Annotated in this window: 45 protein-coding genes and 2 tRNA genes; 27 read left to right on the top strand and 20 right to left on the bottom strand. The window is 60.8% G+C overall.

Annotated elements, in window-relative coordinates; translation table 11 throughout:
- A partial coding sequence (purM, locus tag HSS18214_RS17820) for a phosphoribosylformylglycinamidine cyclo-ligase (protein WP_016914021.1) occupies window positions 1-948 on the bottom strand: 948 nt, incomplete at its 3' end.
- A gap of 192 nt (window positions 949-1140) precedes the next feature.
- Between purM and HSS18214_RS0104040 the strand changes: the two genes are divergently transcribed.
- Complete coding sequence (locus HSS18214_RS0104040; protein ID WP_016914020.1) at window positions 1141-2244, top strand: AI-2E family transporter; 1104 nt, start codon at window positions 1141-1143, stop codon at window positions 2242-2244.
- A complete protein-coding gene (gene hda / locus HSS18214_RS0104035; RefSeq protein WP_016914019.1) occupies window positions 2241-2945 on the top strand; it encodes a DnaA regulatory inactivator Hda in 705 nt (234 codons plus the stop codon). The genes HSS18214_RS0104040 and hda overlap by 4 nt, the downstream gene beginning before the upstream one ends.
- Before the next feature lie 100 nt (window positions 2946-3045).
- Here hda and HSS18214_RS0104030 read toward each other — a convergent pair whose 3' ends face one another.
- The gene (locus HSS18214_RS0104030) at window positions 3046-3420 is read right to left on the bottom strand and encodes a phasin family protein (protein WP_016914018.1); all 375 of its coding nucleotides are present in this window, start codon (window positions 3418-3420) and stop codon (window positions 3046-3048) included.
- Between the two features lie 359 nt (window positions 3421-3779).
- On the opposite strand from HSS18214_RS0104030, the gene HSS18214_RS0104020 reads away from it, so the two are divergent.
- Window positions 3780-5156: a class II fumarate hydratase gene (locus tag HSS18214_RS0104020; RefSeq protein WP_016914016.1), complete on the top strand. Its 1377-nt coding sequence runs from the start codon at window positions 3780-3782 to the stop codon at window positions 5154-5156.
- A 37-nt stretch (window positions 5157-5193) separates the two neighbouring features.
- Here HSS18214_RS0104020 and HSS18214_RS0104015 read toward each other — a convergent pair whose 3' ends face one another.
- Window positions 5194-6264, bottom strand: coding sequence for an endonuclease/exonuclease/phosphatase family protein (locus HSS18214_RS0104015; RefSeq protein WP_016914015.1), 1071 nt, complete (start codon window positions 6262-6264; stop codon window positions 5194-5196).
- Window positions 6265-6445: 181 nt separating this feature from the next.
- Between HSS18214_RS0104015 and HSS18214_RS0104010 the strand changes: the two genes are divergently transcribed.
- Both HSS18214_RS0104010 and HSS18214_RS0104005 read left to right on the top strand, forming a co-directional pair.
- A tRNA-Val gene (locus tag HSS18214_RS0104010) sits at window positions 6446-6522 on the top strand.
- A 20-nt stretch (window positions 6523-6542) separates the two neighbouring features.
- Window positions 6543-6619 (top strand) — tRNA-Val (locus HSS18214_RS0104005).
- 42 nt (window positions 6620-6661) lie between these two features.
- On the opposite strand, the gene msrC is transcribed toward HSS18214_RS0104005, so the two are convergent.
- The 4 genes from msrC to HSS18214_RS0103985 form a co-directional block, all read right to left on the bottom strand.
- Window positions 6662-7129 carry a free L-methionine (R)-S-oxide reductase MsrC gene (gene msrC, locus HSS18214_RS0104000; protein ID WP_016914014.1) on the bottom strand — a complete coding sequence of 156 codons (468 nt, stop codon included), beginning with the start codon at window positions 7127-7129 and terminating at the stop codon, window positions 6662-6664.
- 90 nt (window positions 7130-7219) lie between these two features.
- Window positions 7220-8014: a MetQ/NlpA family ABC transporter substrate-binding protein gene (locus tag HSS18214_RS0103995; RefSeq protein WP_016914013.1), complete on the bottom strand. Its 795-nt coding sequence runs from the start codon at window positions 8012-8014 to the stop codon at window positions 7220-7222.
- A gap of 136 nt (window positions 8015-8150) precedes the next feature.
- On the bottom strand, window positions 8151-8804 hold the full coding sequence (locus HSS18214_RS0103990; RefSeq protein WP_026001709.1) for a methionine ABC transporter permease: 654 nt from the start codon (window positions 8802-8804) through the stop codon (window positions 8151-8153).
- Window positions 8785-9828, bottom strand: coding sequence for a methionine ABC transporter ATP-binding protein (locus HSS18214_RS0103985; protein ID WP_016914011.1), 1044 nt, complete (start codon window positions 9826-9828; stop codon window positions 8785-8787). The genes HSS18214_RS0103990 and HSS18214_RS0103985 overlap by 20 nt, the downstream gene beginning before the upstream one ends.
- Window positions 9829-10289: 461 nt before the next feature.
- Here HSS18214_RS0103985 and HSS18214_RS0103980 point away from each other — a divergent pair, with 461 nt between their 5' ends.
- From HSS18214_RS0103980 to moaE, 10 genes are all read left to right on the top strand, one after another.
- Complete coding sequence (locus HSS18214_RS0103980; RefSeq protein ID WP_016914010.1) at window positions 10290-10916, top strand: riboflavin synthase; 627 nt, start codon at window positions 10290-10292, stop codon at window positions 10914-10916.
- A gap of 192 nt (window positions 10917-11108) precedes the next feature.
- Complete coding sequence (locus tag HSS18214_RS0103975; RefSeq protein WP_016914009.1) at window positions 11109-12407, top strand: NCS2 family permease; 1299 nt, start codon at window positions 11109-11111, stop codon at window positions 12405-12407.
- Between the two features lie 34 nt (window positions 12408-12441).
- Complete coding sequence (locus tag HSS18214_RS0103970; protein ID WP_016914008.1) at window positions 12442-12987, top strand: adenine phosphoribosyltransferase; 546 nt, start codon at window positions 12442-12444, stop codon at window positions 12985-12987.
- Window positions 12988-12993: 6 nt separating this feature from the next.
- Entirely contained in the window at window positions 12994-13473 is a 480-nt protein-coding gene (gpt, locus tag HSS18214_RS0103965) for a xanthine phosphoribosyltransferase (protein ID WP_016914007.1), read from the top strand.
- 1 nt (window position 13474) lies between these two features.
- Window positions 13475-14158, top strand: a complete 684-nt coding sequence (gene ung, locus HSS18214_RS0103960) for a uracil-DNA glycosylase (protein ID WP_016914006.1) — start codon at window positions 13475-13477, stop codon at window positions 14156-14158.
- 98 nt (window positions 14159-14256) lie between these two features.
- Window positions 14257-14886: a uracil phosphoribosyltransferase gene (gene upp, locus HSS18214_RS0103955; RefSeq protein ID WP_016914005.1), complete on the top strand. Its 630-nt coding sequence runs from the start codon at window positions 14257-14259 to the stop codon at window positions 14884-14886.
- An 89-nt stretch (window positions 14887-14975) separates the two neighbouring features.
- Entirely contained in the window at window positions 14976-16205 is a 1230-nt protein-coding gene (locus tag HSS18214_RS0103950) for a uracil-xanthine permease family protein (RefSeq protein ID WP_026001708.1), read from the top strand.
- Between the two features lie 23 nt (window positions 16206-16228).
- Window positions 16229-16789, top strand: a complete 561-nt coding sequence (mobB, locus tag HSS18214_RS0103945; RefSeq protein ID WP_016914003.1) for a molybdopterin-guanine dinucleotide biosynthesis protein B — start codon at window positions 16229-16231, stop codon at window positions 16787-16789.
- A gap of 4 nt (window positions 16790-16793) precedes the next feature.
- Window positions 16794-17588, top strand: a complete 795-nt coding sequence (gene moaC / locus HSS18214_RS0103940) for a cyclic pyranopterin monophosphate synthase MoaC (RefSeq protein WP_016914002.1) — start codon at window positions 16794-16796, stop codon at window positions 17586-17588.
- A gap of 3 nt (window positions 17589-17591) precedes the next feature.
- Complete coding sequence (gene moaE / locus HSS18214_RS0103935; protein ID WP_016914001.1) at window positions 17592-18071, top strand: molybdopterin synthase catalytic subunit MoaE; 480 nt, start codon at window positions 17592-17594, stop codon at window positions 18069-18071.
- Between the two features lie 32 nt (window positions 18072-18103).
- On the opposite strand, the gene HSS18214_RS0103930 is transcribed toward moaE, so the two are convergent.
- The gene (locus HSS18214_RS0103930; protein ID WP_026001707.1) at window positions 18104-19702 is read right to left on the bottom strand and encodes a ribonuclease J; all 1599 of its coding nucleotides are present in this window, start codon (window positions 19700-19702) and stop codon (window positions 18104-18106) included.
- A gap of 275 nt (window positions 19703-19977) precedes the next feature.
- Between HSS18214_RS0103930 and purU the strand changes: the two genes are divergently transcribed.
- On the top strand, window positions 19978-20832 hold the full coding sequence (purU, locus tag HSS18214_RS0103925; RefSeq protein WP_016913999.1) for a formyltetrahydrofolate deformylase: 855 nt from the start codon (window positions 19978-19980) through the stop codon (window positions 20830-20832).
- A gap of 23 nt (window positions 20833-20855) precedes the next feature.
- Complete coding sequence (locus HSS18214_RS0103920; RefSeq protein WP_016913998.1) at window positions 20856-21527, top strand: energy-coupling factor ABC transporter permease; 672 nt, start codon at window positions 20856-20858, stop codon at window positions 21525-21527.
- A gap of 12 nt (window positions 21528-21539) precedes the next feature.
- On the opposite strand, the gene lexA is transcribed toward HSS18214_RS0103920, so the two are convergent.
- Complete coding sequence (lexA, locus tag HSS18214_RS0103915; protein WP_016913997.1) at window positions 21540-22217, bottom strand: transcriptional repressor LexA; 678 nt, start codon at window positions 22215-22217, stop codon at window positions 21540-21542.
- Window positions 22218-22441: 224 nt separating this feature from the next.
- On the opposite strand from lexA, the gene HSS18214_RS0103910 reads away from it, so the two are divergent.
- From HSS18214_RS0103910 to HSS18214_RS0103895, 4 genes are all read left to right on the top strand, one after another.
- On the top strand, window positions 22442-23128 hold the full coding sequence (locus HSS18214_RS0103910) for a TetR/AcrR family transcriptional regulator (RefSeq protein ID WP_016913996.1): 687 nt from the start codon (window positions 22442-22444) through the stop codon (window positions 23126-23128).
- Entirely contained in the window at window positions 23106-23621 is a 516-nt protein-coding gene (locus tag HSS18214_RS0103905) for a L,D-transpeptidase (RefSeq protein WP_026001706.1), read from the top strand. Before HSS18214_RS0103910 ends, HSS18214_RS0103905 begins: the two co-directional genes overlap by 23 nt.
- A gap of 76 nt (window positions 23622-23697) precedes the next feature.
- On the top strand, window positions 23698-24717 hold the full coding sequence (gene nagZ / locus HSS18214_RS0103900; protein ID WP_016913994.1) for a beta-N-acetylhexosaminidase: 1020 nt from the start codon (window positions 23698-23700) through the stop codon (window positions 24715-24717).
- A 30-nt stretch (window positions 24718-24747) separates the two neighbouring features.
- Window positions 24748-25326, top strand: a complete 579-nt coding sequence (locus HSS18214_RS0103895) for a hypoxanthine-guanine phosphoribosyltransferase (RefSeq protein WP_016913993.1) — start codon at window positions 24748-24750, stop codon at window positions 25324-25326.
- 9 nt (window positions 25327-25335) lie between these two features.
- Here the strand turns inward: HSS18214_RS0103895 and ppsR are convergent, their stop codons facing one another.
- Window positions 25336-26169 (bottom strand): posphoenolpyruvate synthetase regulatory kinase/phosphorylase PpsR, encoded by an 834-nt coding sequence (gene ppsR / locus HSS18214_RS0103890; RefSeq protein WP_016913992.1) that lies wholly within the window; start codon window positions 26167-26169, stop codon window positions 25336-25338.
- A gap of 341 nt (window positions 26170-26510) precedes the next feature.
- Between ppsR and ppsA the strand changes: the two genes are divergently transcribed.
- Together ppsA and ggt are read left to right on the top strand one after the other, a co-directional pair.
- Window positions 26511-28895, top strand: coding sequence for a phosphoenolpyruvate synthase (gene ppsA, locus HSS18214_RS0103885; RefSeq protein WP_016913991.1), 2385 nt, complete (start codon window positions 26511-26513; stop codon window positions 28893-28895).
- A gap of 165 nt (window positions 28896-29060) precedes the next feature.
- Window positions 29061-30848, top strand: coding sequence for a gamma-glutamyltransferase (gene ggt / locus HSS18214_RS0103880; protein WP_016913990.1), 1788 nt, complete (start codon window positions 29061-29063; stop codon window positions 30846-30848).
- A 21-nt stretch (window positions 30849-30869) separates the two neighbouring features.
- Here the strand turns inward: ggt and HSS18214_RS0103875 are convergent, their stop codons facing one another.
- The 3 genes from HSS18214_RS0103875 to acnB form a co-directional block, all read right to left on the bottom strand.
- Entirely contained in the window at window positions 30870-32753 is a 1884-nt protein-coding gene (locus HSS18214_RS0103875) for a glycerophosphodiester phosphodiesterase family protein (RefSeq protein ID WP_050980284.1), read from the bottom strand.
- Between the two features lie 87 nt (window positions 32754-32840).
- Window positions 32841-33335, bottom strand: a complete 495-nt coding sequence (gene rraA / locus HSS18214_RS0103870) for a ribonuclease E activity regulator RraA (RefSeq protein ID WP_016913988.1) — start codon at window positions 33333-33335, stop codon at window positions 32841-32843.
- Window positions 33336-33478: 143 nt separating this feature from the next.
- The gene (gene acnB, locus HSS18214_RS0103865; protein WP_016913987.1) at window positions 33479-36082 is read right to left on the bottom strand and encodes a bifunctional aconitate hydratase 2/2-methylisocitrate dehydratase; all 2604 of its coding nucleotides are present in this window, start codon (window positions 36080-36082) and stop codon (window positions 33479-33481) included.
- Between the two features lie 530 nt (window positions 36083-36612).
- On the opposite strand from acnB, the gene HSS18214_RS0103860 reads away from it, so the two are divergent.
- The gene (locus tag HSS18214_RS0103860) at window positions 36613-37269 is read left to right on the top strand and encodes a MiaE family protein (protein ID WP_026001703.1); all 657 of its coding nucleotides are present in this window, start codon (window positions 36613-36615) and stop codon (window positions 37267-37269) included.
- Between the two features lie 30 nt (window positions 37270-37299).
- Window positions 37300-41205, top strand: a complete 3906-nt coding sequence (locus HSS18214_RS0103855; RefSeq protein ID WP_016913985.1) for an ATP-binding protein — start codon at window positions 37300-37302, stop codon at window positions 41203-41205.
- Here the strand turns inward: HSS18214_RS0103855 and HSS18214_RS0103850 are convergent.
- The 4 genes from HSS18214_RS0103850 to queC are packed head-to-tail and all read right to left on the bottom strand — an operon-like array spanning window position 41202 to window position 43697.
- Window positions 41202-41486 carry a YkgJ family cysteine cluster protein gene (locus HSS18214_RS0103850; protein ID WP_016913984.1) on the bottom strand — a complete coding sequence of 95 codons (285 nt, stop codon included), beginning with the start codon at window positions 41484-41486 and terminating at the stop codon, window positions 41202-41204. The genes HSS18214_RS0103855 and HSS18214_RS0103850 overlap by 4 nt on opposite strands.
- On the bottom strand, window positions 41483-42316 hold the full coding sequence (locus tag HSS18214_RS0103845) for a 6-carboxytetrahydropterin synthase (RefSeq protein ID WP_016913983.1): 834 nt from the start codon (window positions 42314-42316) through the stop codon (window positions 41483-41485). The genes HSS18214_RS0103850 and HSS18214_RS0103845 overlap by 4 nt, the downstream gene beginning before the upstream one ends.
- Entirely contained in the window at window positions 42316-42990 is a 675-nt protein-coding gene (gene queE, locus HSS18214_RS0103840; RefSeq protein ID WP_016913982.1) for a 7-carboxy-7-deazaguanine synthase, read from the bottom strand. Before queE ends, HSS18214_RS0103845 begins: the two co-directional genes overlap by 1 nt.
- Window positions 42990-43697 carry a 7-cyano-7-deazaguanine synthase QueC gene (queC, locus tag HSS18214_RS0103835; RefSeq protein ID WP_016913981.1) on the bottom strand — a complete coding sequence of 236 codons (708 nt, stop codon included), beginning with the start codon at window positions 43695-43697 and terminating at the stop codon, window positions 42990-42992. The genes queE and queC overlap by 1 nt, the downstream gene beginning before the upstream one ends.
- Before the next feature lie 193 nt (window positions 43698-43890).
- Here queC and HSS18214_RS0103830 point away from each other — a divergent pair, with 193 nt between their 5' ends.
- Window positions 43891-44307 carry an SRPBCC family protein gene (locus HSS18214_RS0103830; protein WP_016913980.1) on the top strand — a complete coding sequence of 139 codons (417 nt, stop codon included), beginning with the start codon at window positions 43891-43893 and terminating at the stop codon, window positions 44305-44307.
- A complete protein-coding gene (locus tag HSS18214_RS0103825) occupies window positions 44300-44968 on the top strand; it encodes a TVP38/TMEM64 family protein (RefSeq protein ID WP_016913979.1) in 669 nt (222 codons plus the stop codon). The genes HSS18214_RS0103830 and HSS18214_RS0103825 overlap by 8 nt, the downstream gene beginning before the upstream one ends.
- A 10-nt stretch (window positions 44969-44978) precedes the next feature.
- On the opposite strand, the gene HSS18214_RS0103820 is transcribed toward HSS18214_RS0103825, so the two are convergent.
- The 3 genes from HSS18214_RS0103820 to HSS18214_RS0103810 form a co-directional block, all read right to left on the bottom strand.
- On the bottom strand, window positions 44979-45218 hold the full coding sequence (locus HSS18214_RS0103820) for a DUF2789 domain-containing protein (protein ID WP_016913978.1): 240 nt from the start codon (window positions 45216-45218) through the stop codon (window positions 44979-44981).
- Between the two features lie 86 nt (window positions 45219-45304).
- Window positions 45305-46375 (bottom strand): asparaginase, encoded by a 1071-nt coding sequence (locus tag HSS18214_RS0103815; RefSeq protein ID WP_016913977.1) that lies wholly within the window; start codon window positions 46373-46375, stop codon window positions 45305-45307.
- A 29-nt stretch (window positions 46376-46404) separates the two neighbouring features.
- A partial coding sequence (locus tag HSS18214_RS0103810; RefSeq protein ID WP_026001700.1) for an MFS transporter occupies window positions 46405-47339 on the bottom strand: 935 nt, incomplete at its 5' end.

Genomic DNA, 47339 nt, shown 5'->3' with positions numbered 1-47339 from the left:
GACGACTACCACCACCATGCCGATGCCGCAGTTCAGCACGCGGTGCATTTCGGTTTCGTTGACGTTGCCCTTGGCTTGCAGCCAGTTGAATACTTCCGGGCGCTGCCAGGTGGCCAGGTCGATGTGTGCCGCCAGGTGGTCGGGCAGCACCCGGGGAATGTTTTCCAACAGGCCGCCACCGGTAATGTGCGACAGCGCATGCACCGCCAGCTCCGTTTCACGCATCATCGAGAGCAGTGACTTGACGTAAATGCGCGTGGGAGCCATCAGCGCTTCGCTCAGCGGCTTGCCGTCCACCTGCTCTTCCAGCGACGCCTGGCTGACTTCGAGGATCTTGCGAATCAGGGAGTAGCCGTTGGAGTGGGGGCCGGAGGAGGCGAGGCCCAGCAGTACGTCACCTTCGGCGACCTTGCTGCCGTCCAGAATCTCTTCTTTCTCTACCACGCCGACGCAGAAGCCTGCCAGGTCGTAATCGTTGCCTTCGTACATGCCGGGCATCTCGGCGGTTTCGCCACCCACCAGGGCACAGCCGGCCAGCTCGCAGCCCGCCCCGATGCCGGTGACCACGTCGGCGGCGATATCCACGTCCAGCTTGCCCGTGGCATAGTAGTCGAGAAACAGCAGCGGCTCGGCACCGGCCACGATCAAGTCGTTGACGCACATGGCTACCAGGTCGATCCCAATAGTGTCATGCTTGCCCAGGTCCATGGCCAGACGCAGCTTGGTGCCTACGCCGTCGGTACCAGAGACCAGTACGGGTTGACGGTAACCCGCAGGCAGCTCGCACAGGGCGCCGAAACCGCCGAGGCCGCCCATGACCTCCGGGCGTGACGTGCGCTTGGCCACATGCTTGATGCGGTCCACCAGGGCATTGCCTGCATCAATATCGACGCCTGCGTCCTTGTAGCTGAGAGTGGGAGTCGACTGGGAAGAGGAGGTCTCGGTCATGACGGGTCCTGTGAAGCCTATGCAAAGCGATTGTGCTGGCAAATTGCCAGTGCCGGAGCGATAACGGCCTGCGATTGTATCACTGCGCGACGTAAGTCGCACCGATGGACACGTTATCAGGTGCGTGCAGGCCAGGTTTTGTTACTATTCAGTGCCTGACGCTGACCGTTTATCCAGGGAGGAGAGAATAAAATGCGACATTCATGGTGGGGCATCCTGTTTTTGGTGGCCCTGGTTGGCGTTGTGTATTTACTGGATGCGGTGCTCATGCCCTTCATTGCCGGACTGATTCTGGCGTACCTGGCAGACCCGCTGACCAACTATTTTCAGCGGCTGGGGCTGAAACGGGTGTGGGCGGTCAGCAGCGTATTTCTCATTCTGTTGCTGGTGCTGGCCATCAGTTTGCTGATCCTGATTCCGCTGGTCATCCAGCAGATCAAGCAGCTGGGTGAGATGGTGCCTGGCGTGTTCGACTGGGTGGAAAACTATCTGGCCCCGCAGGTGCAGGAGTGGACGGGGTATGATCTGCGTTCCGAGCTGGACAATGTTCAGGAGACGCTGGCCGACAATTGGCGCGACGCCGGTAGCTACCTGGCGCAGGCGCTTGGCCAGATTGGCCGTTCGGGCATGGCCTTCGCCACATGGGTGACCTACGTCGCATTGATTCCGGTGGTGACGTTCTACCTGCTGCTTGACTGGAACCGTTTGCTGAACAATCTGATCGACTTGATTCCGCGCCACTGGGTCGATGACGCCACGCGGCTGGCCAAACGCTGCGATGAGGTATTGGCGGCGTTCCTGCGAGGCCAGCTACTGGTCATGCTGTGTCTGGGCGTCATCTATGCCGTGGGGCTGACCCTGATGGGGCTGAATTTTGGCCTGTTGATCGGCGTCATTTCCGGGCTGGTCAGCATCGTCCCCTTCCTGGGGTTTATCGTTGGGCTCAGCAGTGCCTTGGTGGTGGCGCTGTTCCAGTTCGATAGCTGGTGGGCGCTGCTGGGGGTGCTGGGGGTATTCAGCCTGGGGCAGGTCATCGAAAGCGTCGTGCTGCAGCCCAAGCTGCTGGGTGACAAGATTGGCTTGCACCCGGTGGCGGTCATTTTTGCGGTCTTGGCGGGGGGCAACCTGTTTGGCTTGACCGGGGTTCTGTTGGCCTTGCCTGCGGCTTCGGTCATCATGGTGCTGCTCAAGGAGGTCAAGGAGCGCTACCAGAACAGTGCCTTGTATGATGAGACGCTGGAACCGACGTTACCGCCGCACGAACTGGGTCTCCAGGACAAAAGGGAGTCTTCATGAGCCGATTGCCGGCACAGTTACCGCTCGGGGTGGGGTTGCGTGATGACGCAACGCTGAACAACTACTACCCCTCGAGCGGTAATGCAGCTCTGGTACAGCACCTGACGCAGCAGCTGTCGCCAGATGCCGAGCCGTTTATCTATCTTTGGGGTGCGCCAGGCAGCGGCCGTAGCCACCTGTTGCAGGCGGCCTGCCACGCGGCCTCGGATCAGGACAAGCGTGCCCTTTACCTGCCGCTGGCCGACCTGGGCCATTTCCCGCCGCTGATGCTGGAGGATATCGAGCGTCTTGACCTGGTGGCCATCGACGACCTCGAATACGTCATCGGGCGCAAGCGCTGGGAAGAGGCGCTGTTCCACGCGTTCAATCGCTTGCGAGATGCCGGGAAGGCGCTCTTGATCGCCGCCAATGCGCCGCCCAGACGGCTGGAGGTCGTGCTGCCGGATCTGGCCTCACGGTTGACCTGGGGGGTGACGTTTCATCTTCATCCGCTGGATGATCAGGAGCGCCTGGCCGCCTTGAAGCTGCGGGCCCGGGTCAGGGGGATGGAATTACCTGACGATGTGGGCCGGTATATCCTGCATCGCGGCCCCCGAGAGCTTGGTGAGCTGTGCCGGGCGCTGGAGACTCTGGATCAGGCGTCGCTGTCGGCCAAGCGCAAGCTGACCATTCCTTTCGTGAAAGGCGCGCTCAACTGGTAGACACCATCGGTAGGCGCCATGAAAAAGCCCCGAGCACAGCGTGCTCGGGGCTTTTTACGTTGGGCTGGCCCCACTCACGTGTAGCCAGCCTGGCGTTTGATCAGGCGCTTTTGCTCATTTTGCTGGCAGTTGCCTGAGCCTGCTTGACGTTGTCTTCGGTCAGCTTCTGGCTTTTTTGCAGGAAGTCCTGCTGCAGCGATACCACCTTGTCGGCGTCTCCCTTGACGCGCTCGGCGAGTTCCTTGGCCACTTTTTGCTGGCTTTCCATGTAGCTGCGCAGGCCATCGGCATCCTTGACGCTCATCAGCTGACGCACCTGGGCGATGCCGGTGTCCACGTACGCTTTGTTCGCGTCCAGCTGGGCATTCAGCAGTTTTTCAGAGTAGTCGATGCTCAGGGTCATGTAAGCACGGGCAGGTGCCATGAACAGGTTGTCGAACTGCTGAGTCATTTCGTTGGTGTTGAAGGTACGCATGGTGATATCTCCTGGCCTTGTCTTGGGCAAAGTCTTAGACAAACGGGTTGCTGATCGAGTAGGGCAATCCAACATTCAAGGCTCAGCAACCGCGTTCCTGAAGCCACTTTCGCAACTGCCGACCTTATCTTGCTTTGCAGCATAACAGCTGTTTTTGTGCAGTGCAACATGGCGCAATGGCCTCTTGCCCTCCATGCTGTGGGGACGCTGTTTACCGATCCATGGAACATCGCTACACTTAAAGTTATGGATAATCATTATCATTTGTTTGTCGATGATGGCGACGCCAGCCATTAACAAGCGAACTGAACTCGATGAACGAACTGGGCTCGATGAGCCCATTGGAAAAGGAGAGCACCATGAGCACGCGGATTGAACGAGACAGCATGGGTGAGCTGGAAGTGCCCGCAGAAGCCCTTTACGGTGCCCAGACACAGCGGGCGGTGAACAACTTCCCGGTGTCGGGCACTCCGTTGCCCGCGGCGTTCATTCACGCCGTGGCGCGCATCAAACTGGCCGCCGCGCGCAGCAATCAGGCGCTGGGGCTGCTGGATGAACAGCGCGCCGCAGCCATCGAAAAGGCGGCCATGGCGGTGATCGACGGGCAGTACGATGAGCACTTCCCGGTGGATGTTTTCCAGACGGGGTCGGGCACATCGACCAACATGAATGTCAATGAGGTGCTGGCGACCCTGGCCAGTCGTGAAGGGGTCGAGGTCACGCCCAATGATCACGTCAACATGGGGCAGTCCAGTAACGATGTCATCCCGACCGCCATTCACCTGTCTGCGGCGATTGCGGTACATACCCAGCTCCGGCCTGCTCTGGTGCAGCTGAAAGAGACCATCGACCGTCGTGCCGAAGCGCTTTCCCACGTGGTGAAGACCGGGCGCACGCATTTGATGGACGCCATGCCGCTGCGCATGGACCAGGAGCTGGGCGGCTGGTCCAGCCAAGTGGGGCAGGCCATCGAACGTTTTGACAGCGCCCAGCAGCGGCTGTGCCGATTGGCCCAGGGCGGTACGGCGGTGGGCACGGGCATCAATGCGCCTGAAGGGTTTGCCGAGCGGGTAGCCGAGGACCTGAGTCGACAAACAGGGCTTTCTCTGGTGCCCAACGACAGCTTCTTCGCCAGCCTGGGCTCTCAGGATGCTGCCGTGGAGCTGTCCGGGCAGCTGCGCGGCTTTGCCTGTGTGGTGATGAAAATTGCCAATGACCTGCGCTGGATGAACTCTGGGCCACTGGCAGGGCTGGGTGAGATCGAGCTGGAGGCGCTGCAGCCGGGGAGCTCCATCATGCCCGGCAAGGTCAATCCGGTGATTCCCGAGTCCGCGGCCCAGGCGGCGGCTCAGGTGATCGGTCTGGACACGGCGGTGACCGTGGCCGGGCAGAGCGGTAACTTCCAGCTGAACGTGATGCTACCGCTGGTGGCGGCCAATCTGCTGACCTCCATTACGCTGATGAGCAATACCGCCACGCTGCTGGCCGAGCGGGCCATCGCCACCTTCAAGGTGCGCGAGGACAATTTGCAGGGGCCGCTGGCGCGCAACCCGATTCTGGTCACGGCGCTGAACAGCGTCATTGGTTACAACGCCGCTGCGGCCATTGCCAAGAAGGCGTATCAGGCGGGTCGGCCCATCATCGACGTGGCCGAGGAAGAAACCGACCTGGATCGCGCGACCCTGGAGCGCTTGCTGGACCCGGCGGTGCTCACTTGCGGGGGGATCCCTCAGTAAACACCATCGCTCTGGCCTGGTTCAGGCCAGCTTGGCGTCAGGTCTGCTGCTCTTCGCTCTTGCCTTGCGCAATGGTAGCGCTGGCTTCCTGGCGCTCTTCTTGACTGGCGGAAGGAGTGTCGTGCTCCTCCTGGCGCGCAGGCTGATAGCTGAGCGTCGCCAGGATGGGGAAGTGGTCCGACCCGAAGGCTTCCAGGCGCTCCATGTGGGTGAGCGTAAACTCCTCACTGACGAACACATGATCCAGCGGCCAGCGCAGCAGAGGGTAGTGGGCGTGAAAGGTGCTGAAGAGCCCGCGGCCGCGCCGGGGGTCGAGCATGCCACTGACCCTGCAGAACAGCCGCGTGGTGCGCGACCAGGCCACATCGTTGAGATCGCCCGCCACGATGGTGGGGAACGGCTCTTCGTGGACTTCCTTGCCTACCCATAGCAGCTCTGCGTCCCGCCACAGCGACTTTTCGCTCTCGCTGGGGGCGGGCGGTCTTGGGTGCAGGGCGTAAAAGCGAATCTGTTCGCCGTTGGCCAGAGTCATGCGCGTGTGGATGGACGGGATATCGTCCTGAATGAGCCACTTCACCTGTGGATTGCTCAGCGGCAGGCGTGAATAGAGATGCATGCCATAGAGGTTGTCCAGCGGCACCTTGACGCTGTGGGGCCACCGTTCATGCAGAGCGCTATCGAGCTGCTCTTGCCACCACTGGTCGGATTCGAGGGTGAGGACCACGTCTGGCTGATGGCGCTCGATCATGGCCAGCAGTTTCGCTGACTGTCGGTTGGGCGTGAGCACGTTGGCGATCAGCAGGGTCAGCGTCGGCGCCTGGCTGTCGGCGTGGGTGGCCTTGACCTGGACTGGCCAGCAGCGGGTCCATGGGATGATGTAGCGCAACTGAAGCAGCAGGCTCACCAGGGAAGCCGCCAGGGCAATGTTCTGCCAATTGCCAGCAGGCAGTATCAGGCCGCTCAGCAGCGCGCAGAGCGCCGCTGCGGTCGCCAGCTGCAAACGTGGAAACTCGACGCTGCGAATCCACCACCAGCGTAGGCGGACTCTGGCCAGCAGCGTGGCGAACAGGAGTGTCAGAGCGGTACAACCCAGTAGTGGCCCGAGCAAGCGATACCTCCCGGCATCATGATATGGCAATTTAATGTAGATGAAGCTTAGTGGTTACGTTTATCAAGTGTCGATATAATTCTTCCAGCTCAGGCGGTTGCCAGAGCCTTGCAGAGAAGAAGTCGTAAAAATGACTTGCAATTCAGCTATAAAGCCGTAGAATACGCATCCGTTGCACAGCAGGACCATAGCTCAGTTGGTTAGAGCGCCACGTTGACATCGTGGAGGTCGGCGGTTCAAATCCGCCTGGTCCTACCAATCATGTGCAGCCACGTTTCAGGACCATAGCTCAGTTGGTTAGAGCGCCACGTTGACATCGTGGAGGTCGGCGGTTCAAATCCGCCTGGTCCTACCAGATTCCTCAAAAAGCCCCGAGCATTGCTCGGGGCTTTTTGCGTTATAGGCGGGGCAGATCGGTCTGGCGAATGAAGGTATCGACCAGCGCCTCGATACCGGCCTGGTCCTGGGCGCTGAAGCGGGCCAGCTGAGGGCTGTCGATATCCAGAACGCCCCATAGCCAGCCATCCTGAACGATGGGGACGACCAGTTCGGACTGGGAGGCCGCATCGCAGGCAATGTGGTCGGCTACGGCGTGTACATCGTCGACCCGCTGAGTGGCGCGGCTACGCGCTGCTGCGCCGCATACTCCCTTGCTGAACGGAATGGGGTTGCAGGCGGGCTTGCCCTGGAAGGGACCCAGGGTCAGTATTTCCGGCTGGCGCTGCAGGTAAAAGCCTACCCAGTTGAGCTGTTCCAGCGATTGCTGGATGAAAGCGCTGGTCTGGGCGCTGTTGGTCAGCCAGTCGCGTGTGTCCAGCAGAGCAGCGAGCTGTCGATTGAGCAGGTCATAATCGATCGTGGTCATGTTGTTTCTCGGGTGTCGGCACATGATATTAAAACGCATCAGGCCAGCCTCGCGGCTGGCCTGATGGTAAAGCGTGTACTGCCAGTAGCGTTATTCTTCGATCCAGCCAGGTACGGCGGCACCCTTGAACAGCTCGGTGGCTTTCTCGATGACTTCGTCGCGCTGGTAAGCGTCTACCAGCTGGCGAATATCTTCGCGCTCTTCGTCACCGCCACGTACGGCAATCAGGTTGACGTAGGGGGACTCGGGACCTTCCTTGATCAGTGCGTCATCCAGGCTGAGGCCAGCGGGCTGAGCAAAAGTGTTGTTGATGAAGGCCATGTCCACGTCGGGCAGCACGCGGGGCAGCTGTGCGGCTTCGATTTCGCGGAAGCGGAAACCACGCGGGTTCTCGGTGATATCGATGGGGGTGGCTTCCAGGAAGGTCGGATCGTTCAGCGTGATCAGGCCTTCGTTGTGCATCAGGATCAGGGCGCGACCTTCATTGGAAGGGTCGTTCGGCAGGGCGATCTGAGCGCCATCCGGCAGCTCGTCGATGCTGCTGTACTTTTCCGAGTAAGCACCGATGGGGTACACGAAGGTGTAGCCAGCGATGGCGAAGTCGTAGCCACGGTCATTGATCATGGCTTGCATGTAGGGCTCGTGCTGGTAAGCGTTGGCATCCAGGCTGCCATCGGCCAGTGCCGCGTTGGGCGTCACGTAGTCGGTAAACTCGATGATTTCGACGTTCAGGTCGAACTCTTCCTTGGCAATGCGCGCCGCGACTTCCATGACTTCGGTTTCCGGGCCTGCGACCGTGCCTATCTTGATGGTGCGCGTGTCGGCGTTGGCGACGTTGATGGCCAGTGCCAGGGCGGTCAAGCTGCCAATAACGAGTTTTTGCATGGCGTTGCTCCAGTGTTGTGATGAGTCGTGTTGCAATGATGCGGTAATAAGAAACGCAAGTCTAATTCGTTTTCGCTATATGTGGCTATGCTGATCAAAGCTAAAAGCTATGTCATTTCGCTGAGCCGTCGGTGGCCTACTTGCGATCGCTTTTGCGAACCAGATAGTCGCCCAGGCTTTGGAAACCTTGCACCATGACCACCAGAATCACCACGGTGATCAGCATGATGGTCGGGTTGAAGCGGTTGTAGCCATAGCGAATGCCCAGATCGCCAAGGCCGCCGCCGCCAACGGCGCCTGCCATGGCCGAGTAGCTCACCAGAGTCACCACGGTGATGGTGAGGCCGGTGATGATGCCGCCGCGTGCTTCAGGGATCAGTACCTTGGTGATGATTTGCCAGGGCGTGGCGCCCATCGACTGGGCGGACTCGATCAGGCCGGGCGAAATTTCGTTGAGCGCGCCTTCGATCAAGCGGGCGACGAAGGGGATGGCCGCGATGGTCAAAGGGACCGATGCCGCGTTGATGCCGATGGAGGTGCCGACCAGCATTCGCGTGAAAGGAATGATGGCGACCATCAGAATGATGAACGGAATCGAACGGCCTACGTTGGTGATGATGCCCAGTGCCTGGTTGAGTACCGGCATGGCCAGAATCTGCCGAGGCCGCGTGACGTACAGCAGCACCCCCAGCGGCAGGCCCAGCAGCGTGGCGATGACGCCGGACACGGCCACCATGTAAAGGGTGTCCAGCGTCGCCTGTAACACGAGATCAAACATTGCGCTGGACATGACCCAGTACCTCCACCTGTAGTTGATGCGATTCCAGATAAGACATGGCTTGCTCGGTCTGTGCCGGAGTGCCCAGCAGCTCGGCGATCATCAAGCCCAGCGTGCGCTCCTGAATCGACTCGACCTTGGCCTGCAGAATGCTGACATCCACGCTGCACTCCCGCGCCAGGCGTGAAATCAGCGGCGTGGAGACCGCATCGCCCGAGAAGGTCAGCCGCACCACCGGGTGGGTCTGCTCGCCGGGCTGCGCTTGCAAGCGCGCCAGCAGCTCCTTGGGCGGGCTCAGCTGCAGGAAGTCGTTGAGGAACTCGCGACCTAGCTGGGTGGCTGGTGCGGTAAAGAAATCGCCGACTTCGGCGTTTTCTACCAGTCGCCCGCCGGAAATCAGACTGACGCGATGGCAGATCGATTTGACCACTTCCATCTCATGAGTGATCAGCAGAATGGTGATGCCCAACTGCTGATTGATGTCGCGCAGCAGTTCCAGAATGGAGCTGGTGGTTTGCGGGTCCAGAGCCGACGTGGCCTCGTCGCAGAGCAGTACGTTGGGCTTGCTGGCCAGCGCCCGGGCAATGGCCACGCGCTGCTTCTGACCACCTGAGAGTTGCGCGGGGTACTGCCTGGCCTTGTCGGCCAGGCCGACCATGTCGAGCAGTGGCAAGACGCGGTTCTTGATGGCGCTGCGCTTCTCGCCCATCAGTTCCAGCGGCAGCGCCACGTTATCGAAGACAGTGCGCGTGGTGAGCAGGTTGAAGTGCTGAAAGATCATGCCGATACGATGGCGTGCCTGATTCAGGTCCCGGCGGCTCAGCTGGGTCATTTCCTGGCCGTCGACCTGTACCTTGCCGCTGGTGGGGCGCTCCAGCAGGTTGACGCAGCGGATCAGGGTCGATTTACCTGCGCCGGATAGGCCGATGACGCCGTGAATGCTGCCCTTGGGTATCGTTAAATTGACATCCTGAAGGGCGTGAACGGCGCTGGGGCCGCTGCCGTAGGTTTTACTTACGTTGCTAAGTTCAATCATAGCGTCTGCCTTAATGTTAGGCCGAAGACGGAGTGCGGGGGAGGCGAGCGTAGGGAGGGTAACAAAAAAAGGCCACCCTTGCGGGTGGCCATCAACGCTGGACACACCCTTTTAGCTGCACTTCACGTGGTTACAGGAACCGCGTGGACGCCCGCAATCTGGGTACAAATCGGCGTCATTACATTTGCGGCGAAAGTCTAAAGAGTGGTAGGTGAATTGTCAATTAAATACGGTCTATTTCATGTTTAAGCGTGCTTATACAGAGTTTTACGCTTTTTTAGGGCTTGTTTTTAGTTTTTAATTCTGAATTTGGCCTTTTCAGGCTGCGTTGGACAGCAAAAAACACGCTGTTCAAGCACTTGCCGGGCCTGCACTGCACAAGGTTGGGGCATAGGGTGTAAGCTTGCGGTAATTTTTACAGCTTGAGCCAGTTCGCTGGCGAATCAACAGAGGGAAAGTCCATGTTCACCGGTATTGTGCAAGGTATCGCCGAAGTCGTCGAAGTGCTGGAGCTGGAGGCGTTTCGTACCCATGTGGTGGCGCTGCCCGAAGAGCTGCGTGAGGGGCTGGAAATTGGTGCGTCGGTGTCACATAACGGGGTCTGTTTGACCGTTACTCGCATCGAAGGTGAGAAGGTCAGCTTCGATTTGATGCGTGAAACGCTGCGATTGACTAATCTTGGTGCAATCGAGGTGGGGCAATGCGTCAATATAGAGCGTGCAGCCCGTTTTGGTGATGAAATTGGCGGGCACTCCATGTCCGGGCACGTCATCTGTATGGCCAGGGTCGTGGCCATCGAGGAAGCCCCCAATAATCGACGGTTGTGGTTCTTGCTGCCCCCCTCGATGGCCCGTTTCGTGTTCGAGAAGGGCTACATTGGCGTAGATGGTATCAGCCTGACCGTCGGTGATGTGCGACCGGCCAGCACGGGGGAGGGGGTGGAGTTCAGCGTCAATCTGATCCCCGAAACCCTGTCGCGCACCATGCTCAAGGAGCGACTGGTTGGGGACTGGGTCAATATCGAGATCGACCCGCAAACCCAGGTCATCGTGGAGACCGTGGAGCGGGTGTTGGCGAGTCGTCTGTAGAAAATTATCGGCCTATGTTGACCAATCGGTTAGCTTATGGCCTGAAGTTTGCTAATCATAAGACAGGGGCGCTATCGCCCTTTCATTCGCTGCACAGGGGGTACTCGCATCGCGTAGTGCCTTTCGGTAGTATGTGCGGCTTTTCTCGCACCAAGGGACGCATCCAGCGTAAGCGCGAAGGATAAAAACGATATGAAATTTCTGGACAACTACTTCAAGCTCGCCGAGCAGAAGACCAACGTAAAAACCGAGGTGATTGCAGGGGTCACCACGTTCCTTACGATGGCCTACATCATCTTCGTCAACCCGAGCATCCTTTCGGAAGCCGGCATGGATTACGGTGCCGTGTTCGTGGCGACGTGTCTGGCGGCGGCCATTGGCTGTTTCGTGATGGGCTTCTGGGCCAACTACCCCATTGCCCAGGCACCCGGAATGGGCCTGAACGCCTTCTTTACCTACGGCGTGGTGCTGGGAATGGGCTACACCTGGGAAGCCGCGCTGGGGGCGGTGTTCTTCTCGGGCTTGACCTTCTTTTTGCTGAGCATTTTCAAGGTGCGCGAGTGGATCATCAACTCGATCCCGCTGTCGCTGCGATTGGGGATTGCGGCGGGTATCGGCCTGTTCCTGGCGATGATTGCCCTGAAAAATGCCGGCATCGTGGTGTCCAATCCGGCGACTTACGTGGCGCTGGGCGACCTGTCTCAGCCGCCGGCCATTTACGCCTTGTTGGGCTTTTTCGTGATTACCGCGCTGGCCTACCTGCGCGTGACCGGTGCGGTGATGATCGGTATTCTGGGTGTGACCGTCACCGCCATGGTGCTGGGCCACAATCAGTACGGTGGCATCATGTCCATGCCGCCTTCCATCGCCCCGACCTTCATGGCCATGGATCTGATGGGCGCGCTGGACGTGGCCATGCTGAGCGTGATTTTTGCGTTCCTGTTCGTCGACCTGTTCGATACCTCGGGTACGCTGGTGGGCGTGGCGCACCGTGGCAAGCTGCTGGACAAGGACGGCAAGCTGCCGCGCATTGGCCGTGCCATGATGGCCGATAGCACGGCGTCCATGGCCGGTGCTGCGCTGGGTACTTCCACCACCACCAGTTACATCGAGTCGACAGCGGGTATTGCTTCGGGTGGCCGTACCGGCCTGACGGCGGTAGTCGTGGGCGTGCTGTTCTTGATCAGCCTGTTCTTTGCACCACTGGCGGGCTCCATTCCGGCCTACGCCACGGCGGGCGCGCTGCTGTACGTAGCGGTGCTGATGGCGGGTAGCCTGGCGCATGCCAATTGGGAAGATCCCACGGATGCCGCGCCGGTACTGATCGCTGCATTGGCCATGCCGCTGACCTTCTCGATTGCCGAGGGTATTGCCCTGGGCTTCATCAGCTACGTTGCCATCAAGACTCTGTCCGGCCGGTTTAGCGATCTGAACCCGGCAGTGGTGGTGCTGGCGCTGCTGTTTGCAGCAAAATTCCTGTTCCTGGGCTAACTGCCCGCATTTTGACTAATCAATGAGAGACGCGATGAGCATCTACGGCGATTACATTAAGTCCGTTATTCGCACGGTTCCTGACTGGCCTGAGCAGGGGGTGAACTTCCGTGACATCACGCCACTGCTGCAAAACAGCGCTGCCTTTCGCAAGCTGATCGATAGCTTCGTGCACCGCTACCAGGAGATGAACCTGGATGCCATCGCGGCGATTGACGCTCGTGGCTTCATCATCGGCGCCCCGCTGGCCTATGAGTTGGGCTGCAGCTTCGTACCGGTGCGCAAGAAGGGCAAGCTGCCTTTCAAGACGATCAGCGAAACCTATACGCTGGAGTATGGTCATTCGGAAGTCGAGCTGCACGCCGACGCTTTCCAGCAGAATGACCGTATTCTCTTGATGGACGATCTGATCGCGACCGGTGGCACCATGCTGGCAGCGGCCAATCTCATTCAGCGTAGCGGCGGCCAGGTCGTCGAGACGGCAACGATCATCGACCTGCCAGAGCTGGGTGGTTCTACCAAAATTCGCGATGCGGGCTACAGCGTATTCGCGGTCTGTTCCTTTAATGAAGACGAGTAACGCCCCATGAGCAGCGAACGCTACCACCAACACTTCACCGTCTCCTGGGATCAGATTCATCGTGACGTTCGTCAGCTGTGTCATCTGCTGATCGAGCGTGACTTCAAGGGGATCGTGGCGATTACCCGAGGCGGATTGATTCCTGCGGCGCTGATTGCCCGTGAGCTCAATATCCGCTTGATCGACACGATCTGCATCAAGAGCTACGACCACATGAACCAGGGCGGCCTGGATATCATGAAGGGCGTCGACCACGACGGCGAAGGCTGGCTGCTGGTAGATGACCTGGTCGACACTGGCAAGACGGCGCGTGCGGTGCGTGAAATGCTGCCCAAGGCACATTTCGTGACCATCTACGCCAAGCCCGAAGGTCGCCCACTGGTGGATCAGTACCTGACCGAAGTGGCACAGCAGTGCTGGATTCAGTTCCCCTGGGACATGGGCATTGCCTATGTCGAGCCTCTCGCCGACCAGATGAAGAAGTAACATGCCGACTCCGCTACCCAATGACTGGCAACAGTGGCTGGGGCAAGAGTTCGAGGCCGACTACATGTCGGCCTTGAAAGCTTTTCTGGCTCAGGAAAAAGCGGCCAGAAAGGTCATATATCCTCATTCGTCCCACTGGTTTCGTGCGTTTGAGCTGACCCCGCTGGCGTCGGTCAAGGTGGTCATTCTCGGCCAGGACCCGTACCACGGCCCCAACCAGGCGCATGGCCTGTGTTTCTCGGTGCAGCCGGGCGTGCCGGTGCCGCCGTCGCTGGTCAACATCTATAAAGAGTTGGCAGCGGACGTAGGCTTTACGCCGGTGCGCCATGGCTTCCTGGAGCCCTGGGCCAAACAGGGCGTGTTGTTACTGAACACTGCGCTGACCGTGGAGCAGGGCAATGCGGCGTCACACCGGGGCAAGGGCTGGGAGGTGTTCACCGACCGGGCCATCGAAACCGTCAGCCAGCACGGCGAGCCCTGTGTATTTCTGCTCTGGGGCAGCCATGCCCGCCAGAAGAAAGCGCTGATCGATACCCATCGCCATTTGGTACTGGAGTCGCCGCACCCTTCGCCGCTCTCGGCGCATCGGGGGTTCTTTGGGAATCACCACTTTTCCAAGGCAAATCAGTTCCTCCAGCAGCAGGGGCGCACGCCGATTACGTGGCAATTGCCGGAAAAGCCTTAACCTGATGGTCAGTTGCGGGTAGAATGGCGCGCAATTTTGAGCGCGTGTTCAATGCGATCAAGGCCGCCATCCCGAATCCCCTGCAGTGAGGTAGTCCCATGAGTGTTTACGCCATTAATCATCCGCTTGTTCAGCATAAACTGGGACTCATGCGTGAAGTCGACCTGAGCACGAAAAGTTTTCGTGAGCTGGCAGGTGAAGTGGCCAAGCTGTTGACCTACGAAGCGACCAAGGGCCTGGAGCTCGAAGATCACGAGATCCAGGGGTGGAACGGTGAACCCATCGCGACACAGCGTCTCAAGGGTAAAAAAGTCACCATCGTGCCCATTCTGCGAGCGGGTCTGGGCATGCTGGAAGGCGTGACCGATCTCATTCCCAGTGCCAGGGTGAGCGTTGTAGGCCTTTACCGTGATGAGGAAACGCTGCAGCCGGTGCCGTACTTCGCCAAGTTTGCCAACGATATCGAAGAGCGCATGGCGATCGTCATCGACCCCATGCTGGCAACCGGTGGGTCCATGGTGGCGACACTGGACATGCTGCGTGAGCGCGGTTGTGAACACATGAAAGTGATCGTGCTGGTGGCTGCCCCTGAAGGGATCAAACGGGTGCAGGATGCGTATCCTGATGTAGAAATCTACACCGCGTCGGTAGATGATCGACTCGATGAGAATGGCTACATCGTCCCCGGCCTGGGAGATGCCGGCGACAAGATTTTCGGAACGCGTTAAGCGCTCCGTAACATACAGCCCCTTACGCGCCGCGTTGGGGGCATTTTTTTGCCTCCGTTATTATCGATAGACCTTCCTGGAGTAGTGCAATGACAACCAATACTGCACAAGAGTCGTGGCCTAAACTACTGCTGACCGGCGGACAAATGCTGTTCGTCGCGTTTGGTGCCTTGGTGCTGGTGCCGCTGCTGACGGGTCTGGACCCCAGCGTAGCCTTGTTTACCGCTGGGGTGGGCACCCTCGTCTTTCATGGTGTCACGCGTCAGACGGTGCCGGTCTTTTTGGCTTCTTCCTTTGCCTTCATTGCGCCTATTCAGGGGTCGATTGCCAGCTTTGGAGTCTCTGCCACCATGGGCGGGCTGATGGCCGCCGGGTTGGTATACGTGGCCATTTCACAGGCCGTGCGGCTGAAAGGCACGGCCTGGCTGCACCGCCTGTTGCCACCGGTGGTGGTGGGGCCGGTCATCATGGTGATTGGTCTTGCCCTGGCGCCGGTGGCGGTTAGCATGGCCACCGGTGAGACCAGTGACAACATTGGCTACGGTGCGGCGATCTTTCTCTCCATGGCCAGCCTGATGGTGACCCTGGTGCTGGCCGTGTTCGGGCGCGGCCTGCTGCGGCTGGTGCCCATCATGGGCGGCATTGCAGTGGGCTACCTACTGGCCCTGCTGATGGGAGTGGTCGACTTTACCCCGGTCAGGGAAGCGGCCTGGCTGTCGGTGCCCAACTTTACGGCTCCCAGCTTTCACTGGGCCGCAATTCTGTTCATGATTCCGGTGGCCATCGCGCCTGCCGTCGAGCATATCGGCGACATGGTGGCGATTGGTTCGGTGACCCGCAAGAACTACCTGGAAAAACCCGGCCTGCATCGCACGCTGCTGGGTGACGGCCTGGCCACCACCACGGCGGCGCTGTTCGGTGGTCCGCCCAATACCACTTATTCCGAAGTGACCGGCGCGGTGACACTGACCAAGGCGTTCAATCCGAAATACATGGTGATTGCCGCCGTGCTGGCCATCGTGCTGGCATTCGTCGGCAAGCTGGGTGCCTTGCTGCAAACCATTCCCGGTCCGGTGATGGGCGGCATCATGACTCTGCTGTTTGGCTCGATTGCCGTGGTGGGCATGAATACCCTGGTGCGCGCAGGGCAGTCGCTGACGGCGGCGCGTAATCTGGTGGTGGTGTCGCTGATTCTGGTCTTTGGTATTGGCGGTATGCAGTTCGGGGGTGGTCAGTTCACCCTGCAGGGGGTAAGTTTGGCGGCCCTGGTGGGCATTGCGTTAAACTGGCTGTTGCCTGCGGAGAAAGAGGGCGAATAGTCGCTCAGTTGACGAGGTATGACATGAGTGAACCACTGCGCTGTGCATTTCCGGTACTCGGTGTTGCCGCCTGGAGCGGGACGGGAAAGACCACGCTACTCGAACAGCTGCTGCCCCGGCTGCGGGCGCTTGGCCTCTCGGTGGCGGTGATCAAGCATGCCCATCATCAGTTCGAGGTGGACCAGCCCGGCAAGGATAGCTACCAGCTACGCAAGGCCGGAGCGGCCCCGATGCTGGTGGCATCGAGTCGCCGTCTGGCGCTGATGATGGATATGCCGACTGGGGAAGAGCCGGATCTGGCGTATCTGCTTTCGCTCATGGCACCGCATGCGCCAGACCTGGTCATCGTCGAAGGTTTCAAGGCCTGGCCCATCGCCAAGCTGGTGCTCTACCGAGAGGGCATTGGCGATGCGCACATCCTCGATGACCCGCATGGAGTGGGCGTGGCGCTGAGCGGCGGGGCGCCTGTGCCGTTGCGTGAGGGTGTGATGCAGCTGAACCTCGACGACATCGATGGTATTGCCCGCTGGGTATTCGACTGGGCTGCCGAGCAGCGCCACTCTCTGATTGATAGCAAAAGGTGACACGATGCAGTTAACCCACCTCAATGCCCAAGGCGAAGCCAACATGGTCGATGTTGGCGACAAGGCTGAGACACGCCGAGAGGCCGTCGCCTCTGGACGAATCGTGATGAGCGCTCAGACGCTTCAGCTGCTGACGGACGGTGCCTTGCCCAAGGGTGATGTGCTGGCCACGGCGCGCATCGCCGGTATTCAAGCGGCCAAGCGTACCCATGAGCTGATACCGCTGTGCCACGCCTTGGCGCTTTCCAAGGTGTCGGTGGACTTCGAGGTCGACCACGACAACGGTTGGGTCAACGTTACGGCGCTGTGCCGCCTGAATGGCCGGACGGGGGTAGAGATGGAGGCCCTGACGGCCGTGTCCGTGGCCTGCCTGACGCTGTATGACATGTGCAAGGCCGTCGATAAAGAGATGCGTATCGAAGCCGTGCAGTTGGAGAGCAAGCAGGGGGGTAGCCGGGGAGATTACCAGCGCCTGATGCCCGCGCCCATCGTGACCGGCGAAGGGGCATCGGGGGAAGTAAGCCTTGGGGAGCGTTGCTCATCTCCCTGCGTGCGGGTCAAGTTTCTGGCCGAGCTGCGCGAGCGGGTCGGGGAAAGCGATGTGTCGGTGGATCTGGATCGTTTGCCGAGCCGCAACGTCGCGGGCCTGAAGGCGGCGCTCAGCGCTCAGGATGCGCGCTATGCGCTGTTGTCCGATCAGCGTACGTTATGTGCCATCAACCAGGTCATGGCCAGCGACAGTTCGCGCATTACCGACGATGACGAAGTGGCGTTCTTCCCACCGGTCACGGGAGGCTAAGCCATGGCGCTGCTTGAGCATCCGCATAAAGCGCTCGTGGTCGAGGTCACCGAGGACAGCTTCTCCATGGCGCATGGCTACGAGCAGGCGCTGCGGGGTCGCACGGATATCGGCGCGGTGGTCAGCTTTACCGGGCTGGTGCGCGACTTCAACGAGTCGCCCGATGTACTGGGCTTGACGCTGGAGCATTACCCCGGAATGACCGAGCGCAGCCTGATGGAGATCGCCGAGCAGGCCTGGCAACGCTGGTCGCTCCAGGCGGTGCGCATCATTCATCGGGTGGGAGATTTGGCGCTAGGTGACCCTATCGTTCGCGTGCTGGTCGCCAGTGCGCATCGCCGGGATGCCTTCCTGGCCTGTGACTTCATCATGGACTATCTCAAGACCCAGGCGCCGTTCTGGAAAAAGGAGCGCGCGCGCCAAGGGACTTATTGGGTCAAGGAGCGCAAGACCGATCACCAGGATGCCGAGCGCTGGTCGTGAGCTGCTCTTCAGCCTGCTGACCTGGAAAGGGACTACTGTCGGTCCAGTTCCTCTTCGGTGGGCATGTCGGCGGCCATGATCTGGAGATGCACCTCCGGCATGTGTTGCAAGTGGTTGGCCAGCCAGTGCATCAGGCGCGGCTGCAGGGCGTGGCGCAAGTCTGCCAGCGTTTCCGCTTCGATCTCTTCCAGCTGCTCGTCCAGCCAGTCGCTGAAGCTCTCTTCGTCCAGTGGGCTGGCCCCCGTGGTATCCAGCATCATCCGCCCGATGCGCCACCAGCCGGTCTCGGTGGCGGTGACCGGTAGCGCCAGAAACAGGCTGCCGCGCCGTGGACCAGACGACTGATGTTCGAGGCCAGGGTGGGGCCTTACGCTGTTTTGATCGACGATGCAGGGCGGCTGTGGATGGCGCGTTTCCAGGCGCAGGCCCTGATTGTCCAGCAGGATCAGGTCCCCATTGACGGGCGTAAGGGGGGCACTGATACCTAGCTGCTCGGCGAGTGCCTGATGAGCCTGCTGATGACGCGCTTCACCATGCACGGGTAGCAGGGCCTTGGGGCGCACCCATTGATAGAGCTTTTTCAGCTCCTCCCGGGCTGGGTGTCCCGTGGCATGGAGCTCGGGGTGATTGTTTTCATCGAATAGCGCGACACCCAGCTGTAACAAACGTTTTTTAAGCTGTTCGATGGGGCGCTCATTGCCCGGGATGGCCTTGGCAGAAAAAATCACGCTATCGCCTGGCTCCAGGTCGACAAAGGGGTGACGACGCTGCGCCAGCCGTTGAAGGGCAGCGCGTGGCTCGCCCTGGCTGCCGGTGGCGATGATCACCACTTCTTCGGGAGGCAGGTATCCAAGGTCGTGGGACGGGACCAGCGGCGGGAAGTCGTCCAGATAGCCCAGCCCTCTGGCCACGCTCACCATGCGCTCCATGGAGCGGCCCATCAAGCTGACCCGCCGCCCACAAGCATGAGCGGCGCGCCCGATGGCCAGTACCCGCGCCAGGTTGCTGGCAAAGCACGATACCACCACGCGGCCCTTGCACTGCTCGAGGGTCGTGGCCAGTGCTTTGGCGACGTCGCCTTCGCTGGCTGACTGGCCAGGCATGGGGGCGTTGGTGGAGTCGCCCACCACCAGGTCCAAAGGGGCCAGCGCACGAAAATGAGCGGCATTCACCGGGGCGCCGATGAGCGGCTCCGGGTCCAGTTTCCAGTCTCCCGTATGCAGTACTCGATAGTCGCCCGCCTGCATCATGATGGCGCAGCTTTCAGGAATGGAGTGAGTGACACTCAGGTAGCGCAGGGTGAAGGGACCGCGCTCCACCGCATCGCCGGGTTCGATGATTTCGATGGCAGCGCTGCTCAGCTGGTGTTCGGCAAATTTATGTCGCAGCAGGCCTGCGGCCAACGGGGTGGCAAAAATAGGGCAGCCCCAACGCGGCCATAGCCAGGCCACGGCGCCGATGTGGTCTTCATGACCATGGGTGATGAACAGTGCGGCAGGCGTGATACCGAGGGTTTGTAGGGTGTCGGTGTTGGGTACCTGCAGCGGCGAGTTGGGCAGATCCTGACGGATCATCATGCCGCAATCGACGGCGATCCACTTATCGTCGTATCCATACAGCGTAAGATTCATTCCAATTTCACCGCATCCACCTAGCGGAAGCAGGTGCAGGGGCGGGCGGCGACGGGGACGAAGTTGAACGCGTGGTGGATGCATCAGTCATGAAAAGCCTGGAAATATAGTCCCTTAACTATACGGGAAGGGAGGGGCACGTAACAATCATCGTGGCACTGCACCACGGTGCTTAGCCGTGGCGCTTGCGTTACACTAATGCGCCTGGTGAGGCTTGCCCGCGAGCAGGCGCCTACCCAGCGAACGTGCCGTTACATACGCAAGAGTGTTCATTGATGTCTCATTATTACCGTTTAGTTGTGTCGTGCCCGGATCAGGTGGGTATTGTGGCGCGTGTTTCCAGCTTCATTGCCCAACAGGGCGGCTCGATCACCGAGGCCAGCCAGCACTCCGATCTGGAAACAGGGCGCTTTTTCATGCGTTATGAAATTCTCGCCGATTCACTGGGCATGTCGGCCGAGGCGCTGCGCACCGCATTCGAGCCCGTCGCCGACGAATTCGACATGCAGTGGTCGCTGGTAGACACCCAGAAGCGCCGCCGCGTGGTGTTGATGGTTTCCCGGGAATCCCACTGCCTGGTGGACCTGCTGTATCGCTGGCAGGCTGGCGAGCTGGATTGCGATATCGTGGGCGTCATCTCCAATCATGACGACATGCGCTCGCTCACCGAGTGGTATGGCATTCCCTATCATCATGTACCGGTGGACCCGGCCAACAAGCAGGCGGCTTTCGAGCAGGTGCAGGCACAGATCGATGCTGCCCGGGCTGACTGTGTCGTGCTGGCGCGGTACATGCAGATTCTGCCGCCTTCACTGTGCGAGCGTTATGCCGGACGCGTCATCAATATTCATCACAGTTTCCTGCCTTCCTTTGCGGGGGCAAAGCCCTATCACCAGGCCTATGAGCGGGGTGTCAAGCTGATCGGTGCCACTTGCCACTACGTGACCGAAGAGCTGGATGCTGGCCCCATCATCGAGCAGGATATTCACCGGGTCAGCCACTGCCATACACCCACCGATTTGGTGCGCTTTGGCCGTGACGTGGAAAAAGCCGTGCTGGCCCGCGGCCTGCGCTGGCATCTGGAAGACCGCGTATTGATTCACGGTAACAAGACCGTCGTGTTCAGCTAACTCGCCCACCGGGGAGGGGCGCCATGTCCTTTGCACAAAGCGTGCTGGCCACTTGGGCACTGCTGGCTACCTGGCTGGTGTCGGCATGTGCTCTGGGGTGGGTGCTGTGGCAGCGCCCCTGGCAGCCGCTGCTGGAAGATACCGGTTTGCAGCATCGCTGGATGGCCGCGACGCTGGCCGTGATGCTGATGTGGCAGCTGCGGGCTCAGGCGGTCGATTGGTTGACTCTGCATCTGGTGTTTACGGTGTTGATGACGCTGGTGTTCAAGGTGCCCCTGGCCTTGATCAGCAACCTGCTGCTCAACGTGGCGATGGTGCTGATCGGGCGCAATGCCTGGGAACTGTTGGGGGCCAACGTGCTGGTGACGGGGCTGGTGCCTGCCGTGATCACGGGGGTGGTATGGCGTATCGTGGATCGCCGCTTGCCGGACAACCTGATGGTGTTTCTGTTTGCCTGCGGTTTTTTCGGTGCTGCGCTGGCGACGCTAGGGGGTGGGCTGGCGGCCGTCGGGCTGATTCTGGTGGCGGGCACCGACCCTGAAGCGATCTATCTGGCTCAGGAGTATGCCCGCTTTCTACCCTTGCTGATGCCCTCGGAAGCCTTCATCACCGGCATGCTGCTGAGTATCTTGCTGGTCTACCACCCGCACTGGGTCGCCACGTTCAACGACCATCGCTATATCGATATGCAGTAGGTGGGTGGCGGTCTAGCCCAGTGCCTGGCCGTTGCCGCCTCGGATGACGCCTACCCCGACGCCTTCGATATCCAGCTGTTGAGTTCTCAGGTCGATTTCGATGGGGGCGAAGTCTTCGTTCTCGGCGAGCAGCGTGACGTGATGCCCCTGGCGTTTAAAACGCTTGACCGTGACCTCGTCTTCCAGGCGCGCGACGACGATCTGACCGTCACGCACGCGGTCGGTACGATGCACGGCCAGCAAGTCGCCTTCCAGGATACCCACGTCTTTCATCGACAGGCCGCGTACCCGCAGCAGGTAGTCGGCCTTGGGGGTGAAGTACTCTGCCGGCAGCGGGCAGTAACGGTCGATATGCTCCGCTGCCAGAATGGGGCTGCCTGCCGCGACTTCACCAATCACCGGCAGCCCGTTGGGCGTGGCATCGTTGGCGGCGCTGGTGGGCTCGGCTGCCGGGGGCGTGTTGTCGAGCGGCTCCTGGTTGGGCAGGCGTATGCCCCGGGACGTATTGCGGATGATGCGGATGGCGCCTTTGCGCTCCAGGGCGCGCAGATGCTCTTCGGCGGCGTTGGGTGAGCGAAAGCCCAACGCCTTGGCGATTTCGGCGCGGGTAGGGGGGTAGCCAAGCTCGCCCATGGTCTTCACGATAAAATCATATACATGCTGCTGGCGTGCAGTGAGTGGGCGTGACATATCAGACTCCTAACAGTGAAAAGACAGTCGCTACATGTCCGTAAAATCAATATGTGTTTAAGTATACAGTATGTTGCTCTGTCCAGTACATGATGAGTTGCAATACGTCTCAGGTAGCGCAACCTGCGGTACACAGGGGATTATCGTTTGAGCCATCAGGGAGAATGGCATACTATTCGCCAACGCAACCGCCATGTTTTAAACACCTGTTTTGGGAGGGCGCTATGGCCCAGTCGGATACGGTCACACGTATTTTGGATACGGCAGAAGTGCTCTTTGCAGAGCGGGGTTTTGCCGAGACGTCACTGCGCAATATCACCAGCAAGGCGCGGGTCAACCTTGCCGCCGTTAATTATCACTTCGGGTCGAAGAAAGCGCTGATACAGGCGGTGTTTGCCCGCTACCTGGACCCGTTCTCCGAGCGCTTCCACACCGCCCTGGATGAGCTGGAAGCGCGCTATGAAGGCCAGCCCATTCCGCTGGAAGTGCTGCTGGAAACCATGGCCACCACGGTACTGACCGTGCCTGCCGAGCGCCACAGCCTGAAAGTGTTCATGCGGCTGCTGGGGCTGGCCTACAGCCAGGCGCAAGGGCACTTGCGGCGCTACATCCAGCAGCAGTATGGCGATGTTTTTACGCGCTTCACCGAGCTGGTGCGCCGGGCGACCCCCGAGCTGCCGGATGCAGAGCGCTTCTGGCGGCTACACTTCATGCTGGGCACGGTGATCTTTACGCTGTCGGGGCTGGATGCGCTGCGTGATATTGCTGCCAAGGATTATCAGGAGCAGGTAACGGTGCGCGACTTGATCCGGCGTCTGCGTCCCGTCGTGGTGGCCGCCATGAGCGCGCCAATGCCGTTGCCTGCAGCAACCGTGGATGAGAAGCTTCATGCAAACGCCCAGATTGGCTGACCTGCCGCCCGTTGAAGGTGGCTGGATGGAAATCGACACCCAGGCCCAACGCCTGCGCTGGTGGCAGGGGAGTGAGCTAAAGCACGAATGCGCCGTTTCCACGGGCAAGGCCGGTGTGGGGCAAGAAGAAGGCAGTGGCCGTACGCCACTGGGCTGGCACTACGTGCGGGCAGCCATTGGCGATGGGCTGCCTGAGGATGCGGTCTTTCGTGGTCGTCGCTGGACCGGAGAAATCTACTCTGCCGGTTTGGCAGCCGACTTCCCCGAGCGCGACTGGATCTTGACCCGCATACTGTGGCTGTGTGGCCTGGAGCGCGGTATCAATCGCGGTGGCCGTGTCGATTCCCAGCGTCGCTACATCTACCTGCATGGTACTCCCCCTGACCAGCCCATGGGCGTTGCCGTTTCCCATGGCTGCGTGCGACTGCGCAATGCCGACCTGCTCTGGCTGTTTCAGCAGGCGCCGCCTGGCACGCCGGTATGGCTGCATTGAAGTGACATGGTGTTGCTCATTTTGAAAGCTCACACGGGTGGTCTAGAATGACGCCCTTTTTCCTGGATCCAGTACGATGACTCAACCCTTAGGCCCGGTCATGCTCGACCTGGAAGGCCAGACTCTGAGCAAGGAAGACAAGCGCCTGCTGAAGAATCCTGCGGTCGGCGGTGTCATTCTGTTTGCCCGTAATGTGGAAAGCGCCACCCAAGTGCGCGAACTGTGCGACAGCATCCGCGGGGTGCGGGGTGACCTGCTGTTGGCCATCGATCAGGAAGGTGGGCGGGTTCAGCGTATCCGGCAAGGCGTGACGCGCATGCCGCCGATGGCACGCATTGGCGATGTCTTCGCCGATGACCAGGCAGTGGGGCTGACGCTGGCCAAGGATGCCGGTTGGCTGCTGGGCATGGAGATGGCCGCCTGCGGCCTGGACATCAGCTTTGCCCCCGTGCTGGATGTGGACAGCGGAATTTCCAGCGTGATTGGTGACCGCAGCTTCAGCCGAGACCCACAGCACGTTGCCTTGCTGGGGCAGGCCTTCGTGCACGGGTTGCACGAAGCGGGAATGGCGGCCGTGGGTAAGCACTTTCCCGGTCATGGCGGCGTGGGGGCTGATTCGCACACCGCACTGCCGGTGGATGAACGTCCGCTCTCGGCCATCAAGGAGCGCGACCTGGTGCCCTTCAGTCAGCTTGCCACGCTGCTCAACGGCGTCATGCCCGCCCATATCGTCTACTCTGCCTTCGATTCTCGCCCGGCTGGTTTTTCCCCCAGCTGGCTAGGCATGCTGCGTGAGTCGCTGGGCTTCAAAGGGTGCATCTTCTCGGATGACCTGAGCATGGCCGGCGCCCATGAAGCGGGTGGCCCCGCCGAGCGCGCCAGGGCTGCCCTGACGGCGGGCTGCGACATGCTGCTGATCTGCAACGACCGTGAGGCGGCGCTGGAAGTGGTGCAGGCCTGTCATGACGTATTCAACAAGCGACCCGCCAAGCTGCGTTATGGCCGGGCGCGGCCGCAGCTGGAAGCACTGGCTGCGCTGGGCCGTTGGCGCAAGACCCACGCCAGGCTGGAAGCGCTGGTGGCTGACGCCAGCTAATTGACCCATAGACTGTTTTGGAGAGGCTCGATGTCCAAATTGGATAAAGAGGCGCTGGAGTCGCTGGACTCCATGCGCGAGTTGATGGACAACGCCGACTGTTTGATTTCACAGGAGCAGGTCGAACGTGCCCTTGACCGCATGGCGGAAGAGATCACCCGCGACCTGGGCGATAAGTTGCCGGTCTTCTACTGCGTCATGAACGGTGGTTTGATCACCACCGGTCATCTGCTGACGCGGCTGGGCTTTCCCCTGGAAGTGGACTACCTGCACGCGACCCGCTACCGCAATGAACTGCGCGGCGGCGAGCTGTTCTGGCGGGTCTCGCCGGAAATTCCCATGGCGGGTCGGCATGTGGTGATCGTCGACGATATTCTCGATGAAGGCGCCACCCTGGCGGCCATCCTGGCGTACTGCAAGGAGGCCCAGGCCGCCAGCGTGACCACCGCCGTACTGGTGGACAAGCAGCACGACCGCAAGGCAGTGCCCGGTCTCAAGGCCGACTACTGCAGCCTGGAAGTCGCTGACCGCTACGTCTTTGGTTTCGGTATGGACTACAAGGGCTACTGGCGAAATGCCCCGGGGATATTTGCACCCAAGGGCATGTAAGGCACTGGCCTAGCGAGGCGAGAAGCGTCTTGCCAGGCCGGTTTCGGCAATCATGCGGGTGGAGATCTCTTCCACGGAGAAGCGCGTGGTGTCGATGAAAGGAATGTTCATGCTGCGGTAGAGCGATTCGGCCTGCTCGACTTCCTGCAGACACTGGTCCATGGAGCTGTAGCGGCTGTTGGGACGACGCTCGTTGCGAATGGCCGCTAGTCGGCGGGCATCGATGGTCAGGCCGAACAGCTTGTGCCGGTGCGGTGCCAGCGCTTTCGGCAGCTTCAAGTGACCATCTTCATCCAGGTCGTCCTCGGTCAGCGGATAGTTGGCCGCGCGAATGCCGAATTGAAGTGCCAGGTACAAGGACGTCGGCGTTTTACCGCAGCGGGATACCCCTACCAGAATGATGTCGGCCTTGTCGTATTGATGGGTGCGGGCGCCGTCATCGTTATCCAGTGCGAAATGCACCGAGTGGATACGATCCATGTAGACATCGTCGCTGCCTATGGAGTGGGTGCGCCCGACGCTGTAGGAAGAGTGCGTGCCCAGCTCCTGCTCCAGCGGTTCCAGAAACGTCGAGAAGATATCGACCTTGAAGCCGGAGGCCTGGCGGATGACGTTGCGGATCTGCTGGTCGACGATGGTGTCGATGATGATGGGGCGAACACCGTCGCGCATCGCGGTGGACTCGATGATCTCGGCGACGGCCTGAGCCTTTTCCAACGTATCGATATAGGGCTTGGTGATCATGTTGATGTCCACGTCGCTGAACTGCGCCAACAGGCTGCGCCCCAGGCTTTCTGCCGTGATCCCCGTGCCATCGGAAATAAAAAAGGCTGTTCGTTTCATAGTCTGTCCGCCACCCTCATCCAACTGATTTACGAACGCTCATTGTGTGCCGTGCGCCATGGCAGTACAACGTTTTCGAGTGCAGGGTTTTCGAGTACAGGGTTTTCGTGAGCAGGGTTTGCGTGTGCAGGGTACTTGCGATTGGCCTCGCAATTGTGCTCGCGAAAACAGGTCGGCATCCTGCCTGACTACATAAACGCCGTGTTTCCGGCCGTTGTTGTAAAAATCCTCCACTCCCTGCGCTGTTAGACCAATGGCGAATAGGGGGCCGCGATGCTAGGGTGACAGCGTGAATGGGTGTCGTCCCAACGGTTGCATCAATGTCTGAGTGAGGGGGTTGCGTGGAAGAGTACATTCTGTGGTTCGATCAGCTGGGTATGGCGGACGTCGAACGCGTGGGTGGTAAGAACGCCTCGCTTGGCGAAATGATCTCCAACCTGGCCGGTGTGGGTGTCACGGTGCCCGGCGGTTTCGCCACTACGGCCCATGCATATCGCGAGTTTCTCTCCCACGAAGGCCTCAACGACCGTATCAACGACACCCTGGCACGGCTGGACGTCGACGACGTCAAGGCGCTGGCCGAGGCTGGCAAGCGTATTCGCCAGTGGATCATCGAGACGCCTTTGCCGCCCGCCTTCGAAGCAGCACTGGAGCAGGCGTATCAGCAGCTGCAGGCGAAACACCCCGGCCTGAAGGTCGCGGTACGCAGCTCCGCCACGGCGGAAGACCTGCCGGATGCATCGTTTGCCGGTCAGCAGGAAACCTTCCTCAATATCGAAGGCCTGGCCAACATCAAGCACGCGGTCCACGAAGTCTTTGCTTCGCTGTTCAATGATCGTGCTATTTCCTACCGCGTCCATCGGGGCTATGCCCACGAAAACGTCGCCCTGTCCGCCGGGGTGCAGAAAATGGTGCGCTCCGAAACCGGTGCGTCTGGGGTCATGTTTACCCTGGATACCGAGTCCGGCTACCGGGACGCGGTGTTCGTCACCGCTTCCTGGGGGTTGGGCGAGACCGTGGTGCAAGGCGCGGTCAACCCTGACGAGTTCTATGTGCACAAGCCCACGCTGGCCGCTGGGCGCCCCGCCGTGCTGCGTCGTACCCTGGGGTCGAAGCTGATCAAGATGGTGTACGGCAAGGATGCCAGCGCAGGTCGTTCCGTGGAAACCGTTGACGTGCCTTACAAGGATCGCGGGCGGTTTTGTATCGACGACGAGCAGATCATGGACCTCGCCCGTCAGGCGGTCACCATCGAGCAGCATTACCAGCGGCCCATGGATATCGAGTGGGCTCTGGATGGCGATGACGGCCAGCTGTACATCGTGCAGGCGCGTCCTGAGACCGTCGTTTCCCAGCAGGAGGGCGGCAAGCTGGAGCGCTTCCAACTGCGCGAGAAGGGCCGCACGCTGATCACTGGCCGGGCCATCGGACAACGCATTGGCCGTGGTGCGGTCAAGATCGTGCTCAGCCCCGACGAGATGGACAAGATCCAGGAGGGTGACATCCTGGTTACCGACATGACCGACCCCGACTGGGAGCCGATCATGAAGCGGGCATCGGCCATCGTCACCAACCGAGGCGGGCGTACCTGTCATGCGGCGATCATTGCCCGTGAGCTGGGCATACCCGCGGTGGTGGGCTGTGGAGATGCCACCACGCAGCTGCAGGAAGGCAGCGACGTGACGGTCTCCTGTGCCGAGGGTGATACCGGCCATGTGTATGAAGGCCTGCTGGCCTTCGATTGCAACGTCTCCAGCGTCGATGCCATGCCGGAGATTCCTTTCAAGATCATGATGAACGTGGGCAACCCGGACCGTGCCTTTGGCTTTGCCAGCCTTCCCCACGCGGGCGTGGGGCTGGCGCGCCTGGAGTTCATCATCAACCGCATGATTGGCGTGCACCCCAAGGCGCTGCTGGATTATCAAACGCTGCCGGTTGACCTTCAGCAGGTGATCGACCTGCGTACGGCAGGGTACGCCGACCCGGTCAGTTTCTACGTGGACAAGCTGGTGGAGGGGATTTCCACCCTGGCGGCGGCGTTTCATCCGCAGCGGGTGATCGTCCGCCTCTCGGATTTCAAATCCAACGAATACGAGAACCTGATTGGCGGCAAGCTGTACGAGCCGGGTGAAGAGAACCCCATGCTGGGCTTCCGTGGCGCTTCTCGCTATATTTCCGACGCCTTCCGCCCCTGTTTCGAGCTGGAGTGTCGGGCGCTGAAGCGCGTGCGTGAAGAGATGGGCTTCACCAACGTCGAGATCATGGTGCCTTTCGTGCGTACCCCCGATGAGGCCCGGGAAGTGGTCGAGCTCTTGGCCGCCAACGGCCTGAAGCGCGGCGGTAGCAGCGACCCTGACGGCCTCAAGATCATCATGATGTGCGAGCTGCCTGCCAATGCGCTGCTGGCCGATGAGTTTCTCGAGTATTTCGACGGTTTCTCGATTGGCTCCAACGATCTGACGCAATTGACCCTGGGGCTGGATCGCGACTCGGGCATCGTGGCCCACCTGTTCGATGAGCGTAACCCAGCGGTCAAAAAGCTGCTGGCCATGGCCATTCAGGCGTGCAAGGCGCAAGGCAAGTACGTGGGGATTTGCGGCCAGGGGCCTTCGGATCACCCGGACCTCGCCAAGTGGCTCATGGAGCAAGGGATCGACTCGGTATCGCTGAACCCGGACGCGGTTCTCGAAACCTGGTTCATGCTGGCAGGAGAGAGTATCGCCTGACATCCATGGGTTAGTTAGCCTGCTGTTCGATTTGCGCCCGGCCATTGTGCCGGGCGCACGGGTTTTATAGGCTACGCTTTGTTTTGGATGACACCGCTCTGGATGACGCCGCCCCCGTGGCCCTACGCGATATCTGCCTGCACCCTGCTGAAAAGGAGAAAGACTATGCTGCCTAAACGGGCAATCCCCCTGACGGGCTTACTACTCGTTCCCATGGTGAGCTGGGGCTTTAGCTACCAGGCCCCCGAGATGTCACCGGAAGTAGGCTCAGGGTATGAGGAGAAGCCCGGTTGGGCCGTGGAATCCTTTGCCGTTGCTGCGGCGAACCCGCTGGCCACTGACGCGGGGTATCAAGTGCTCAAGGCCGGCGGTAACGCCATCGACGCCGCCGTGGCCGTACAAATGGTGCTGACCCTGGTAGAGCCGCAGTCCAGTGGGATCGGCGGCGGTGCCTTCTTGATGCACTACGATGGCAGCAATGTGCAGGCCTTCGATGGTCGCGAGACTGCACCGTCGGCGGCCACCGGTGAGCTGTTCATGGAAGATGGCGAGCCGCTACCGTTCATGGACGCGGTGGCCAGCGGTCTCTCTGTGGGGGTGCCGGGGGTGCTGCGCATGCTGGAGCAGGCCCACTCCGAACATGGTCAACTCGCCTGGCGAGAGCTTTTTACCCCTGCCATTACGCTGGCGGAAGAGGGCTTTGCCGTCAGCCACCGGCTGCATACCAGCCTGGCCAACGACACGGCGCTGCGCGAGGACCCGCTGGCCCGAGCGTTCTACTACGATGAAGCAGGCGAGCCGCTGGCCGTGGGCGACACCTTGACCAACCCCGCGCTGGCCGCTATTTTGCGGCGAGTGGCGGAAGAGGGCAGCAGTGCCTTCCATGAAGGTGAGATCGCCGAAGACCTGGTGGCCCGAGTGCAGTCCCATCCGCAGCGTCCGGGCGAGATGAGCCTGGACGACCTGAGCGGCTACGAGCCGGTGGAGCGCGAGCCGATCTGTACGCCCTGGCAGGAGTGGGAAGTGTGCGGCTTCCCGCCGCCGTCGTCGGGCCATATCACCGTCATGCAAATCCTCGGTATTCTCGATCAGCAGCCGTTGATCGAAGCGCCGCTGGATAACGGTGTGCCCAGCAGCGGCTGGCTGCATCAGTTCCTCGAAGCATCTCGGCTGGCCTTTGCCGACCGGGGCCGCTACATCGGCGATCCTGATTTTGTCGAGGCACCGGGAGGCGACTGGCTTACGATGCTGGCCCCGGAGTATCTCAATCAGCGCAGCCGTTTAATGGGCGAGGAGTCGCTGGGCGATAGCGTCGAGCCTGGCAATCCCGGTGAGCTGGAGGTGAGCTTTGCCAGCCAGCCCGAACAGCCCGAGTATGGCACCAGCCACATCAGCATCGTGGACGGCGATGGAAATGCGCTGGCCATGACCACGACCATCGAACAAGCCTTCGGCTCACGTATCCTGGCAGACGGCGGCACGGGGCTGGCAGGGGGCTATCTGCTCAATAACGAGCTGACCGATTTCGCCTTCGAGCCGGAAAGCGACGGCCGCCCGGTGGCCAACCGGGTAGAGCCTGGCAAGCGTCCCCGTTCGAGCATGAGCCCAACGCTGGTGTTCGATCTGGAGAGCGGCGAGCTGGTGGCCAGCCTGGGCTCGCCAGGTGGTGCAGCGATCATTCATTACACGGCCAGAAGCCTGGTGGCCATGCGTGACTGGGGGCTCGATGCCCAGCAAGCGCTGGACCTGCCCCATGCCATCACCCTGGGGGGCGATGTCTATCTGGAAGAGGGCCGATTCTCGGAAGAAACCGCCGACGCACTGCGTGAGCGCGGCCATCAGGTGAGTGAGCGGGAATTGACCAGTGGCCTGCAAGCCATCATGAAACTGGAAGACGGCACCCTGTTTGGTGGCGCCGACCCGCGTCGTGAGGGCGTGGTCATGGGCGAGTAAGCCCGCGACCGCAGCGATGCGCTACTGACGTAGCCAGTTGCGCAGTTTCACCAGCATCAGGCCGCCATCGCTCATGGCGTGGCGGTCTTCGAGCAATTCTCTCAAGCGGTCAGGGTAGTCGGTGATGATGGCGTCTACGCCAAGATCGATCAGCGCCGACATTCTGGCCCGATCATTGACCGTCCAGGCGTGGATTTCATAGCCGTAGAGGGCCGCCAGGCGAACCTCCTGACGGGTAATGCGGTTATGCCGTAAGCCCAGCGCATCGAATTGACGGCGGTCCAGCGTGCCGGGAAGTATCAGCTGCGCCAGTAGTGTCACCCTCAGTTCGGGCGCCCGCTGCTTGATGAAGCTGACCAGCGCGGGGGACATGGTGGCCATGCGCATTTCCAGCAGCGTATTCGGGAAGCCGCAGGCAGCCATTCCATCCAAGGCATCGTGCTGGGTGGCCCAGCAGCGATAGCGGCGATCGTTTTCTGCCTCCAGCTCATCCAGTACCGCCTGTGCCAACGCTTCCTCCTGGCTTGGCAGCGGCTTCATGTCGATCATCAGCGCGGCGCGGCCTCTCACCAGTGCCAGGGTCTCGTCTAGCCCGGCGATTCGTTCGTTCTGGAAGGCATCGCCAAACCAGCTACCCACATCGAACTCGCTTAGCTCGGCCCGGGTCAGCTCGCCAAACTCCCTGGGATCCCCCGTGAGCCTGGCCAGCGTGCGGTCATGGTAGAGCATGACCTGCTGGTCGGCGCTGAGGCGCACGTCCAGCTCGACGGCATCGGCACCATCCTCCAGTGCCTGGCGCACGGCGGCCAGGGTGTTTTCAGGCGCCACCATGGAGCTGCCCCGGTGGGCGATGATGGCGACGTCATCGCGTATTTCGAAGCTGTTGAGTATCCACCAGGCTTGCAGTGCGGCAATCAGCAAGACACACACTTCCAGTGCCCAGGCCAATCGACCTGTCTGTGAATTCTCGGGAGCGGCAGGCCGAGCCTCCCGATAGGCAAGCTGCAAGTAAAGGCAGGCCGACAGCAGCGCATGGGTGGTAATGCCCAGAAACGTGATGGTCAGGGTGATCAGGACATAGCCGGTCAGGTAGGCCAGCATCGCCGGTACCAGCACGGCACTGTGCTCGGGAAGCCACCAGAGCAGCGGCGTGACGAGGGTATCGTAGAGCCAGGTGGTGGCAATCGGTAGGGCGATGATGACGAGCAGTAACAGGAGCACCGCCGCGCCAATGGAGCGGTGCCAGCCACGGGTGAGGCGCACGCTGCGCTTCAAGGCCTGCAGGGGGTGGCAGTGCTCCAGCGCCACCAGCGGCAGCGCCAGTAGCCAGCGCAGATATAGCCACGCCGCCAGGCTCATCCACAGCAGCATGACCGGTAAGGCGCAGGCGATGAAGTACCACAGTACTGGTGGGCGTACACGCTGTAGATAGTAGGGATCCAGGCCGCTGAGCCAGAGATCGTATAGCCAGGCGATGGCTGCCATGAACGGGGCCAGCAGCAGCAGGTGGGCGCCCACCTGCAGGATCACCAGCAGCAGCAGTGCTGGTAGGCGCCGAGTGCTGAGCCACAGGGCCTCCAGGGCCAGGCGGTAGTGGTTGTCCTTGGGCCTGCTGGCCACTTGAAGCATGCCCGCTTGCTGCCAGTAGATCAGCAAGAAAGTGACCGCAAGGCCCGCCAGCAGGGTGAACAGCCCGAGGGGGCTGAACAGTAGCGCCAACAGGGCGTCGTTGGTGACCACGGTACGGTTGAGCTGGGCCATGAATCGCTGGGAGCCCCAGGCCACCAGCGGCAACACCACGGCCGATGCCAACAGCGTGAATAGCAGGTGGTAGGCAATCAGTGGGCGCAGGTGGTCACGAAGGGTGCGAAGTAGGGCGTAGCCCAGTGGCTTGAGCGGCTGCATGGTGTCCGTGGCATGGAAATGAAATATCAGGGTGGCACTATCTGCCACCACTGACAAGTCTGACGGGTTAGCAGGAGATCGGCGCGATCAAGAGAGCTTGAGCGGCTGTTCGGCGACGATGATGCCGTTATTGTCGGCGTAAAGCCATTGACCCACCTGCAGCGTGACGCCTGCAAAGGTCACCGCCACGTCGCGCTGGCCTTCGCCATGTTTTTCGCTGCGACGAGGGTGGCTGCCCAGCGCTTGCACGCCCAGTGGCAGGGTGGCCAGAATGTCTACGTCTCTCACACAGCCATACATGATGACGCCTGCCCAACCGTTTTTGGCGGCTTGTTCAGCCAGCATGTCGCCCAACATGGCGCAGCGATGAGAGCCGCCTGCGTCCACCACCAGAATGGCGCCTTCGCCGGGTTCGGCGACGGCCTGCTTGACCATGGAGTTGTCTTCAAAGCATTTGACGGTACGAATAGGCCCATAAAAGCTATCGACGCCGCCAAAGTTGGCAAACATCGGCTCGAGCACCTTGACCTCGGGGTACTGGTCGCACAAATCGGGGGTCACGACGTGAGGTGTGGTCGTCATGAGAGTCTCCTGTCCATGAATGACACTGTGGGTAATAAAAACGCCCCAACCTGCAAGGGAAGGGGCGTTCGGTCATCGGCTCAGAGTCGCGTAGCGTCTCTGCGATGTTGCGAGCATCGGCGATGGGTCAGTAGCCTGGGCGCTTAAGCCTCTTGCGCTACTGGAATCACGTTCGAGGCGATTTTCTGATACTCCTCGATTTCGTGGAAGTTCATGTAACGATAGATTTCGCCGGCCAGGGCGTCAAATTCGCCCATGTAGCGCTGGTACTCAGCAACTGTCGGCAGGCGGCCTTCCACCGCGGCTACCGCTGCCAGCTCCGCCGAGGCGAGGTAGACGTTCGCGCCATCTCCCAGGCGGTTCGGGAAGTTACGTGTAGACGTAGACACGACGGTGCTCTTGGCAGCCACACGCGCCTGGTTACCCATACACAGTGAACATCCCGGCATTTCCATGCGGGCGCCTGCACGGCCGTAAATGCCGTAGTAACCCTCTTCGGTCAGCTGGTGCTGATCCATCTTGGTTGGTGGCGCCAACCACAGGCGGGTCTTCAGGCTACCCGCAGGCTGTTTCTCGAGCAGTTTACCGGCGGCACGGAAGTGACCGATGTTGGTCATGCACGAACCGATAAACACTTCGTCGATCTTCTCGCCAGCCACGTCGGAGAGCAGGCGAGCGTCGTCCGGATCGTTGGGGGCGCAGAGCACCGGCTCCTTGATCTCGCTGAGGTCGATCTCGATGACTTCGGCGTACTCGGCATCTTTATCCGCACGCATCAGTGACGGGTTGGCCAGCCAGGCTTCCATCCCTTCGATACGACGGCTGATGGTACGCTCGTCGCCGTAGCCGTTGGCAATCATCCACTTCAGCAGCGTGATGTTGGACTTCAGGTACTCGGTCACGCTCTCTTCGGACAGCGTGATGGTACAGCCAGCCGCACTACGCTCGGCCGAGGCATCGGAGAGTTCGAAGGCTTGCTCGACGGTGAGGTCTTCGAGGCCTTCGATTTCCAGCACGCGGCCGGAGAAGGCGTTTTTCTTGCCGGATTTCTCGACCGTCAGCAGACCCTGCTTGATGGCGTAGAGAGGAATGGCGTGAACCAGATCGCGCAGCGTGACGCCAGGTTGACGCTCACCCTTGAAACGCACCAGAACGGACTCGGGCATATCCAGCGGCATGACGCCAGTGGCAGCCGCAAAGGCAACCAGACCAGAACCTGCCGGGAAGGAGATACCGAGCGGGAAGCGGGTGTGGGAGTCACCGCCGGTGCCGACCGTATCCGGCAGCAGCATGCGGTTCAGCCAGCTGTGGATGATGCCGTCGCCGGGGCGCAGTGAAACACCACCGCGGTTCATGATGAAGTCGGGCAGGGTGTGGTGCGTGTCCACGTCCACCGGCTTGGGATAGGCAGCCGTGTGGCAGAAGGACTGCATGACCAGGTCGGCCTGGAAGCCCAGACAGGCCAGGTCTTTCAGCTCGTCACGGGTCATTGGGCCAGTGGTGTCCTGGGAGCCGACGGTAGACATCTTCGGCTCGCAGTACATGCCGGGGCGCACGCCGTTCAGGCCGCAGGCTTTGCCGACCATCTTCTGTGCCAGCGTGAAGCCTTTGCCGGTATCGGCAGGCTGGTCCGGCAGACGGAAAACGTCTGACGGCGCCAAGCCCAGGGACTCGCGCGCCTTGCCGGTCAGGCCACGGCCGATGATCAGCGGAATACGACCGCCTGCACGCACTTCATCGAGAATCAGCTGTGTTTTCAGCTCGAAGGTGGAGAGCACTTCATCGGTGCCGTGCTTGCACACTTTGCCTTCATAGGGATAGATGTCGATGACATCGCCCATTTCCAGCCTGGAAACATCCATCTCTACCGGCAGGGCGCCTGAATCTTCCATGGTGTTGAAGAAGATCGGGGCAATCTTGCCGCCAAAGCAGAAACCGCCGCCGCGCTTATTGGGCACGTAAGGGATGTCGTCACCGAAGAACCACAGCACCGAGTTGGTGGCTGATTTGCGCGAAGAGCCTGTGCCGACTACGTCGCCCACGTAAGCCACTGGGTAGCCTTTGGCTTTCACGGCTTCGATTTGCTTGAGCGGGCCAGTGGTGCCGGGTACTTCAGGCTCGATACCGTCACGCTCGTTCTTGAGCATGGCGTTGGCGTGCAGCGGGATGTCAGGGCGCGACCAGGCATCCGGCGCGGGCGACAGGTCGTCGGTGTTGGTTTCACCCGGGACCTTGAAGACGGTCAGGGTGATTTTCTCTTCCAGCGCAGGCTTGGAAAGGAACCACTCGGCGTCGGCCCAGGACTGCATGACGTCCTTGGCGACGGCGTTGCCATTCTTGGCGCGCTCTTCCACATCGTGGAACGCATCGAACATCAGCAGGGTGTGCTTGAGCTGTTCACCTGCTTCACGGGCCAGCTCTTCGTTATCGAGCAGCTCGACCAAGGAAGCGATGTTATAGCCGCCCTGCATGGTGCCCAGCAGTTTGACGGCATGGACCTTGTCGATCAGCGGCGAGGACGCCTCGCCTTTGGCCAACGCGGTCAGGAAGCCCGCTTTGACATAGGCGGCTTCGTCGACGCCCGGCGGTACCCGGTTGGTGATCAAGTCCAGAATGAACTCTTCTTCTCCGGCCGGCGGGTTCTTCAGCAGCTCGATCAGGTCGGCGACTTGTTCGGCGGTCAGGGGCTTGGCTGGGACGCCCTCTGCAGCGCGTTCCTCGACATGTTGGCGGTAAGCTTCAAGCACGTTGGGGCCCTCTCATCTTCTTGGTAGTGATCATCAGTGGTAGCAAAAGACGCCTGCACGGTAACAAGGACATCCTTCGATCACATGACATACGCTTGAGAATCAGCGTCTGGTGGATGGCTCGGATTCTACGGGAAACTGTCGACAATGTTAAGAAGTCAGGCAGGATGCCTACTTGTACTTTGTGTTGAGATGTTGAAAGACGCTTTCCTGAGGGCAGCTTTTTTGATTAATGTGCCGTAAACATGAACGTTTTTACCAAGAGGCGTGTTTTTGGGTGACGGCTGGTGTGATTATCGTGATGCCGCGTTACCATGGCTGCCAAGCGAGCGCTGGCCTGTAGAGCTGGGTAGCCTCGGCAAGCATGATTCCCGTGTGGAGCGTGATTCAGGCTTGCTATACATTAGTGTCAATGCATTTTTAAGCGAGGCTGGAAGACACGTTTGTTCATCCTCGAACCAATCAGGGAACGGACGCCATTGGCGTTTATATATTGTACAATAGTGTGATAAACGCTTGGTGCTGGTGTTATGTCGATACAATTAATGGCGTTGCAAACAGCGGAACATGCGCTGCAAGCGGATGATCTGCTGCCAGAAAGTTTGCATGACTTTTTAGCTTGCCCGACCCCCGATGCCTGGTTGCAATGGGCATTGGCCAACCCGGAAACACTGCTGATCGATCACGCACAGTGTGAAAAAAAAGCGGCTTCCACGGCCATGAGCCTGCTGTATCGCTACGTGGATCAGCCGCTGCTGTTGAGCAAGATGTCGCAATTGGCCCGCGAGGAGCTGCTTCATTTCGAGCAGGTAGTGGGCTTGATGGAACGCCGTGGTGTTCCTTATCGCCATCTGACGGCGTCACGCTACGCCGAAGGCCTTAGAAAGCATTTACGCAGTCAGGATCCTGAGCGCTTGATCGACCTGTTGATCATCGGCGCTCTGATCGAGGCGCGCAGCTGTGAGCGCTTCGCGCGACTCATTCCTTACCTGGACGAAGAGCTGGCCAAGTTCTATCGCACCCTGGTCAAGTCCGAGGGGCGTCATTTCGAAGACTATCTCTTGCTGGCTCGCCAGCAGACCGATGCGCCTATCGACGAACGCATCGCCTTCTTCGTTGCTCGTGAGGCGGAACTGATCATGTCTCCAGATACGGCTTTTCGTTTTCATAGTGGCGTGCCTGCGTGATGCGCCGCTAGCCAAGGCAGGATGTGTAACATGCGTGATGCTCAACAGACAGATCAGTTGACCCTGTTTGGTCACTTCTCCTTGACTCAAGGGGAGGACGTGCTCACTCATTTCAGCTACGACAAGGTCAAGGCGCTGCTGGTATATCTGCTGCTCCATCGTCAGCCCGTCAATCGTGCCGCCCTGGCGGAGCTGCTGTGGCCAGACCAGGGCCTCTCCTCGGGCAGAACCAACCTGCGCCATGCGCTGCACTGCCTGCGCCAATCCATGGGCGAGCATGCCGATCACGTCCTCAATGTGTCGCGGCAGACCATTGCCTTCCATTTGCCGTCCCACTGGCAGATGGATTTGCATGAGCTGCAGCAACTGCTGGAAGGGCCCAAGGATCTGGAGACACTGGATGCGCTGATGGAGTGCTACCAGGGGGATCTGATCGAGGAACTGCAGCTCAGCAACTGCAGCGAGTTCCAGCGCTGGCTGGTGCAAGTGCGCAATGAGTGGCGCCAACGAGTCATCCGTTTTGCCGAACAGGTGCTGGAAGCACACGCCGAAGTGCCGGATGCCATGCTGGAAGGACTGGTCAGCCGCTTTTCAGGCTACGGCCCGTTCCACGAGCGCTGGGTGCGGCAGCTAGCCGAGCAGAACCAGATGGCTGCGGCTCACGAGCAGTACAACAGCTACCTGCAACTGCTGGCGCTCTCCGGACAACAGCCTGAGCCCAGTTTCGTGCAATTGGCCAGTTTCTGGTCGGATGGCCACCACGACCCCCGGGCGATGTCGCCTCAGGGCGCCTTTTCGCGCGCGTTAGCTGCGGACAGCAAGCCGCTGCGCGAAGATGAGATCGAGCTGCGTCAGCTTTCGGTGATGGCCATCCGCTTGCGCTTGAAGGGTGACTGGCCGGATCGCGCGGCTACCCGCAACTGCCTGGCCTTGCAGCTGGAGCTGCTGAGATGGTTGGAGCAGCAGTGCCACCATCTGGGCGGTTTCTGGCTGCCGGGGGCAACGGGGGGCTTGGGTCTGGCCTGCTTCGGTACCCATGGTCCCGCCCATCAGCTGGCGGAGCTGGTGGCGCTTTACGAACACTGCCGTCAGGCGCTACCTCAGGAGAGCCGTCGCCACTGGGCCGGGGACGCCGAACCGCCGGTATTCGAACTGGCGGCCGGATTGCACAGCGGGCGCGTGGTCTACTTGCCCGAGCGCCAGCTGGCCGACCCGCTGGGCCAGGTGACGCAAGAGTCTCTGGAGTTGATGAGTGCCGCTGAGGGAAGCGAGCTGGTCATCTCTCAGGCAGCCAGCCAGCACATGCCCCCGGCGCTGGACTTGCAGCCCAGGCTGGTATCGCGTTTGGTGGCCAGCGATGGCCGCGTGCGTTTACGTGCGCTGGTGCTGGGCCAGAACGAAGGCGGGCGTGATGCCTTGCCACCGAGCCTGGTGGGAAGGGAAACCTCGCTACGCACCTTGCGCGATGCGCTGGCACGGGCTGGCATTGGTTTGCGGCAAAGCGTGTTGGTGCGGGGTGCCTCGGGCATGGGCAAGTCGGCGTTGATGGTGGGGTTTCGGCAGTTGGAGCTGAGCCGCGATGCGGCGATCTGCTGGCTTCCGACTACTCGGCTCTCGGTACTGGACCCATACGGTGTAGCCCGGTCGTTGCTGGCCTGGCACTTCGAACATCCGCCAACGCTCGATGCCGTGCATGCGCTGCAGGCAACGCTGGGCCTCGATACCTCGGATAGCGCGCGTCAGCAGCTGCTGGAAGAGGCGTTGGGGGTTCGCGAAGTTCAGGAAATCAGCCAGCTGACTCAAAATGGCGAAGCCGTGGAGCTGGTGGTGAAGCTCTTGCATCGGCTGATCGACCATCGTGCCGTGTCGCAAACTCTGGTGCTGATGATCGATGACCTGCAGTGGCTGGATGAACCCTCTTTCAAAGTGTTGGCGGGGCTACAGGCACGTCTGTCGATCAACACGGCCTTCATGATGGTGGCCAGCCACCACGGCCGCGAACCGCTACCGGTCAAACTGCACTGGGATCAGCAGATCACCCTGGGCAAGCTGGATGCACTGCAGTCTTCGCGGCTGCTGTCGCAACTTTCTCGTCGTTATCGTATTCATCTGAGCCCACGGCTGCGCAACCAGATCATCGAGCGCTGTGATGGTGTTCCGCTGTATATGCAGGAGATCTGTCGTCGCCTCGACATGGATCGACGGGAGGGGCGCAGCGTACAGCTGGATGAGCTGCCCAAGGGGCTGCTGGGGCTACTGGCCAGTCGAATCGATCAGTTGGAAAGCGACCGGGATATTGCCCATATTGCAGCGGTGCTGGGCAAGCGTTTTCGACTGGACTTGCTGGCCGAATGCAGTGGTTGGGAAAAGCCCAGGTTGTGCCAAGCGCTAGAGCACATGCGGGCGCTGGAGATCATCGAGCCCATCGACAAGGAGGGCGGTGATCATGAGTACCAGTTCAGTCACCAGTTGCTTCAAGAGGCGGCCTACCTCTCCTGTCCCCGTGACGTCAGGGTCAAGCTGCATCAGCAGGTCGTGACCTTGATTGAGGAGCGTTTTCCGGTATGGATCAGTCGCCATCCGGGAGACTTTGCCACGCATCTGCGGCGCAGCGGCCACTATGCACGTGGGGCGCGCTACTTCGAGCTCTCCGCGCGGGAAGCGCTCAAGGTGAGTGCCAACCGCACGGCGCTGCGCATGGCCGACTTCGGCCTGGCCAGCCTGCGCCACGTAGCCCATGAGGTAGAGCGTGAAGTCAGCCTGCTGACGGTACGTGGTCAGGCAGCGTTCGCCCTGGAAGGGCACGGTTCGCCCACGGCCCATGAAAGTTTTGTGAAGGCCCGTGAGCTGCTGCGCCAAACCGGGAGCGACACGCCTGACGACCCGGAAGATCTCGAGCAGATTTTCCTGGTCAAGTGGGGGCTATGGGTGGGGCGCAGCCAGCGCTATGCCCATGCCGACGCCTTTGCGCTGGCATCGACCCTGGCGGATATCGCCGCTCGCCTGGAAGACCCGCGCTACCGCCGATTGGCGGATTATGCGCGGGCACACTGTGAATACTGGGCGGGGCGTATTCAACAGGCCCACGACCACCTGGACGAAATCGATCCGCTGAATGCTCCCATGATGATCGAGTGGCTGCCGTTCTCGGATCATCCCCAGGTAACGGCGGCCTGTTTTCAGGGTTGGGCGCTTTGTCTGCGAGGTGATTACCATCGCGCAGAGCGGCATGTCGCGGCGGCCATTCGGCTGGCGGAGCAGATCGGCCACCCGGGTACCCTGGCCATGGCGCTGATGTTTGCGGCGGCATTGTATCGTCAGTTGGGCCATGTGCACTTGGCGGCCCGGCATGCCGAGCGAGCCGCGGCCATGACCGGTACGCCAGACCTGCAGCTTTGGCAGATTTCTGCGCAGGGGGTGCTGGGTTGGCAGCGGGCGTTGGCGGGGGATCAGGGCGGGCTGGTACAAATGCGCGACAGCCTGGACCAGATGGCCGAACTGAACGGACGAGACCGCTTCCAGCGCCCCGTGCTGTGGTACTCCGATGCCTGTATCGAGCTGGGCGAGCTGCAAGCGGCCGAGGATTATCTCGACCAGTGCCTGGTGATTGCCCGGGAGCGCACGACCCTCTTCCTGCCTGAACTGGCCACCCAGCTGGCACGCGTGCGCAACCTGTTGGGTCACCCCGCCCACGAGGTCAAGGCATTGGCGGAAATGGCCATTCAGCAATCCCGCGAGCACGGCAATCGCCACCAGGAACTGGCGGCGCTGGAGCTATGGCTCACGCGGATAGAACCCAATGACCAACAGGCGAAAGAAGTGTTTCGTCGACTGTTGGGCGAGGTGAGCCATAGCGATGCGCCGGTGCTGGTGCGCTGGGTGAGCCTGCTGGACCGGCGCTTGCCGCACCCGGTAAGCCTGGGAGGCGAGGTCTAGCCGCCGGTCGCGGTTTCCCACCAATAGAGTGTGGCGAGGGCCTCTTCTCGGTGCTCGCCACACACTTCCTTGTCGAAGTCGAACTGACGGCATACCGCAGGGCGACGGGGATCACCAAAGAGCATGCAGAGGTTTTGCTCATTCAATTGCACGCAGCGAATGCCCGAGGGCTTGCCGTCTGGCATGCCGGGAATGGGCGAGCTGATCGAAGGGGCAATGCAGCAGGCGCCACAGCCCATGCGGCAAGACGCCTGCTGATCGCTGGTAATCAGAATCGTCATGGCGCTGCCTGCGCGGTAGCCCCCTTGTTGATACCTTCGAAGGCTTCTACATGGGTTTCCTGCTGAGTTTGTTCGGCGATACTGCTGGCCAGCCAACGGGCAATGTTTTCCACGGTGGTGGGTGCCGGTAACACGCTGCAGCGGTGAGTGGGCAGGGTGATCGAGAACGCTCCCTGTTCGGCTGTGTAGCGGCAGGTCAGGGTGGTATCCGTCTGCTCCGCCACATCGGCCTGCTCCAGCAGGTAACGGTTGTCCAGCCATTCACTCCATTGTGCCTCAAGAGCGGGCTGGCGCTGCTGGTGTTGATAGACACGCAGCCGTGAGCGGTGGCCATGGGCGATACGCTGGCAGTTGCCCAGATGGCGTTTCAGGCCGTGGCTGTAGCCATAGGATGCGCCTTCGATACGCTCTTCCTGCAGGTTCAGGGTGACACGGGTGACGTTGCGAGGCCGAGCGCGTGTCAGCTCTTCGCTCAGGAGCTGGGTCACCCTTGCCACCGAGATGTGTTCCCAGGGGAGCAGGGTGAACGCCTGCGCAGGCCCGCGTACTTCCATCGGATAGGGCGTGGTGGTGCGAATGCACAGGCCTTCTGGGCACTCGCTGACCTCTACGCCAAGCGCCTTGGTGGGCACCAGCAGCGTATGGTCTAGCCCGTTGTCTAGCGTGCGCTTGATCCAGGGCTTCACTTCGCCAAAATCGAACAGCATGCCGTCTTCACCCAGTTCGCCATCCAGATGGGCGTCGACCTGCCAACTGCAGCCGGTCAAGCCGCGCTCAGGGCACCAAAGGGAGACATCGATATGGGTCAGGTGGTGAACGAATAAAGCCATCAATCGAATCCTGCGATCTTGTGGGTTTGCAGCGACAAGCGCCACTGGGGGTGGGTCATGCAATAGGCCGTCGTGGCGGCCACCGTGGCGGCATTGCGCTCAGCGACAGTGGTATGGATCGTGTCGGCATGCTGGGCGACGTGATCCATGGGCTGCAGGTAAAAGTGTCGAAAGTGCAGCGCGGCAAACTGCTCGGGCGGGGCGTCGTGCTGTGGGTACACCAGCTTCAGCTCATCCCCTTGGTGAATGGCCAGCGGGTTGCTGCCCTTGGGGCTGACGCATAGCCAGTCGATTCCGGCGGGCGCGGGCAGCGTGCCGTTGGTTTCCACGGCGACCTCGAACCCTTCGCTGTGCAGCATGGCGATGAGCGGGGTATCGAGCTGCAGTAACGGCTCTCCTCCGGTAAACACCACATAGGGCACCGCGCTGCCTGCGTTGGCTGGCCACAGCTGTTTGATATGCCGTGCCAACTGCTGCGGGCTTTCGAAGCGGCCGCCATTGGCGCCATCGGTGCCGATGAAATCGGTATCGCAGAAAGTGCACTTGGCCGTGGCTCGGTCGGCGTCACGCCCCGACCAGAGATTACAGCCTGTAAAGCGACAGAAAACGCTGGCGCGCCCCGCCTGGGCACCTTCGCCCTGCAGCGTGTAAAACGCTTCTTTGACGTGGTACATCAGCAGTCTCGCTCGGCAAGGGCAGCATACGCGAGCGGGTCGGTGGCCTGATTGGCGGCAAAGGCCGCCAGCCGTTCACGGCAGCTGCCACACTGCCCGCAGGCGAGCTGCTGGCCTTCGTAGCAGGTCCAGGTATGGCGGTAATCCAGGCCCATGGCGAGCCCATCACGCAGGATGGCGGCTTTGCTGGAGGCCAGATAAGGGGCATGGACGGTGACGGGTTCGAAGTTGGCAATCTGCGCCACATCGTTCATGGCTTCGACGAAGGCCGGGCGGCAGTCGGGGTAAAGCACGTGATCGCCGCCGTGCGCGCCATAATCCACACGGCTGGCACCGATATTGACTGCCTTGGCAATGGCCAACGACAGCAGAATCATGTTGCGATTGGGCACCACGGTGCTGTGGAGCGAGTCGGCATCGTACTCCCCTTGAGGCATGGTCAACGCAGCGTTGGTCAATGCCGAGTTGTCGATCAGCCCGTGGATGGCGCGAATATCGACGACCTGATGAGGGATGGCCAAGGACTCACATACCTGACGTGCAACGTCCAGTTCACGACGGTGGCGCTGACCGTAATCGAAGGATAGCGCATGGACAGCGAGGCCCTCGCGTAGCGCACGGTGAAGGACGGTATAGGAGTCCATGCCGCCGGAGTAGATGACGACGGTGGATGGCGCCTGGGCGCCGGATGATGCAGTGGATGACATGCTGGGTACTCATGGTCGGAGAATTTATGTCGTGCCTGCCCAAGCAGCAGGGCGGTGTTCCGGGGTCCGGTCCGGAAGGCGGGCAGTTTACGCAATGCCGCTCTTGCTGACCAGTGTTCTGGGTGGTGGCATCCGGTGTGCCAATGGAATTGGCGTGATAAGCTACTCGTCTACAGCCGCTAGAGATGGACGCATGGCCACCATAGAACATAGTGAAATCGTTAGAGCCTCCCCGGAGCGCGTATTTGACTTGTTACGCCGAGTGGAAGATTTTGCGGATTATTCGGACCTGATACGCTCGATCGATCGTCTTGGCGAAAACCGCTACCGCTGGCACGTGCGGGCAGTGGGCATGGATTGGGCGTTTGACGTGGAGGTAACCGATATCGATCCTCCAACGGTGCTGGCCTGGGAATCCCTGGATGGCGTCAAGAATCAGGGGCGCTATCAGCTGCGCGCCGTACCGGAAGGCACGGAGGTGTCACTGACCCTGAGTTATGACATTCGCAATCGCCTAATGGAAAAAGCGGTGAACAAGGCGGCCAAACCGCTGGTCGGAAAGGTCAGTCGACAAATTCTCGAGCGGGTTGAAGCACGCCTCCATGCGTAAATTATCTCTCTACTCCTGGCGATGGGCGGCCGCGTTTGCGGTGGCTGCCATGCTGGCCTACGTATGGCTTTGGTACTCCCCGGACCTGATGGCGGTGAAGCGCTGGGCCGCCACCATGTCGCACCATCCGGTGGTCGTGGTGACCGTCATGCTGACCATGGCGGTCACCTTGGCGATTGGCCTGCCCGGCAGTATTGGGCTGTGGTTGATCGCGCCTTTTTATCCGCCTTTGATCGCAACGCTCATGCTGACCGTCAGCAGTGTGGCGGGCGCCTGGGGGGCTTATTTGCTGGCGGCGCGAGTCGGGCAGCGGTGGCAGCCCAAGGGGCTGACGCTCAAGGTCATGGATACCCTGAAAGCGCGAAGTGACCTGCTGACCCAATGTGCCATGCGAGTGCTGCCGGGGTTTCCACATTCAGTGATCAATTTTGCGGCAGGCCTGGGGCATATTGCGCTGGGGCGCTATTTATTGGCTGCCACGCTGGGGCTGGCGGTGAAATGGGCCGTCTACAGCAGCGCCATTTACGGGGCGCTGGAAGCCATCGAGGAAGAGGACCCGCTACAGATGGACGTGCTGTTGCCCCTGTTGGCCCTGACGGCCCTGCTGCTGGCAGGGGCCTGGTACCGGCGCCGCCTGGAAGCGGCGCGGGATCAGACTTGAATTCAGGCGATCATTCCGCCTTGTGCATCGAGGCATCCAGATGATCGACCACCTCGGCCCAGTCGGCATCTTCTTCCACTGCTTCGCGTAGAAAATCCGCTTGGCCCTCGTTCCAGCAGGGGGCGTCGGCCAGCGGCATCTCCTTGGGTAACGGTGAATGTCGCTCAATAAAGCGTTCGATAGAAGCCGCGTCCGAGCGCAGCCCCAGCTGTTCAAACAGTTCACTAAAATGATGCACTGGTTGATCCATACGTTTTCACCTGTTTTCAGAAGGTTATGTTGCACTCCATGTGTCCTGTTTAACCATAGCCTGTCTGCTCCGGGATGCCAGTCTGGCTACCGCTCGCCCACTAACGGAGTGACGAAGCGCGTTGCCCGGTCGTCGTGGGTAAGCGGCTGCGCCAGCAAATGCACCAGCTTGGTGTAAGCTGCCTCGGGGGTCATGGAGCCCCCGGACAGCACGCCAGCGTCCGTCAGGCCGTGGCCAGCGGAGTAAGCGCCCAAGTGAAGGGTGCCTTGCGGGCACTGGCTGACCGCGGCCACCAGCTTTCCTTCTCCGCTGGCACGCGCCAGTACGGCTAACAGGTCCGGGTCGTCAGGCAAGTTGCCCGCTCCCCAGAGCTCCAGCAGTGCCCCCTTGACGCTGTCATGAGCCAGCCAACTGGAGAGTTGCCAGGCGGCCATGCCTGGCCACAGCGCGATGCGCACCACTTGCCCCTGAGCAAGACACCCATAATCCGGGAGTTCGAAGCGGGGCGCGCCACGCTGGTGAAGCGCCAGCCCCCGGCTGGGGTAAAGTACGCAGTCATCGCCTACCCGTTCGCCCAGCAGGGGGTAGTTGGGGGAGGCAAACGCGGTCATCGCTTCACAGTGCTGCTTCACCGCCCTGACACCCCGCATCAGGCGTCCCGCAAAGTAGATCGCCACTTCCTGCAGTTCACTCATGGCAGCGAATTGCAGGGCACCGCATACGTTGTCCAGAGCATCGCTATTGGCTGCCTCCAGCGGTTGCATGGCCCCTGTTAATACGACCGCCTTGTCCAGCCCCTGAAGCTGATAGGCCAGGCTCGAGGCGCTCCAGCTGAGCGTATCGGTGCCGTGCAGGATGACAAAGCCTCGATAGGCGGAAAAACGGGCGGCGATATCGCCTGCCAGCGTTTGCCACGTGGCAGGCGTGGCGGCGCTGGAGTCGATCAATGGGTCATGGCTGATGATGTCGTAGGCGGGCAGTGCCTGCTGTTGCGGGATAGGCAGCTGCTGCAGAGCATTGTGTAATCTGTCGGCAAAGTTGCCTGCTGGCATCAGTCCGGTGGCGGTTGGCTGCATGCCGATCGTGCCACCGGTGTAGATGATCAGTATCCGTTCATGTGAGCAGGTGGTCTCTGTCAGACGAGGAGCGTTACGCATGGTCATGTCCTGGTAAAGACAAGGAAGGATTATGGAAGGGTGACGCGTAGCTGGCCGCTTTGGTCATCCAGCTGCCGATTGCGGCCCGCAAGGCAGGCAAAACCGCAGCACACCAGTATCAAGCCGATGAGCAGCCAAGCAATATGCGCTGTCGAGGCGCCCATTTGCAGCATCACACCCACGCCGAAGGGGCCCAGCGCGGCCAGGGTGTAGCCGCCTCCCTGCACCAGCCCGGAAAGCTGTCCAGCCAAGGGGGCGTTGGCCGTGCGCAGCACTAGCAGGGCCAACGCCAGGCTGAAACTACCGCCCTGACCGAGGCCCAGCAGGATGGCGCCAGGCCATCGCCAAGCCAATGGGGCAATCAACAGTAGCGCCAAGCCGATGGCCGTGGCGGCCAGTACCATGAGGAGGGCAGGCCGCTGGTCCTTATGCAAGCGGGCAACCCATGGGGCGGCCAGTGCCGAGGTCAGTTGGCTCATGATGGAGACCGCCATGGTCCAGCCAGCGTCGGCTTCGCTGTAGCCACGGTCGATGAGCAGGGTGGGCAGCCAGCCAAACACGATGTAAGCCATGGAGGATTGAATGCCCATGAAGAGCATCACATGCCAGGTCAAGGGTTGGCGTAGCAAAGCGGCAAGCGGCACTCGGAAGGTGGGCTGTAGCGATGGTGCTGCGATTGGACGCGGTGCAAAGCCCGACCATAGCAGCCAGGCTGCCAGGGCCAGCAGTGACCAGCTCATCAGGCTAAGCTGCCAACTGCCCAGCCAAACCAGTAGTGGGACGCTCAGCCCTGCCCCCAGGGCGCCACCAAAGCAGAGCGCCATGGTGTACAGCCCGGTCAGCAGGTCGGCACTGTGCGGCAGTTCGCGTTTGACCAGGGCGGGAAGCAGTGTGCCCGCTATCCCGATAGCACCACCTGCCATGGCCGACCCCAGGTACAGCAACCCTGGCCAGGGAACTCCCC

It is taken from the genome of Vreelandella stevensii S18214 (assembly GCF_000275725.1).
In the GTDB taxonomy this organism is placed as follows: Bacteria; Pseudomonadota; Gammaproteobacteria; order Pseudomonadales; family Halomonadaceae; genus Vreelandella; species Vreelandella stevensii.
This window is presented reverse-complemented; position numbering and strand designations above follow the sequence as displayed.

Excerpts from the sequence above, each read along its gene's own strand:
- HSS18214_RS0104040 (WP_016914020.1), top strand. The coding sequence starts at position 1,141 with ATGCGACATTCATGGTGGGGCATCCTGTTTTTGGTGGCCCTGGTTGGC.
- hda (WP_016914019.1), top strand. The coding sequence starts at position 2,241 with ATGAGCCGATTGCCGGCACAGTTACCGCTCGGGGTGGGGTTGCGTGAT.
- HSS18214_RS0104030 (WP_016914018.1), bottom strand. The coding sequence starts at position 3,420 with ATGCGTACCTTCAACACCAACGAAATGACTCAGCAGTTCGACAACCTG.
- HSS18214_RS0104020 (WP_016914016.1), top strand. The coding sequence starts at position 3,780 with ATGAGCACGCGGATTGAACGAGACAGCATGGGTGAGCTGGAAGTGCCC.
- msrC (WP_016914014.1), bottom strand. The coding sequence starts at position 7,129 with ATGACCACGATCGATTATGACCTGCTCAATCGACAGCTCGCTGCTCTG.
- HSS18214_RS0103995 (WP_016914013.1), bottom strand. The coding sequence starts at position 8,014 with ATGCAAAAACTCGTTATTGGCAGCTTGACCGCCCTGGCACTGGCCATC.
- HSS18214_RS0103990 (WP_026001709.1), bottom strand. The coding sequence starts at position 8,804 with ATGTCCAGCGCAATGTTTGATCTCGTGTTACAGGCGACGCTGGACACC.
- HSS18214_RS0103985 (WP_016914011.1), bottom strand. The coding sequence starts at position 9,828 with ATGATTGAACTTAGCAACGTAAGTAAAACCTACGGCAGCGGCCCCAGC.
- HSS18214_RS0103980 (WP_016914010.1), top strand. The coding sequence starts at position 10,290 with ATGTTCACCGGTATTGTGCAAGGTATCGCCGAAGTCGTCGAAGTGCTG.
- HSS18214_RS0103975 (WP_016914009.1), top strand. The coding sequence starts at position 11,109 with ATGAAATTTCTGGACAACTACTTCAAGCTCGCCGAGCAGAAGACCAAC.
- HSS18214_RS0103970 (WP_016914008.1), top strand. The coding sequence starts at position 12,442 with ATGAGCATCTACGGCGATTACATTAAGTCCGTTATTCGCACGGTTCCT.
- gpt (WP_016914007.1), top strand. The coding sequence starts at position 12,994 with ATGAGCAGCGAACGCTACCACCAACACTTCACCGTCTCCTGGGATCAG.
- ung (WP_016914006.1), top strand. The coding sequence starts at position 13,475 with ATGCCGACTCCGCTACCCAATGACTGGCAACAGTGGCTGGGGCAAGAG.
- upp (WP_016914005.1), top strand. The coding sequence starts at position 14,257 with ATGAGTGTTTACGCCATTAATCATCCGCTTGTTCAGCATAAACTGGGA.
- HSS18214_RS0103950 (WP_026001708.1), top strand. The coding sequence starts at position 14,976 with ATGACAACCAATACTGCACAAGAGTCGTGGCCTAAACTACTGCTGACC.
- mobB (WP_016914003.1), top strand. The coding sequence starts at position 16,229 with ATGAGTGAACCACTGCGCTGTGCATTTCCGGTACTCGGTGTTGCCGCC.
- moaC (WP_016914002.1), top strand. The coding sequence starts at position 16,794 with ATGCAGTTAACCCACCTCAATGCCCAAGGCGAAGCCAACATGGTCGAT.
- moaE (WP_016914001.1), top strand. The coding sequence starts at position 17,592 with ATGGCGCTGCTTGAGCATCCGCATAAAGCGCTCGTGGTCGAGGTCACC.
- HSS18214_RS0103930 (WP_026001707.1), bottom strand. The coding sequence starts at position 19,702 with ATGAATCTTACGCTGTATGGATACGACGATAAGTGGATCGCCGTCGAT.
- purU (WP_016913999.1), top strand. The coding sequence starts at position 19,978 with ATGTCTCATTATTACCGTTTAGTTGTGTCGTGCCCGGATCAGGTGGGT.
- HSS18214_RS0103920 (WP_016913998.1), top strand. The coding sequence starts at position 20,856 with ATGTCCTTTGCACAAAGCGTGCTGGCCACTTGGGCACTGCTGGCTACC.
- lexA (WP_016913997.1), bottom strand. The coding sequence starts at position 22,217 with ATGTCACGCCCACTCACTGCACGCCAGCAGCATGTATATGATTTTATC.
- HSS18214_RS0103910 (WP_016913996.1), top strand. The coding sequence starts at position 22,442 with ATGGCCCAGTCGGATACGGTCACACGTATTTTGGATACGGCAGAAGTG.
- HSS18214_RS0103905 (WP_026001706.1), top strand. The coding sequence starts at position 23,106 with ATGCAAACGCCCAGATTGGCTGACCTGCCGCCCGTTGAAGGTGGCTGG.
- nagZ (WP_016913994.1), top strand. The coding sequence starts at position 23,698 with ATGACTCAACCCTTAGGCCCGGTCATGCTCGACCTGGAAGGCCAGACT.
- HSS18214_RS0103895 (WP_016913993.1), top strand. The coding sequence starts at position 24,748 with ATGTCCAAATTGGATAAAGAGGCGCTGGAGTCGCTGGACTCCATGCGC.
- ppsR (WP_016913992.1), bottom strand. The coding sequence starts at position 26,169 with ATGAAACGAACAGCCTTTTTTATTTCCGATGGCACGGGGATCACGGCA.
- ggt (WP_016913990.1), top strand. The coding sequence starts at position 29,061 with ATGCTGCCTAAACGGGCAATCCCCCTGACGGGCTTACTACTCGTTCCC.
- HSS18214_RS0103875 (WP_050980284.1), bottom strand. The coding sequence starts at position 32,753 with ATGCAGCCGCTCAAGCCACTGGGCTACGCCCTACTTCGCACCCTTCGT.
- rraA (WP_016913988.1), bottom strand. The coding sequence starts at position 33,335 with ATGACGACCACACCTCACGTCGTGACCCCCGATTTGTGCGACCAGTAC.
- HSS18214_RS0103860 (WP_026001703.1), top strand. The coding sequence starts at position 36,613 with ATGTCGATACAATTAATGGCGTTGCAAACAGCGGAACATGCGCTGCAA.
- HSS18214_RS0103855 (WP_016913985.1), top strand. The coding sequence starts at position 37,300 with ATGCGTGATGCTCAACAGACAGATCAGTTGACCCTGTTTGGTCACTTC.
- HSS18214_RS0103850 (WP_016913984.1), bottom strand. The coding sequence starts at position 41,486 with ATGACGATTCTGATTACCAGCGATCAGCAGGCGTCTTGCCGCATGGGC.
- HSS18214_RS0103845 (WP_016913983.1), bottom strand. The coding sequence starts at position 42,316 with ATGGCTTTATTCGTTCACCACCTGACCCATATCGATGTCTCCCTTTGG.
- queE (WP_016913982.1), bottom strand. The coding sequence starts at position 42,990 with ATGTACCACGTCAAAGAAGCGTTTTACACGCTGCAGGGCGAAGGTGCC.
- queC (WP_016913981.1), bottom strand. The coding sequence starts at position 43,697 with ATGTCATCCACTGCATCATCCGGCGCCCAGGCGCCATCCACCGTCGTC.
- HSS18214_RS0103830 (WP_016913980.1), top strand. The coding sequence starts at position 43,891 with ATGGCCACCATAGAACATAGTGAAATCGTTAGAGCCTCCCCGGAGCGC.
- HSS18214_RS0103825 (WP_016913979.1), top strand. The coding sequence starts at position 44,300 with ATGCGTAAATTATCTCTCTACTCCTGGCGATGGGCGGCCGCGTTTGCG.
- HSS18214_RS0103820 (WP_016913978.1), bottom strand. The coding sequence starts at position 45,218 with ATGGATCAACCAGTGCATCATTTTAGTGAACTGTTTGAACAGCTGGGG.
- HSS18214_RS0103815 (WP_016913977.1), bottom strand. The coding sequence starts at position 46,375 with ATGCGTAACGCTCCTCGTCTGACAGAGACCACCTGCTCACATGAACGG.